At 39.3% G+C, this 57671-nt stretch carries 51 protein-coding genes, 1 rRNA gene and 2 pseudogenes (1 of these 54 running past the window's edge); 39 read left to right on the forward strand and 15 right to left on the reverse strand.

From position 1 onward, the window contains the following. Positions 1-113 precede the first annotated feature (113 nt). From rrf to ACFOUV_RS00015, 3 genes are all read left to right on the forward strand, one after another. Positions 114-229 (forward strand): 5S ribosomal RNA (gene rrf, locus ACFOUV_RS00005). Positions 230-439: 210 nt separating this feature from the next. Then, the gene (locus ACFOUV_RS00010; RefSeq protein ID WP_379494711.1) at positions 440-991 is read left to right on the forward strand and encodes a phosphatase PAP2 family protein; all 552 of its coding nucleotides are present in this window, start codon (positions 440-442) and stop codon (positions 989-991) included. A gap of 38 nt (positions 992-1029) precedes the next feature. Beyond that, positions 1030-2172, forward strand: coding sequence for a glycosyltransferase family 4 protein (locus tag ACFOUV_RS00015; protein ID WP_379494712.1), 1143 nt, complete (start codon positions 1030-1032; stop codon positions 2170-2172). A gap of 44 nt (positions 2173-2216) precedes the next feature. Here ACFOUV_RS00015 and ACFOUV_RS00020 read toward each other — a convergent pair whose 3' ends face one another. From ACFOUV_RS00020 to ACFOUV_RS00030, 3 genes are all read right to left on the reverse strand, one after another. Continuing rightward, positions 2217-3404 carry a dicarboxylate/amino acid:cation symporter gene (locus tag ACFOUV_RS00020; RefSeq protein ID WP_379494713.1) on the reverse strand — a complete coding sequence of 396 codons (1188 nt, stop codon included), beginning with the start codon at positions 3402-3404 and terminating at the stop codon, positions 2217-2219. Between the two features lie 152 nt (positions 3405-3556). Continuing rightward, positions 3557-3745: a hypothetical protein gene (locus ACFOUV_RS00025; RefSeq protein ID WP_379494714.1), complete on the reverse strand. Its 189-nt coding sequence runs from the start codon at positions 3743-3745 to the stop codon at positions 3557-3559. A gap of 68 nt (positions 3746-3813) precedes the next feature. Continuing rightward, entirely contained in the window at positions 3814-5088 is a 1275-nt protein-coding gene (locus ACFOUV_RS00030; protein ID WP_379494715.1) for a BaiN/RdsA family NAD(P)/FAD-dependent oxidoreductase, read from the reverse strand. 224 nt (positions 5089-5312) lie between these two features. On the opposite strand from ACFOUV_RS00030, the gene ACFOUV_RS00035 reads away from it, so the two are divergent. The 6 genes from ACFOUV_RS00035 (at position 5313) to ACFOUV_RS00060 (ending at position 11129) form a co-directional block, all read left to right on the forward strand. Continuing rightward, on the forward strand, positions 5313-6929 hold the full coding sequence (locus ACFOUV_RS00035) for a putative polysaccharide biosynthesis protein (protein ID WP_379494716.1): 1617 nt from the start codon (positions 5313-5315) through the stop codon (positions 6927-6929). Positions 6930-6941: 12 nt separating this feature from the next. Next, positions 6942-7664: a pseudouridine synthase gene (locus ACFOUV_RS00040; protein WP_379494717.1), complete on the forward strand. Its 723-nt coding sequence runs from the start codon at positions 6942-6944 to the stop codon at positions 7662-7664. Between the two features lie 39 nt (positions 7665-7703). Continuing rightward, a complete protein-coding gene (thpR, locus tag ACFOUV_RS00045; protein ID WP_379494718.1) occupies positions 7704-8258 on the forward strand; it encodes an RNA 2',3'-cyclic phosphodiesterase in 555 nt (184 codons plus the stop codon). Positions 8259-8336: 78 nt separating this feature from the next. Next, a complete protein-coding gene (locus ACFOUV_RS00050) occupies positions 8337-9290 on the forward strand; it encodes an NERD domain-containing protein (protein WP_379494719.1) in 954 nt (317 codons plus the stop codon). Positions 9291-9293: 3 nt separating this feature from the next. Further along, positions 9294-10211 carry a diacylglycerol/lipid kinase family protein gene (locus tag ACFOUV_RS00055; protein WP_379494720.1) on the forward strand — a complete coding sequence of 306 codons (918 nt, stop codon included), beginning with the start codon at positions 9294-9296 and terminating at the stop codon, positions 10209-10211. Between the two features lie 102 nt (positions 10212-10313). Next, the gene (locus ACFOUV_RS00060) at positions 10314-11129 is read left to right on the forward strand and encodes a phosphotransferase (RefSeq protein ID WP_379494721.1); all 816 of its coding nucleotides are present in this window, start codon (positions 10314-10316) and stop codon (positions 11127-11129) included. Here the strand turns inward: ACFOUV_RS00060 and ACFOUV_RS00065 are convergent. Next, positions 11119-11409, reverse strand: coding sequence for a YtzH-like family protein (locus ACFOUV_RS00065; RefSeq protein WP_379494722.1), 291 nt, complete (start codon positions 11407-11409; stop codon positions 11119-11121). The genes ACFOUV_RS00060 and ACFOUV_RS00065 overlap by 11 nt on opposite strands. A 73-nt stretch (positions 11410-11482) precedes the next feature. Here ACFOUV_RS00065 and trmB point away from each other — a divergent pair, with 73 nt between their 5' ends. From trmB to uraA, 3 genes are all read left to right on the forward strand, one after another. Then, the gene (gene trmB, locus ACFOUV_RS00070; RefSeq protein WP_379494723.1) at positions 11483-12118 is read left to right on the forward strand and encodes a tRNA (guanosine(46)-N7)-methyltransferase TrmB; all 636 of its coding nucleotides are present in this window, start codon (positions 11483-11485) and stop codon (positions 12116-12118) included. 89 nt (positions 12119-12207) lie between these two features. After that, positions 12208-12669, forward strand: a complete 462-nt coding sequence (locus tag ACFOUV_RS00075) for a hypothetical protein (protein ID WP_379494724.1) — start codon at positions 12208-12210, stop codon at positions 12667-12669. 242 nt (positions 12670-12911) lie between these two features. Further along, entirely contained in the window at positions 12912-14171 is a 1260-nt protein-coding gene (gene uraA, locus ACFOUV_RS00080) for a uracil permease (RefSeq protein ID WP_379494725.1), read from the forward strand. Between the two features lie 178 nt (positions 14172-14349). Here the strand turns inward: uraA and ACFOUV_RS00085 are convergent, their stop codons facing one another. Beyond that, complete coding sequence (locus ACFOUV_RS00085; RefSeq protein WP_379494726.1) at positions 14350-14556, reverse strand: YjzC family protein; 207 nt, start codon at positions 14554-14556, stop codon at positions 14350-14352. Between the two features lie 156 nt (positions 14557-14712). After that, positions 14713-15813 carry an MGDG synthase family glycosyltransferase gene (locus tag ACFOUV_RS00090; RefSeq protein ID WP_379494727.1) on the reverse strand — a complete coding sequence of 367 codons (1101 nt, stop codon included), beginning with the start codon at positions 15811-15813 and terminating at the stop codon, positions 14713-14715. Between the two features lie 129 nt (positions 15814-15942). Between ACFOUV_RS00090 and ACFOUV_RS00095 the strand changes: the two genes are divergently transcribed. Beyond that, positions 15943-16506, forward strand: coding sequence for a YkoP family protein (locus ACFOUV_RS00095; protein WP_379494728.1), 564 nt, complete (start codon positions 15943-15945; stop codon positions 16504-16506). Between the two features lie 74 nt (positions 16507-16580). After that, positions 16581-17459 carry a metallophosphoesterase gene (locus tag ACFOUV_RS00100; RefSeq protein WP_379494729.1) on the forward strand — a complete coding sequence of 293 codons (879 nt, stop codon included), beginning with the start codon at positions 16581-16583 and terminating at the stop codon, positions 17457-17459. A gap of 113 nt (positions 17460-17572) precedes the next feature. Here ACFOUV_RS00100 and ACFOUV_RS00105 read toward each other — a convergent pair whose 3' ends face one another. After that, positions 17573-19150, reverse strand: a complete 1578-nt coding sequence (locus ACFOUV_RS00105; RefSeq protein ID WP_379494730.1) for a peptide chain release factor 3 — start codon at positions 19148-19150, stop codon at positions 17573-17575. A gap of 296 nt (positions 19151-19446) precedes the next feature. Between ACFOUV_RS00105 and ACFOUV_RS00110 the strand changes: the two are divergent. The 3 genes and pseudogenes from ACFOUV_RS00110 to ACFOUV_RS00120 form a co-directional block, all read left to right on the forward strand. Next, a pseudogene (locus ACFOUV_RS00110) lies at positions 19447-22656 on the forward strand (DEAD/DEAH box helicase); the annotation flags it as partial. Between the two features lie 319 nt (positions 22657-22975). Next, positions 22976-24175 carry an ornithine--oxo-acid transaminase gene (locus tag ACFOUV_RS00115; RefSeq protein ID WP_379494732.1) on the forward strand — a complete coding sequence of 400 codons (1200 nt, stop codon included), beginning with the start codon at positions 22976-22978 and terminating at the stop codon, positions 24173-24175. A 209-nt stretch (positions 24176-24384) separates the two neighbouring features. Next, positions 24385-25329, forward strand: a complete 945-nt coding sequence (locus tag ACFOUV_RS00120) for a 2-hydroxyacid dehydrogenase (RefSeq protein WP_379494733.1) — start codon at positions 24385-24387, stop codon at positions 25327-25329. A 207-nt stretch (positions 25330-25536) separates the two neighbouring features. On the opposite strand, the gene ACFOUV_RS00125 is transcribed toward ACFOUV_RS00120, so the two are convergent. Then, a complete protein-coding gene (locus ACFOUV_RS00125; protein ID WP_379494734.1) occupies positions 25537-26691 on the reverse strand; it encodes an acyl-CoA dehydrogenase family protein in 1155 nt (384 codons plus the stop codon). A 239-nt stretch (positions 26692-26930) separates the two neighbouring features. Between ACFOUV_RS00125 and ACFOUV_RS00130 the strand changes: the two genes are divergently transcribed. Then, complete coding sequence (locus tag ACFOUV_RS00130; protein ID WP_379494735.1) at positions 26931-27695, forward strand: SDR family NAD(P)-dependent oxidoreductase; 765 nt, start codon at positions 26931-26933, stop codon at positions 27693-27695. Between the two features lie 153 nt (positions 27696-27848). On the opposite strand, the gene ACFOUV_RS00135 is transcribed toward ACFOUV_RS00130, so the two are convergent. After that, positions 27849-28382 (reverse strand): transcription repressor NadR, encoded by a 534-nt coding sequence (locus tag ACFOUV_RS00135; RefSeq protein ID WP_379494736.1) that lies wholly within the window; start codon positions 28380-28382, stop codon positions 27849-27851. 322 nt (positions 28383-28704) lie between these two features. On the opposite strand from ACFOUV_RS00135, the gene nadC reads away from it, so the two are divergent. From nadC to ACFOUV_RS00175, 8 genes are all read left to right on the forward strand, one after another. Then, positions 28705-29550, forward strand: coding sequence for a carboxylating nicotinate-nucleotide diphosphorylase (nadC, locus tag ACFOUV_RS00140; protein ID WP_379494737.1), 846 nt, complete (start codon positions 28705-28707; stop codon positions 29548-29550). Between the two features lie 32 nt (positions 29551-29582). Next, positions 29583-30587 carry a TAXI family TRAP transporter solute-binding subunit gene (locus ACFOUV_RS00145; RefSeq protein ID WP_379494738.1) on the forward strand — a complete coding sequence of 335 codons (1005 nt, stop codon included), beginning with the start codon at positions 29583-29585 and terminating at the stop codon, positions 30585-30587. Between the two features lie 27 nt (positions 30588-30614). Further along, complete coding sequence (locus ACFOUV_RS00150) at positions 30615-32534, forward strand: TRAP transporter permease (RefSeq protein ID WP_379494739.1); 1920 nt, start codon at positions 30615-30617, stop codon at positions 32532-32534. A gap of 333 nt (positions 32535-32867) precedes the next feature. Then, positions 32868-33026 carry a hypothetical protein gene (locus tag ACFOUV_RS00155; protein ID WP_379494740.1) on the forward strand — a complete coding sequence of 53 codons (159 nt, stop codon included), beginning with the start codon at positions 32868-32870 and terminating at the stop codon, positions 33024-33026. 121 nt (positions 33027-33147) lie between these two features. Beyond that, the gene (locus ACFOUV_RS00160) at positions 33148-33420 is read left to right on the forward strand and encodes a transcriptional regulator SplA domain-containing protein (RefSeq protein WP_379494741.1); all 273 of its coding nucleotides are present in this window, start codon (positions 33148-33150) and stop codon (positions 33418-33420) included. Further along, entirely contained in the window at positions 33413-34441 is a 1029-nt protein-coding gene (gene splB, locus ACFOUV_RS00165) for a spore photoproduct lyase (RefSeq protein WP_379494742.1), read from the forward strand. Before ACFOUV_RS00160 ends, splB begins: the two co-directional genes overlap by 8 nt. Positions 34442-34460: 19 nt before the next feature. Further along, positions 34461-34661, forward strand: coding sequence for a gamma-type small acid-soluble spore protein (locus ACFOUV_RS00170; RefSeq protein WP_379494743.1), 201 nt, complete (start codon positions 34461-34463; stop codon positions 34659-34661). Positions 34662-34691: 30 nt separating this feature from the next. Then, a complete protein-coding gene (locus ACFOUV_RS00175; RefSeq protein ID WP_379494744.1) occupies positions 34692-35000 on the forward strand; it encodes a DUF3892 domain-containing protein in 309 nt (102 codons plus the stop codon). A gap of 129 nt (positions 35001-35129) precedes the next feature. On the opposite strand, the gene ACFOUV_RS00180 is transcribed toward ACFOUV_RS00175, so the two are convergent. Further along, entirely contained in the window at positions 35130-35624 is a 495-nt protein-coding gene (locus ACFOUV_RS00180) for a L,D-transpeptidase family protein (protein ID WP_379494745.1), read from the reverse strand. A gap of 213 nt (positions 35625-35837) precedes the next feature. Continuing rightward, positions 35838-37394 (reverse strand): ABC-F family ATP-binding cassette domain-containing protein, encoded by a 1557-nt coding sequence (locus ACFOUV_RS00185; protein WP_379494746.1) that lies wholly within the window; start codon positions 37392-37394, stop codon positions 35838-35840. Positions 37395-37741: 347 nt separating this feature from the next. Between ACFOUV_RS00185 and ACFOUV_RS00190 the strand changes: the two genes are divergently transcribed. From ACFOUV_RS00190 to ACFOUV_RS00205, 4 genes are all read left to right on the forward strand, one after another. Next, the gene (locus tag ACFOUV_RS00190; RefSeq protein WP_379494747.1) at positions 37742-39070 is read left to right on the forward strand and encodes a sigma 54-interacting transcriptional regulator; all 1329 of its coding nucleotides are present in this window, start codon (positions 37742-37744) and stop codon (positions 39068-39070) included. A gap of 394 nt (positions 39071-39464) precedes the next feature. Beyond that, positions 39465-40769, forward strand: a complete 1305-nt coding sequence (locus ACFOUV_RS00195) for an aspartate aminotransferase family protein (protein WP_379494748.1) — start codon at positions 39465-39467, stop codon at positions 40767-40769. 45 nt (positions 40770-40814) lie between these two features. Beyond that, complete coding sequence (locus ACFOUV_RS00200) at positions 40815-42182, forward strand: YjiH family protein (protein WP_379494749.1); 1368 nt, start codon at positions 40815-40817, stop codon at positions 42180-42182. 15 nt (positions 42183-42197) lie between these two features. Further along, a complete protein-coding gene (locus ACFOUV_RS00205; RefSeq protein WP_379494750.1) occupies positions 42198-43565 on the forward strand; it encodes an FAD-binding oxidoreductase in 1368 nt (455 codons plus the stop codon). Between the two features lie 40 nt (positions 43566-43605). On the opposite strand, the gene ACFOUV_RS00210 is transcribed toward ACFOUV_RS00205, so the two are convergent. Then, a complete protein-coding gene (locus ACFOUV_RS00210; protein ID WP_379494751.1) occupies positions 43606-44811 on the reverse strand; it encodes a sialidase in 1206 nt (401 codons plus the stop codon). Positions 44812-45074: 263 nt separating this feature from the next. On the opposite strand from ACFOUV_RS00210, the gene ACFOUV_RS00215 reads away from it, so the two are divergent. Then, positions 45075-45422, forward strand: a complete 348-nt coding sequence (locus ACFOUV_RS00215) for a DUF378 domain-containing protein (protein WP_379494752.1) — start codon at positions 45075-45077, stop codon at positions 45420-45422. A gap of 208 nt (positions 45423-45630) precedes the next feature. Here ACFOUV_RS00215 and ACFOUV_RS00220 read toward each other — a convergent pair whose 3' ends face one another. Next, a complete protein-coding gene (locus ACFOUV_RS00220) occupies positions 45631-47667 on the reverse strand; it encodes an LTA synthase family protein (protein WP_379494753.1) in 2037 nt (678 codons plus the stop codon). A gap of 275 nt (positions 47668-47942) precedes the next feature. On the opposite strand from ACFOUV_RS00220, the gene ACFOUV_RS00225 reads away from it, so the two are divergent. Further along, positions 47943-48584 (forward strand): alpha/beta hydrolase, encoded by a 642-nt coding sequence (locus tag ACFOUV_RS00225; RefSeq protein ID WP_379494754.1) that lies wholly within the window; start codon positions 47943-47945, stop codon positions 48582-48584. Between the two features lie 104 nt (positions 48585-48688). Here ACFOUV_RS00225 and ACFOUV_RS00230 read toward each other — a convergent pair whose 3' ends face one another. After that, positions 48689-50293 (reverse strand): glucose PTS transporter subunit IIA, encoded by a 1605-nt coding sequence (locus tag ACFOUV_RS00230; protein WP_379494755.1) that lies wholly within the window; start codon positions 50291-50293, stop codon positions 48689-48691. Positions 50294-50556: 263 nt separating this feature from the next. On the opposite strand from ACFOUV_RS00230, the gene ACFOUV_RS00235 reads away from it, so the two are divergent. Both ACFOUV_RS00235 and ACFOUV_RS00240 read left to right on the forward strand, forming a co-directional pair. Beyond that, the gene (locus ACFOUV_RS00235) at positions 50557-51765 is read left to right on the forward strand and encodes a helix-turn-helix domain-containing protein (protein WP_379494756.1); all 1209 of its coding nucleotides are present in this window, start codon (positions 50557-50559) and stop codon (positions 51763-51765) included. 854 nt (positions 51766-52619) lie between these two features. Next, positions 52620-54050, forward strand: a complete 1431-nt coding sequence (locus ACFOUV_RS00240; RefSeq protein WP_379494757.1) for a carbon starvation CstA family protein — start codon at positions 52620-52622, stop codon at positions 54048-54050. A gap of 85 nt (positions 54051-54135) precedes the next feature. Here ACFOUV_RS00240 and ACFOUV_RS00245 read toward each other — a convergent pair whose 3' ends face one another. Then, entirely contained in the window at positions 54136-54462 is a 327-nt protein-coding gene (locus ACFOUV_RS00245) for a heme oxygenase (RefSeq protein ID WP_379494758.1), read from the reverse strand. A 215-nt stretch (positions 54463-54677) separates the two neighbouring features. Here ACFOUV_RS00245 and ACFOUV_RS00250 point away from each other — a divergent pair, with 215 nt between their 5' ends. The 5 genes and pseudogenes from ACFOUV_RS00250 to ACFOUV_RS00270 form a co-directional block, all read left to right on the forward strand. Then, entirely contained in the window at positions 54678-55133 is a 456-nt protein-coding gene (locus ACFOUV_RS00250) for an SRPBCC family protein (protein WP_379494759.1), read from the forward strand. A 69-nt stretch (positions 55134-55202) separates the two neighbouring features. After that, a complete protein-coding gene (locus ACFOUV_RS00255; protein ID WP_379494760.1) occupies positions 55203-55679 on the forward strand; it encodes a DinB family protein in 477 nt (158 codons plus the stop codon). Between the two features lie 27 nt (positions 55680-55706). After that, positions 55707-56422: pseudogene (locus ACFOUV_RS00260) on the forward strand (AAA family ATPase). A gap of 167 nt (positions 56423-56589) precedes the next feature. Then, positions 56590-57441: an MBL fold metallo-hydrolase gene (locus ACFOUV_RS00265; RefSeq protein WP_379494761.1), complete on the forward strand. Its 852-nt coding sequence runs from the start codon at positions 56590-56592 to the stop codon at positions 57439-57441. A gap of 129 nt (positions 57442-57570) precedes the next feature. Next, positions 57571-57671: the 5' portion of a DUF4317 domain-containing protein gene (locus ACFOUV_RS00270; protein ID WP_379494762.1), read on the forward strand. Its footprint extends 1102 nt past the window's final position; only the first 101 of its 1203 coding nucleotides appear in the window; it begins with the start codon at positions 57571-57573; its stop codon lies off the right edge, out of view.

The following is a 57671-nucleotide window of genomic DNA, read 5'->3' on the forward strand; positions in this document are numbered from 1 at the left end:
CTTTTTGATGTCTTGATTCACTCTTATTTAGTTTTTAAGGTATAAGTTAAAAAAGACTTGCATTTTAATTTAAAAATGCATATAATATAACTTGTCCTTATTTTTAAAAAATGTCTGGTAGCAATAGCGAAGAGGTCACACCTGTTCCCATCTCGAACACAGAAGTTAAGCTCTTCAGCGTCGATGGTAGTTGGGGCTTTGCCCCTGCAAGAGTAGAACGCCGCCAGGCAAGTCAAAAACAGCTGATACAATTTGTATCAGCTGTTTTTTTGTGTTTAAAAAGTTATTTTAGAAATAGAAGAATTTTTTTAAACGAACTTCTCTCCTTGGTAAGAATAAATGCGATGTAAGAATAATTTTACATTAAATTATAATTAACTAAATAATACTTTATTACAATTGGTAGTAGATATTAACATAATGAACTGGGGGGATTACCATGGAGAAATTATTTGCTCACTTTTATACTGTAGAATGCAAGTTATTTAAGTATATTAATCAATTCTTTGAGCGCAGGCATTTAAATTTATTTTTACGCACAATTACACACCTTGGAGATGCTAAATGGACGATTTCCATTTTGTTATTATTCATTCTATTCAGTTCAAGTTCAATACAGTTGACTGCAATTGCAAGCGCCATTTCACTGACAATAAGTCATATTCCTGTAGCATTGGCGAAAAAACTATTCCCTCGAAGAAGACCATACTTAGCACTTCCTCAAATAGACGTGACCGATAATCCCTTAAAAGATCATTCTTTCCCATCTGGTCATACGACTGCTATTTTTTCTATAGTGACACCATTTATATTGTTAAACCCCATATGGACTATTATTTTAGTTCCAATCGCCATTTTAGTTGGAATATCACGTATCTATTTAGGTCTTCATTATCCGTCTGATGTGGTAGTTGGTTGTTTAATTGGTTGGTCAGCTGGCACAATATCATATGCATTCATGGTGAGTAATTTTACAAATATGTTCCTGTAAAAATGCTTATTTTTGTTTTAAATGAAGGGGGTAATAAAATGAGAATTGCAATTTTCACAGATACATTTGCACCTGATGTAAACGGTGTGGCAAGAACCTTACAGCGTTACACCGAATATTTGAATGAAAACACTATTGAATACCGAGTATTTGCACCTAAAAGTTCTAGCAAAGATTTATTTTCAAAACACGTCCTACGTTTTACAAGCTTACCCTTTTTCCTATACCGGGAATGTAGGTTAGCGTTGCCTAATTTACCTTTTTTAAAGAAAGAATTACTAAGCTTTGAACCCGATATCATTCATGTTGCTACACCTTTTAATATCGGTTTATGTGGATTGCATTTTGCCAAAAAATTAAATATCCCTATCGTTGGTTCTTATCACACTGATTTTAATAAATACTTAGAGTATTACGATATGCAATTTTTGTCAAAAGTCCTATGGAAATATATGCATTGGTTTCATCGTCCACTCAAAAAAATATTTGTTCCGTCTATTGATACACAGAAACAATTACAGAAGCAAGGATTTACTAATTTAGCGATTTGGCCACGTGGGGTGGATCATTCTGTATTTCACTCCGCTTACGATAAGCGTATAATAAGAAATAAATATCAGATTAAACAAAAATATATACTCCTTTTTGTGGGAAGAATTTCGCCTGAAAAAGATGTAATGCTTATTCCGGAGATTAATCAAATGCTTGATGAAAAACAGAGAAATGATATTCACTGGTTATTTGTTGGTGATGGTCCTTTAAAGAATGACTTAGAGAAAAATGCTTCGTCTAATATGACATTTACGGGATTTTTGGCTGGAAAAGATTTGACCCAAATATACGCGTCATCTGATTTATTTGTTTTTCCTTCTGCTACAGAGACTTTCGGGAATGTGGTATTGGAATCGTTGGCATGTGGAACTCCAGTTATTGGTGTAAATGCTGGAGGAGTTCGTACGATTATGCACAATGTAACTGGAATACTATGTAAAGAGAAGAATACTGGAGAGTTTGTTAAAGCTATTACAACAGTATCGTTAGATAAAGAAAAACGAGAAATGATGAGTTTCCAAGGGAGTAAATATGCATTGAGCCAGACGTGGGATTCTGTATTTGCTAATCTTTTAAAAGAATATGAGGAATTGCTGTCTTCCTATGACTCATATAAATATCTTGCATAAAAAAGGGATGAAAGGCTTTAAAGCTCATTTCACCCCTTTATATATTAAGCTTGGATTTTATCGATTTCTGTGACATTCCATTTCTTGCTGATACTGTCTGTGATTGATGTAATGGCTCCATCGCCGGTTACATTACAAGCAGTACCGAAACTGTCTTGCGAGAGGTATAAAGCGATCATTAAGGATAACATTGTTGGGCCGAAGCCGAGCATGGTATCCAATAAACCGATTGCTGCCATAACAGCACCACCCGGTACACCTGGAGCTGCGATCATTGTAACGCCAAGCATTAATAGAAATGGAAGAATGGTTGTGAATGCAATGGACTCACCTTGTAAAAATAATACTGCTAGCGCACAGCTTAAAATTGTTATTGTACTTCCTGATAAGTGAATATTTGCCAGAAGTGGAACGGTAAAGTCAGCAGTATTTTCCCGTACCTTTAATGTTTTAGAGTGTTTCAATGTTACTGGAATGGTTGCTGCAGATGATTGTGTGCCAAGTGCCGTGAAATAAGCTGGTGACATTTTTTTAAGCATTGACAAAGGATTTTGTTTGCTTAGTGTTCCTGCAACCGAATATTGTAATATCAGGTAGAAGAAATGAAGTATTACAATCATAATAAAAACTTTTGCAAACACATTTAAGATTGTTGCAACTTGACCAGCATGTGTCATATTGGCGAATATACCAAATATGTGGAACGGTAGTAATGGAATAATTACCTTTTCGATAACGAGTTGAATAATATCGCGAAAGTCGTTGGATAATTTTAGCAGGGCATCGCTTTTAATTGCTGCGATCCCGATTCCAACTACAAAGGATAATAGCAGTGCTGTTACAACTTCCATTGGTGGTGCCATTTCCACATTAAAGAATGCTTCGCTTAATCCTTCTGTTGGATCTGTAAAAATTTCCATGGACTGTCCTCGAAGTATCGTAGGGTATACATTTTTTGCTATGAAAAATGCTATTGTTCCTGCGAGAATAGTGGAAGCATATGCAAGTAAAGCAGTAAGACCTAATAGCTTGCCTGCTCCACGTCCCATAAATCCTATTCCTGGAATAATAAACCCAATAATAATCAGTGGAATAATAAAGCCTAGAAAGTTTCCAAATAATCCATTAAACGTTGCAAATAGTTGAATGAACCATTCATTTGCAAAGTATCCAATAACAATACCAAGGATGATAGCGATAATAATTCGAGCAAGTAAACCAAATCGTTTCATATTTGCTTCCCCCATGTTGTCCTAATTTTTATTTAATTTCATTATTATACACTCAGTATGCCGTAGCTTTCCAGTCTATTTCAAATAAAAAAATATTTCAAATTATATAAAAAGGAAGTGCAACATAATGTGCACTTCCTTTATCCGTCTGATTAACTCATACCAAAAGGACCCATACTGCCGGAGGAGTTGTTACTATTATTACTCCCGCCTAAAAAGGGCATCATTTTCTGTACGGTTTGTCCGAGATTCTGATTATTTCTTGTCATCGAATAATACGTTGCAGCGCCCACACCGACAGAAGCTAGTATTGGTAACCACATACCATTACGATTTTGCATTATAACATCAATCCTCTCAAGTTTTAGTATCAGACAAGATTAGGATGGCACAAAAACCTGAAAACATGCTAGGAATCATATACCATGTAACTTGCTTCTTCTGCTGCATTCATTCCTGCAAGTCTGCCTGTGACAAGGGCTGAGGTAATGTTATAGCCGCCTGTATAGCCGTGAATATCTAAGATTTCCCCGCAAAAATAAAGTCCGCGCATTATCTTCGATTGCATCGTGTTTGGTACTATTTCTTTGATGGATACTCCACCACCGGTTACAAATGCTTTTTCGAGTGGGAGAGAACCATGAACGTTAAAGGTGAAATTTTTGATTGTCTGTACGATGGAACGCACGGTTTCTTTAGATACATTCGCACATTTTTGGTCGTCTCCAACTTTATTTTGATTCAGAATATAAGTTAAAAAACGTTCTGGAACAACACCTTTAACAATATTTTTAAAAGCTTTTTTTGGATTTTCCTCCATTAAAGTCAAGATATCTGTCATCAGTTCTTCTTGATCTTTATCTGGCAGGGCATCAAGTATCATTGGGACTTTTTTCTGGCCCTTCATCAATTCTTTTACAACAAATTGCGAACAGCGTAATACTGCCGGACCTGACACACCGAAATGGGTAAAAATCATATCCATTTTATGAGTGATGATCGGTTTTCCTTTTTTATTTAATACAGATAAATCAACACTACGGAGTGAGAGACCTTGCAGACTTTTATTCTGGATAAAGGGCTCTTTGGATGTGAGAGCAACTTCAGTCGGATAAAGCTCAGTGATTGTATGTCCAGCTTTCTTGGCCCATGCATAGCCATCGCCAGTTGACCCCGTATGCGGAACTGCTTTACCGCCAACAGCAATCACAATCGCTTTCGTTTCCAATTTTTCGCCATCAGTCAAAATAACGTTGTGCATCGTATCATTGTAATGGACAGCTTCCACCTTTGTATTCATTTTTACGGTGACGTTTAATTCCTTCAATTTATCGATGAGTGCATTCACAACACTTTGTGCCGAATTGGAGACAGGGAACATGCGACCATGATCCTCTTCTTTTAGTGCGACGCCCATATTTTCAAAGTATTCTATAATATCATAGTTATTAAAAACGGAAAAAGCGCTATAAAGAAATTTACCATTTCCGGGAATATGCTTGATGACCTCTTCCTGTGGGAGGCGATTGGTTACATTGCATCTACCGCCGCCTGATATGGCGAGCTTCTTGCCAAGTTTTTTTCCTTTTTCGATCAGCAACGTTCTTCCGCCATGTTCTGCAGCAGATATAGCCGCCATCAAGCCGGACGGTCCACCGCCAATTACGATTACATCATATGTCAATTCGATTCATTCCTTTCGTTAGTATAGTACCACTTAACTAGTCTCACTCTCAAATTTTCGTTAAATATAATTATAAATTCGACATAAAATGAGTTTCAGAACGAATATATTTGAAGAAAGTGCAGATTAAGTATGATAAAATGAAATTTAGTATAAAAAGATAAGACACTGCTGACGGGGAAGTCGCAGTTTAAATATGAATGCGAAAAGATGCGGGTGAAATAATGTCGAATATTGTAAGAGGCACGATGCTTTTGACGGGGGCTTCGTTTTTATCGAAGTTTCTCGGTATGATTTATCTGGTACCGTTTAATGCGCTAGTCGGTGCAGAGGGCGGTGCGATGTACGGGTATGCATACACACCATATAGTATTTTTATTAGTATTTCTACAGTTGGAATACCAGTAGCGGTATCCAAATTTGTTTCTAAATATAATTCACTCGGTGACTATGAGACCGGGATGCGAATGTTTAAGGCCGGAAGTACGCTGATGCTTGGCACAGGCTTTGTTGCATTCCTTATTTTGTTCTTCAGTGCTGACTGGCTTGCACAAATGCAGATAACGAGTGATGAAGCGGAGGTAACCGCTGAAGACATAGCTTTTGTTACACGGATGGTTAGTATTGCACTAATCATTATTCCTTCTATGAGTATTGTCCGGGGATTTTTCCAGGGACACCAATCAATGGGTCCTACAGCCGTTTCCCAGGTCGTTGAACAGATTGTCAGGATTGCATTTATTTTAATTGGTTCATACGTTATCATCCATTTACTGGGTGGTTCCATAACGACCGCTGTCGGTTTTTCTACATTTGCAGCTTTTATTGGGGCGATCGCCTCCTGTATCGTGTTGGCTATGTACTGGAAAAAACGCAAACCATATCTTCAGCGGCAAATTGCTCAGCAGCGTTATACGTATGATTTTAAGACTGGAGAGTTATTTAAAGAACTATTCCGTTACGCAGGGCCGTTTGTAATTGTTGGACTGGCAATTCCTTTATATCAATTAATCGATCAGTTTACTTTTCAACCGGCGATGGTTGCTAGCGGTCGGAATGACGTTTGGATTCCAGCAGCTGCAGCTATTCTTACGTACGGGCACAAAGTGGTTATTATTCCGATGACAATTGCCACTGGGCTTTCACTGGCGATGCTGCCGAGCTTGACGGAATCGTTTACGAAAAAAAATAACCAACTGTTTACAACGCAGATAAATCAGGCACTACAGATTATACTTGTCCTTGTCATTCCTGCTTCTGTAGGGATAGCGATTCTTTCTGATGAAGCATATGGTTCTTTATATGACATGGAAGATATTGCAGTGACCGGAACATTGTTGGCTTGGTATGCACCTGTTGCCTTGTTGTTTGCCCTGTTCACGGTAACGTCAGGGATTCTTCAGGGAATCGATCAGCAAAATTATGCGGTCATCAGTTTATTGGCGGGTCTTTTGGCAAAAGTTCTATTGAACAGTCAGTTGATCCATATGTTTGGTGCGAAAGGGGCAATCTTTGGGACTGCAATCGCTGCAGGCATCGCCGTGTTACTAAACTTCTGGAGGATTAAAACAGCTATCGATTTCGAGTTTAAACAAACCATTAAACGGACGATGCTCATCGTTATTTTTACATTGATTATGTGTATCGTCGTCTGGATACTAAAAGGGATTATGGGGTTATTCATTCCTTACGAAGAAGAACGCTGGGCCGCTATTGTTATGCTTGTAGTCGGCGCTTCTGGAGGCGCAGTCGTTTATTTAGCACTTGCCTATTCATCCACATTGCTGGAACGAATCTTCGGTGGAAGAATTCCATTAGTTGGTAGATTTTTAAGACGATAAAGGAGAATGAGGATGCGGCTCGATAAATTGCTTTCTAATATGGGAATTGGAAGCAGGAAAGATGTAAAAACGTTACTTAAGAAGAAGCAAGTTACCGTAAATGGAAAGTTGGTCAAAGATAGTAGTATGAAAGTAGATCCAAATGCAGATGAGGTATTGGTGAATGGAAAAATTATTCGTTATCAACAATATATTTATCTGATGATGAATAAAGCGCCCGGCTATGTCTCTGCAACGACGGATAACCGTGAAAAAACCGTGATTGACTTGCTTGGAAAAGACGTAAAGCATTTCAATCCTTTTCCGGTCGGGCGTCTTGATAAAGATACAGAAGGTCTTTTACTTCTTACTAATGACGGGAACCTTGCACATCAACTCGTTTCTCCAAAGAAAAATATCGGGAAAACCTATTATGCAAAGGTAGATGGATTCGTAACGGATGAAGATATTGCTGCGTTTCAGGAAGGTGTCGTGCTCGAAGATGGCTATAAAGCAAAGCCAGGGGTACTAAAAATTCTGGAACGTGGTGAAAAATCAGAGATTGAAGTAACAATTACAGAGGGGAAATTTCATCAGGTGAAGCGAATGTTTGAAGCAGTGGGGAAGAAGGTCATCTACTTGAAACGTCTTAGCATGGGTGACTTAAAACTGGATGAAACGCTAAAGCTCGGTGATTACCGTGAACTGACAGAAAGTGAGTTAGCGTATTGTCTGTCACTTAAGCCAAAAACATAGTTCGAAGATGATAAAATCAAATTAAATGAGGGATTCCAGATGTCACATTATTTTATTGCTATTCAATTGCCACAAGAATTGCAAACATCTTTATCCGACTGGCAGCATAAGTTAAAAGGTCAATTGGCATACAAGCAATGGCCACATAGGGAGGATCTACACATTACGCTAAAGTTTTTAGGTGAAGTTGAAGGTAATAAAATACAACAGTTAATAAAGGAATTGCAGGCGGTCCAGGAGATTCCGGTATTTGATTTGATTGTCGGAGGAATCGGTACGTTTGGCAATCCAAAGAAACCTCGCGTCTTATGGGCCGGGGTTGAAGGTACTGACCGATTATCTGTACTGCAACATATCGTGGAGAGCTGCTCTCAGAAAATTGGTTATGAAAAAGAAAACCGGCAATATCGCCCACATATTACGTTGGCAAAAAAATGGGACGGAGAGAGCACTTTATCGGGTGAAACACTAACAGGACTACAACAGCAATTTACCGACAAACAGCCAATGCACATTGCAGAAGTTGTATTGTTTCAGATTCATCCAACGAAGTCTCCAAAATATGAGGTTGTTGAGCGGTTTCCGTTGAAGTAGCTCTATAGCAACAAAAATGAACCATGTCTTATTGGCAACCTCGAGTCCGAATTGCAACACGCTCATTACTTTAGGGAGGTGTCACCAATCGCTCAGCTTATTAAATTACAGGATTATATCTCACGTTACGAGTGGGACACGTTTCGGTACCCAACCCAGTACATACGATTGAAAAAAGATAATTGGAATAAGCTATACAGCATATGGGAAAATCCTGAATTACTCAGTAAACCGGAAACAGAGGAGGAACCAGAGACAGAGCAACCAACCATGTCGCGGTTTTCCAGGTTAAAAGCTAAATGGAAACGACCAAAAGAAGAAAATCAAGAGCCTGTTCAAGAGAATAGTGAATATAGTGACCTTCCTGACACGGAGTTAGAGCTAAAGCAATATTTTCTCGATAAAATATTCCGATTCCAAATGAAATGGGCAACATCGACAGTTACGGAAACTTCCTTTGTAAATGGCAATTACTATCGGGACGCACTACTGAAATATTTGCTGCAACGCTTTCCGGATACGTATTTAATTATGTATTTGCCGATATTTACAATTAAAAAAGCACCAGTTGAAACAGAAATCATGTTAATCAGCCCAATTGGAATTGAAATCATTCATTTTCTAGAGGAAAGTCCGGATACGGTAATCATGGCTGGAGACGAACGAACATGGACACTGGAGAACGGCAATGAACATACGAAAATGCTCAGTCCGCTCATCGCATTGAAACGCTCAGAAAATCTTGTAAGCAGTATATTGGCCAGCCATTCGATTGATTTTCCGATTAAAAAAACGGTACTGTCACGGACAAATTCGATTGTCTATGCAACAGAGCCATATCATACAAAGATAATCGGTCAAAAGAATTATCCGGATTGGTTTCATGAAAAACGTCGTCTAACTTCGCCGTTAAAAAACATGCAATTAAAGGCTGCAGAGGCTTTACTGAAAACTTGTCAATCCACTTCCATCAAACGTCCGGAATGGGAAGCCAATAGGGATACAGAAACATTTCAAGACGTGGAGGAATAGGATATGTACCTATTTATTATTAATCCAAAAGCAGGGTCTGGCAGAGCGAAGCGGATTTTCTCCGATCTTCAAAAAAGTAAAAGCTATCGTCAAATGGATAGCAAATACTATTTCACGAAACATGAAGGACATGGGGAAGAGATTGCAAAGGAAATCAGCAAGGATCCTACTGGCAAGACAATCATTGTTATTGGTGGAGATGGTACAATCCATGAAGTCATCAACGGGCTGACAACAACGGATATTCCGATTGGCTTCATCCCGGGAGGTTCCGGCAATGATTTTGCCAGAGGCTGTGGCATTAAAGGGAAACCGGAACAAATTTTAAAACAGATTATAGATTATAAACATCCACTAATCTATTGGATTGGAAACTATAGGCAGGATGATAAAGAAGAACGGGATTTTGTGAATAGCATAGGTTTTGGCTTTGATGCGGAAATAGCAAAAAAGGCAAATAAATCCTGCTATAAGAACTTTTTCAATATGATCGGTCTTGGTACAGTAAGTTATGTTATCGCACTCTTACAGGTTTTAATTTTTTTTAAACCAATGACCGTTACACTGGAACTGGATGGGGAAAAAAAGTTCCTTCAAAATTGCTGGATGGTTTCAATCGGGAATCATCCATATTATGGAGGAGGCATGAAAATTATTCCAAATGCCGTCGTCCAGCCTAATGTATTACCAATTCTTATCCTTCATACGATATCCAAATGGAAGGTCTTAGCTCTGTTTATGACAGTTTTTTTCGGGAAACATGCAAATTACAAGGAAGTGGAAGTTCTTGAAGCAAAAACAATGAAAATAGCTTCCGAGCAACCTATACGGTTTCAGGTGGATGGCCAAACAGACATTTGCCATTCAAGCATGATAAAGAAGCAGGAAGAACCAATAAAAATCAAAGGTTCAAACACTTAACGACAAATAATATCATGATTACGGAAAATCTTATTTGTAATTTAGGACAAATCACTATAAAATATATTATTGAACGCTAATTTTGAAAGATGTGAATAGGTTATGATTGAATGGCTTGGACAAGTATTAGGTATTGGTTGGAAAATAACACCGGCTGGCGGGCTTACAGGTGATGCGTTTGTTGCAGAAAAAGATAACAGACGGCTTTTTCTAAAACGCAACTCATCCCCATTTCTCGCTGTATTATCTGCTGAAGGAATTGTTCCCAAGCTGATTTGGACGAAGCGGATGGAAAATGGCGATGTCATTACCGCACAGGAATGGCTCGAAGGAAGAGCATTAAAATCTCATGAAATGCAACATCAGCGTGTAGCTGATATTCTTCATAAGATCCATCATTCCACTGAATTATTGCATATGCTCCTCCGTATGGGAAGGAAACCTGCCACATCTGATGATAGTCTGGAAAACATCAAGGACCTCTTGAACTCCAGAGGTCTCATCGAACAACATGTGGAAGTCCAGGAGGCAATTGATTATTTGGAGCAATTACTGCCGAGAACACGGAATCAGGAGCTTGTTGTCTGCCATTGTGATATTAATCATAATAACCTCATTCTTACCGAGGATAGCAATATATTTCTTGTAGACTGGGATAATGCGATGATCGCCGATCCAGTTACTGATTTTGGCATGTTGCTGAAATGGTATATTCCAAAAGAGAATTGGAATGACTGGCTGATGAGATACGGCGTTACACCAACTAGAAATATGTTTGAACGCATGTACTGGTACTTAATTCACGATGCGCTCCAGTTCTTAAGCTGGCATACAAAGCGTGAAGAAGCAGCAAAAGTAGTGGAACGGTTGAATGATTTAAAAGAAATAAATGAACAAGTGCGCACGTCTATTCTATAGTCGTATTTTGTTGTATAGCACTTATCCAATTATCTAAATTAGTTTTATTTAATGCAATATGATCCGGCTGACTTTGCGCTGATTCGCCTTGTCTTCCATAATTATAAATCTCGGGAAGCAAACTCAATAGCTGTTCATCCGTGATGCTGTTGTTTGTTATCATCGATTTGATTAAACGTTCAATCTGTTGGTATTCACTGACACTGGCGGAAGATCCACTTTGTTGTTCATCTAAAATATCGAGCAGCAATCTTAGTTGATTGTTTACGTTAAGCGTCATTATTATCACCTCAGGAATTAGTTTAGTCTGTTTCAATTTTTCTATTCAAAAAGCAGTAAAGTGAGGGAACGCAATGCGTCAAAGAAATAAACCTTGGGCTGATGACTTTTTAAAGGATAATGACCAGCTTGTTATCCCAAATGCAATGGATCATAAAGGGAAATGGCAATCCGTCTTTAAAAATGATTATCCCATTCATGTTGAAATAGGTACCGGTAAAGGTCAGTTCCTTGCTGGTATGGCCAAACAGCATCCAGATATTAACTTTATTGGTATAGAGGTTGCGAAAAGCATTATCGTATCAGCTGCAGAGAAAGTAATGGATTCAGAAGTTGAAAATCTATTGCTTTTAAATGAAGATGCAGCCGATCTGCGGGAAATGTTCGCTGAAAACGAAATTGAAACCATATATCTGAATTTTTCTGACCCATGGCCAAAAAGTCGCCATGAGAAAAGAAGGCTAACGTACCATACATTCCTGGAGCAATATAAGGAAGTATTGGATACTAAGGGAAAGGTTATTTTTAAAACTGACAACCGTGGATTATTCGAATATTCACTTGTAAGTTTTAATGAATTTGGGATGAAGCTTGAGGAAGTGAGTCTGGACCTTCATGCGATGGATGACCCCCTGAACGTCATGACGGAATATGAAGAAAAGTTTGCAGCTAAAGGACAGGTAATCTACCGAAGTCGAGCAAGTTTTTAACAAGTAATACGGACCATCATAGGTATAATATGATGGTCTTTTCTGTTATAATAATAGTAAGAAAATTTAGTTATTTAGGGGGTTAGGACTTGATTGCAAAAAAGGTCTCAGCAGTTATCCTCGGTGCACTAATACTTTTAGGTGTGATTTATATAGTTTTTGGAGCTGGTGGGGAAACAATTAAAAATAAGTATACTTTTGTTGGTAAAAGTGATCATTGGGAAGCTTCCTACAAGATCAATGCGAAAGAGAAGTTTTATGAAAGGAATGGAAGAGGACAGTATGACAGCGAGTACGAAGACCAATTTAAACTAATTTTTAAGGGAACCGATAAAGAAATGGCGGAAATAGAAGAATTTCATTATAAATATCAGTCTCCGGCAGGCTCCAGCGATTCGACGATGACATTCGAGGAACCTCGTACCAATAAGGTTTTCAGTAGCGGGGCTTTTCATCAGGGCAATGCTATTCCAAGGGAATATCATATCATCGAAGTTCTTGTTCGGTGGGACGGAAATGAGGAAAGTTTTGAATTGAAGGTACAGGAATAGTTATCGTATTAATTAGTAAACGGTCCTGAAAAAAAGCTTGCCTTTTATAGCAAAGTTTGTCATAATAACATCAACAACTTGATTATACACCTTTAAAACAGTCCTGTGAGGCTGGTAAGGTTTAAGCGGATGATTGTGCTTTTCTGCGCAATCGTTAGGAGACTCGTGTCCTGTGCTGCTTTCAAACACCTTGCCAGATCGCCTGGGCAAGGTGTTTTTTTATATAAAAGGGAGAGAATGAGATGAATCAACGTGAAATTCAGGTGGATGAACGTTTACCACTATTACAAAGTTTGCCATTAAGTATCCAGCACTTATTCGCAATGTTCGGTTCAACCGTACTAGTACCAATATTATTTGGCGTCGACCCAGCTACCATTCTGCTTATGAATGGCCTCGGAACATTATTATATATTTTTATTACAAAAGGTAAGATTCCTGCATACCTTGGCTCCAGTTTTGCTTTTATTTCACCGGTAATGGCTGTACTGACAACTGGTGGCGGCTATGGAGCTGCATTGGGCGGTTTCTTCGTTGTAGGTATCGTGCTCGTATTAATAGGTATTATTGTAAAATTTGCTGGTACCTCCTGGATTGATGTTATATTTCCACCAGCGGCAATGGGAGCAATCGTTGCAGTTATCGGACTTGAACTTGTTCCAGTAGCGGCTGACATGGCCGGCTTGGTTGCAGTTCCTGATGTACCAAGAGATACTACAGCAATTACAGTTTCATTGCTAACACTTGGAGCGACGATCATTTATTGGGTAACCATGAGAGGTTTCCTAAAAATTATCCCAATCTTACTTGGAATTGTAACGGGGTATATTATTGCAACATTGTTTGGTATTGTGGATTACACGGCAGTAAAAGAGGCAGCATGGATTCAAATGCCAACATTCTACCAAATCGAATTTAATTGGTCAGATATCCTGATTATTTTACCGGCGGCACTTGTTCTTGTTCCGGAGCATATTGGCCACTTGGTTGTTACAGGGAATATTGTTAAAAAAGACCTTGTAAAAGATCCCGGTCTCGATCGCTCTTTGTTTGGGAACGGTATATCAACAATGTTATCGAGTTTATTCGGATCGACACCAAACACAACATATGGTGAAAATATCGGGGTACTGGCAATTACACGGGTATATTCCACATGGATTATTGGTGGAGCAGCACTTGTAGCGGTAGTTTTATCCTTTTGCGGGAAATTGGCAGCACTGATTTCTTCCATCCCGACACCGGTAATGGGTGGGATATCCTTACTGTTATTTGGTATCATTGCTGTGAGTGGTCTACGCATGCTCGTTGAACAGCAAATTGACTATAACAACTCACAAAATTTAATTTTGACATGTGTGGTCCTGGCAATCGGTATTAGCGGCGCGTCCATACAGATTGGAACAGTGGCACTTAGTGGAATGGGACTAGCAACTATAGTAGCAATTATCGTTAGCCTGTTCTTTAAATTACTAGATGTAATGAATTTATCGAATGAATAGGTAGTCTAGAGAATATGAATGAAGTCCTGCGGCAATGCTGTGGGGCTTTTTTTGAAGTGGTTGGGGTGGGTAGATGTGGAAAAGTTGCGCGGTAAGCCGGAAAACGAGGAGTCAAACACCTAATTCGACAAAATATGACAAAAACCGGGGAGTGACAGGCACCACCCGATTTTTGTTGTTATTGTCTACCTTGTACGCCTGAGCTGTATTGTTTACGTTGGTTTACCCAGATACGATTATGATTGGAGTTTTCCGGAAATTTATCTCCGGCGCTAAGTTTTATTTGCTGCGGATCATTCACATTACTGCCGGTTTCACCAACCTCGATATAAACTCCGTTATTTGGTGCCTTTTGACCAGCACGAAACTGTGAGCCTTCACCCATAGTAATCACTCCTTATTCAAGGTGTACTTAGTATGAGTTAATCACTGTACATTCATTCGTGACAGTTATAGGATAACCCAAACGATTGTATGCAGGGTCTAATCTATTCGACAAAAATGGACAAATTTCGGGGAGTGACAGGCACCTAAATGGCACCTAAATTAATAATTTTTGGATGATTTGGGTGATATTTTGTTTTTCGATAGGTTTGAAATAGGTTTCTAAATTTTTGTGGAGTTGGGCTGATTCTATTTTTAACCGTTCAATAATGGTCGATTCCACAGCAATCCTCGTATTCCAATTATCCAAATGAAAAATCAATCCTTGGCTGTTTAAGTAATTCAAATTCATTTCTTCCTGTCCGGGTAATGCTTCATACACAAAAATCGGAAGCCTTTTCCATAAACTTTCGCTAATGGTTACACCACCTGGTTTAGTAATAATAGCATCTGCTTGATCATATAGTGTATTCATTTCGTCTTTTGAATGGATATAGGGTAGTGCATGGATAAAAGAATGATTCCGTTGCTTAATGGATTGGTATAATTTATTATTTTTCCCGCAAAGTACGTAATAGTTAATTGTACCTGATGGTCGGAGACGGTCAACAAGTTTCTCAATAGAACCCGCACCCATATTCCCACCACTGATTAATACGGTATATTTTTCCTTCATAGTACCGGGATGGTTGTTCGTTCTAAACAAGGGATGGACTGGTATACCTGTCAAAATCGTTTGTTGTTGGTCCACGCCGCGTTCAAGAAGTTTACGCTGTACCTCAATGGTTGGGATAAAATGGTAATTAATATGATCGAATCCCCATAAATCATTAATAAAATAATCCGTATAAACATTCAGTACTTTCCCTGTCCACAGATTCTTTTTTTTTAACCGGTCCAGAAGATAGGATGGTAGCGCGTGTGTGCATATGATGAGATCGGGTTTTGTCTGTGCAATCATACGTTGAACATGCTTTAAAAATAGAAGTTCATATATGTAATAATGCTTGTTATGCTTTTCTTGTTTTACAGCCATCTGTTGATAAACATTGCTGTACAGACCAGGGAATTTTTGAATCCATTGCAGATAGAATGATGATACAAGCTTTTCCACATGCCCATAGCTGTAGGAAAGTAACTCAATTTTTTCGCAATGGAATTCTTCGCTCGCTTCATTTAATTGATCTTGGATGCAATCAGCAACATGATGATGTCCAGAAGGTATTTGTAATAACGGCATAAATAATATGTGGATCATTGGACTCGACTCCTTCTAGTATAGTTTGTGAAGGAATCATTATTTCATTCGCTAAAACCTAAAACTTCCAGTAATAGATATTCATTGTATTGTGCAAAATAATTGGTATCACTGGCAAGGAGAAATGGAATGAATATGAATGTAAGAAGCTATTTTTTATCGGTTTGGAAGTTGATTGATCCCATTTATTATCGGTTTACTCGTCTGGAACATATCGTAAATGAAGAAGGCAAGCGGACAATCATTCGTGTGCGTCTGACGAGATACAAGGGAAGAGGCGTTATATTAGCGGATGGTACCGTAATCCATAAAAATGATGTTTTATTAAAAATTCATTTGCATAATGTGAATCTTTTAAAGCAAGTGCAAGGCTATGATAGTGAGCTAAGACGTGGATTGGTTATATATAAAAGTGTTCGGGACGCACTACCCTCTATTGCACACTATATCCAATTACATGAATACAAGGATGAAATAAAAGGGTTAATTGGAATTACCTCCCTGTATAAAGGGTGTAAACGATTAGGTTTTGAGACCAAGTCGATACAAAACAGCTATTATAAGTTCTTTAAAAAGCTATCCTTTTTACCGATAGATCTACTTTCCACTACCACTCAACATAGTAGCAGGACAATTCCAATGTACTTGTTTATGCCGAAGGATCAGTTACTACAAAAATACAAGCATGTCTAACTGGTAGATTATCCATAAATTACAAATGATTGTTCCCTTCCTAGTCCTTTATAATAGACACTAGGAGGGGTAAAATGATATTTGCGATTATCACGATTATTCTAATTCTATTAAGCTATTTTTTATATAAAGGAAACAAAAATACGCATGCCGTTACCATAAATGATATTCATATTGAGAACGAACGACAAACGAAGAGTGATCAACCACTGCGTATTCTACATCTATCAGATATGCATATTGAAAATATCTCGATTACTCCAGAACAGTTATTTGAACAGTTAAAGGATGAACCGATCGATTTGATTGCATTGACAGGGGATTTTCTGGATCGAAAAAGAAGCATACCAAGACTAATTCCTTATCTAGAGGAACTTCGTAAGTTGAAACCTGTGCATGGCTCCTATGCGGTATTTGGTAATCACGATTATGTATTGCGTCACCCGTACTTCAATCAATTAAAAGATTTGTTGAACGAGTATGGATTTACAACACTGCAAAATGAAAATAAAACAATTAATATAGATGGGAAAACTGTAAATATCATTGGAATAGACGACTTTAGTACGGATCATAGTGACTTAGAAAAGTCGTATGATGGGGTTGGAACAGGTTATAATCTTGTTTTAACACATGATCCGAATATTGTATTGCATATGACAGAATATCCTTATGATTACTTGTTATCTGGCCATTTTCATGGTGGGCAAATTCACTGGCCGAAACCTTATCATCTGGCAAAAATGGGGAAACTCGTTCAAATGAATATGGTTAAAGGCTTGCAACAATACATGGGCCGCTCGTTTTATATAAGTGAAGGACTCGGACAAACTGGAGTTAACATTCGCATCGGAAGCCGCCCGGAAATCACTTTCCACAGCTTACAGCTAAGGAAGGACAAAATAGAAGAAAGGAAAGTGGAGCTGGAAGGTTCTGCAATCATTGCCGGATAAACATTTTATCTGGTTTTTTCTTTTGTAATGGATAAAAAAATCGTGCATCCTAAACATATAGGACACACGATTGAATCGACATAATGTGACAAAAACCGGGAAGTGACAGGCACCTATTTGTATTCGTTGACTTCGAATAGGTCGATGAGTTCGACTTTCGGGTTTTTGTCTTTGAACCAGTTTAGTGCAAATTCATTTCGAAACAGTACAAGATGATTGCCGTCACGGTCTTTACAGAGAAGGTTTCCGCCATCGAAAAGGGATTCGTCGACTTCACCTTCTTTTAACCAGCGAGGGATGCGCTCTCCAATTGATTCGAACATTACTTCGGCATTGTACTCGTTTTGCATACGATATTTGAAAACATCGTATTGAAGCTCCCCGACAGCACCCAATATAAATGAATCTGTCAGTTTGTCACGGAATAATTGAATGGCACCTTCCTGGACGAGCTGTTCGATCCCTTTTCGGAATTGTTTCGACTTCAATACGTTTTTTGCGGTTACTTTTTTGAAAACCTCTGGTGGAAATTGTGGCAGTTCATCGTATTCAAATTTGTCATTGCCTTCCAGTAATGTGTCGCCAATTTGATAGGCGTTCGGGTCATATATTCCAATAATATCACCAGCATAAGCTTCATCAATTGATTCTCTTGTAGAAGCGACCATTTGTTGCGATTGGGAAAGCTTAAAGACTTTTCCAGTTCGCGATAATTTCACACTCATTCCACGGTCAAATTTCCCTGCGCATACACGGATGAATGCAATCCGATCACGATGGGCAGGATTCATATTTGCTTGGATCTTAAAAATAAATCCTGAGAAATCCGGGCTATCCGGCTGAATGATACCTTCTGTTGATTTTCTTGGTGTCGGTGTCGGCGCCATATTGATAAATGTATCGAAAAACAGCTGAACGCCAAATGGCGCAAGGGCACTACCGAAAAATACCGGCGTTTGCTCCCCGTCCAATACAGCTTGCAATGAAAACTGATCTCCAGCTTCTTCAACCAACTCAAGCTCATCTTTCGCAGCTTCGTACGTTGGATTTGATGTGAGATCCTGATGCTCCGGCTGATCCAGCTCTTTATTCGGTATATACGTTTCTACGTCGCCTACATTATGTTTTACAAATTGGTTGCCATAGCGATCAAAAATACCAAGGAAGCCTTTGCCCATACCGGCAGGCCAGTTCATTGGGTAAGTTTCAATATCAAGCACCTGCTCAATTTCTTCCAGTAACTCGAGCGGTTCTTTTCCTTCACGGTCCAATTTATTGATAAACGTGAAAATCGGAATCCCTCGCATGCGACATACTTTAAATAGTTTAAGTGTCTGTGCTTCAATCCCTTTTGTGGAATCAATGATCATCACAACACTGTCCACCGCTGTCAAGGTGCGGTAAGTATCTTCACTGAAGTCTTCGTGACCGGGTGTATCTAGGATATTTACGTGATACCCATCATATGGGAAATTCATCACACTGGATGTCACGGAAATACCACGTTGTTTTTCGATTTCCATCCAATCTGATGTTGCAAATTTTCCTGATTTTTTTCCTTTTACGGTTCCTGCCGACCGAATCAGATTACCATACAACAACAGTTTCTCCGTCATCGTTGTTTTTCCGGCATCCGGATGGGAAATGATTGCAAATGTTTTTCGTTTCTGTACTTCTTCTTGTATACTCATAGAAAAAATCCCTTCTATCCTGTAGTTTCTTTTTGGGCGTGCTTATATAAAATCGGGATTTTCAATTTACATTCGATTAACGCTCCTTTAGCAATTCATGTCTTTCCTTTGCTATAATATAACTGCACCACATAATACTATACTATAGTAGAAAAATTTTTTCGATAAAAATTATATTTTTATCAGATAGGAAAATATAAAAATTCTTGTCTACATAGCAATAAAGGCATTCAACTAAAGACTTAGCAAATGCCAAATCTCTAATAAGTAAATTCCCTTTGAAAGGAGTGACTGCGTTGAACACGAAACTAAATCAGAAAATTATCATGGATCGATGTGGGGCGGTTTCCTTTAAAAGAGGGGAAGCTTTTTACCGCAATAATAAAGTGACATTTGAAAGTTACAGTCCTGAACAAGTGGTGGCAACGGTTTCTGCTGCAGAGGAGTTTCATGTCACCATTATAAAAGATGGTCGCCGAAGTGATTTACGAGCGGCATGCAGTTGTCCTACACTTGCCTCATTTAATAAAGATTGCCAACATATTGCAGCGGTATTACTTGCCATAAATGACCATCAACGGCACGGAACGGCACCGCTAGTTACTGCTAAGGTAGAGCCTACAGATAAATTGACACAGGGCTTGTTCACACTATTTGAAGATAAACCTGCTCGTTCGAGTGGCCATCAGTTGCATTTTGAGAATAGAACCGTATTGGATGTGGAATTCTTATGCAAACCAGTTCATATCGGGCAGGAAGATTATATGTTTGGAATGGAATTAACGGTAGGAGCAACGAAAATAATGAATATCCGGGAGTTTTTGAAGAAGGTTCAACAAGGTTCTCAAACTGCTCTTACGATTACAACCACGTATGATCCAAGTCTCCATTGCTTCCAGACCGAAGCAGATGCTGTCATGCAGCAGTTGATTCAAGTTGTTTGGGATGAGCAAGCATATATGGATTCATTGCCGGAGGACCACAATTTTAAGAGCAGGTCTGAAATGCTTCTCGTTCCGCCATCATCCTGGTTGCGGATCGAACCAAAGCTTACAAAAGCTCCATCTGTAAAGCTTTTACATGGAGGCAATACATATAATGGGCTTCAAGTTGTGGACACAGCGCTTCCATTAAGGTTTTTATTTTCAGAATCGGAAAAGAATGGGTATCAGTTGGAAATACAGGGATTGCAGTCGATGCTGTTGTTGTATGCTTATCGAACAGCACTAATGGATGGAAAATTAATGATGCTGAAAGAGGAAGAAAATCAGCGTCTCTATGAACTGAAGCAAATGTTGGATACATCAGGAACGAATACTATTCCAATACCAGCAGAGCAAATGAAATTTTTTATGGAAAAAGTTGTGCCGGGTTTAAGGAAAATGGGGGATGTTCTTTTATCGACTCAAGTTACAAAGAAATTTGAAAAAACACCGCTCATAGCACGGCTTTACCTCGACCGGGTGAAAAACCGTCTTCTCGCCGGACTGGAGTTCCAATATGAAAATGTGGTGATTAATCCATTGGAAGAACGGGAAATTCGTGCGGGTCGTATGATTGTAAGGGATATAGAGAAGGAGAAAGAAATTCTAAAGCTGATGGATGAAAGCTCGTTTGCGAAAACAGATGGTGGGTATTTTTTTCAAAATGAAGAACTTGAATATGAATTTCTTTATCACGTCCTTCCTAAGCTGGAGAAGCTCGTTCAATTGTATGCGACAACTGCTGTACGAAACCGGATCCTCAAAAGTCCAGCCCGACCAAAAATTAAGGTGAAGCATAAGCGAGAACGAACAGACTGGCTAGAGTTTAAATTTGAAATAGAAGGTTTCCCGGAAAAGGAAATTCGTGATGTGCTTGAAGCTATTGAACAAAAGCGGAAGTATTATCGGATGCCTAATGGTTCGCTAATGTCCCTAGAGACAAGGGAGATGGAAGAGATTCGACGTTTTCTCCTTGCTGCACCTGTACAGGATAAAGAGTTGGAGGCAGGCTTGGAGGTTCCGTTAACAAAGGGATTACAGCTAATGGATTCGGTAGAAAATCCGGAGACTTTTTCTATTGAGGATTCGTTTAAACAATTTTTGGATAAGATTCGCAATCCCGACAAATTACAATTCCAGGTTCCTGTTAGTTTGGAAACGATATTAAGGGATTATCAGAAGCAGGGCTATCGATGGATGAAGACACTGTCAAGTTATGGTTTTGGTGGGATTTTAGCAGATGATATGGGACTTGGGAAAACCTTACAGAGCATTACTTATATCGTATCCGAACTGGCTGACATTCGGTCAAGGAAGCTTCCTGTATTGATTGTTTGCCCCTCATCGGTCACCTATAACTGGCTGCATGAACTGATGAAATTTGCACCAATTATTGGGGCGGTAGTAATGGACGGAAATGTGGAAACAAGGAAAAAATTGCAGCGTGAGCTTTCTGAAGTGGATGTGTTGATAGCTTCCTATCCATTATTACGCAGTGACATCGGATGGTATGAGAAACAGAACTTTCATACCGTATTTTTCGATGAGGCCCAAGCATTTAAGAATCCAATGACACAAACAGCACGGGCAGTAAAAAAGGTACAGGCTGATCATCGTTTTGCACTGACAGGTACACCGGTTGAAAATGCGCTGGAAGAGCTGTGGTCAATTTTTCATGTTGTTTTCCCGGAATTGTTCGGTAGTTTGAAGGATTACAGTGGATTAACGAGAAAGAAGATTTCCCGAAGGATTCGTCCTTTCATGCTGCGCCGTATGAAAGAGGATGTTGTGGAGGAACTTCCAGAAAAAATTGAGTCAATGGAATCGGTAGAACTGTTACCGGAACAGAAGACAATGTATGCAGCATATTTGGCGAAGCTTCGCCATAAAACATTGAAGCATCTCGATAAAAATACGATACGCAAAAATCGAATTCGGATTTTGGCAGGGCTAACAAGACTACGGCAAATTTGTTGTCACCCAGCATTGTTTGTGGATAATTATGAAGGAAGCTCGGCTAAATTTGAACACCTATTGCGGATCCTGGAAGAAGCAAGGCTTTCAGGTCGACGTGTGCTAATATTTTCACAATTTACAAAGATGCTGGATATCATCGGAAGAGAATTGACGCGTGAGGGAAGATCCTACTTTTACTTGGACGGAAAAACACCATCCGAAGAGCGGGTCGAGACGTGCAATCGATTTAATGATGGAGAACGCGATATATTTCTTATTTCATTAAAAGCAGGAGGCACAGGGCTTAATCTGACTGGAGCAGATACCGTCATTTTATATGATTTATGGTGGAACCCGGCAGTCGAGGAACAAGCAGCTGACCGTGCCCACAGGATTGGACAAAAAAACACCGTCCAAGTCATAAAACTTCTCGCCAAGGGAACAATCGAGGATAAAATGAACGAACTGCAGGAGAAAAAACGTGACCTTATCGAAGAAATCATCGACCCCGATGAAAAAACAACAACTTCCTTAACCGAAGAAGACATAAGGGAATTACTAAACATATAGGTGCCTGTCACTCCCCGAAATTGCTCGAAATATGTCGAGAACCGAACAGTGACAGGCACCGGTTCTCGAATATCTTTTTTCTTTATCTGGGTTTGCTTCTAGTTGAAACACGCACAGTCATATACTAATCGTGAATATAGCCAGAACGATTCTAAAGCAGGTAGCCCGGATGATTTAACATGATATATGTGATTGAATGCGGTTTCAAAAATCTATGAATCAGCTAATCTTAAATGTATACTAAGGGGAGAAAGAGTAGGAGAGAGGTTTTTAATATCTCAACCCTCATCAGTAAACTTTTTAAGGAGGATTATTTATGACAACTTCAAGGTCAAACGCAATTATCGAACAGACGGACCATTACGGTGCACATAACTATCATCCCCTACCAATTGTTATTTCAGAAGCCCAAGGCGTATGGGTAAAAGATCCAGAAGGGAATACGTACATGGATATGCTAAGTGCCTATTCTGCTTTAAACCAGGGCCATCGTCATCCCAAGATTATTGAAGCATTAAAAAAACAAGCGGATAAAGTAACACTTACTTCCCGTGCATTTCATAATGAAATATTAGGACCATGGACTAAACGTGTTGCGGAATTAACTGGCAAAGATAAAGTGCTGCCAATGAACACAGGGGTCGAGGCGGTTGAAACTGCTATTAAAGCTGCTCGTCGCTGGGCTTATGAAGTAAAAGGCGTAGAAGATAATAAAGCAGAAGTTATCGCTGCAAAAGGGAACTTTCACGGTCGTTCCATCAATTCGGTTTCATTATCAGATGATCCTAGTGCGACAAAAAATTATGGGCCTTTCGTGCCAGGTATTGAAAAGATTGAATTCGGAAATGCAGAAGCAGTCCGTGCGGCAATTACTCCGAACACTGCAGCAGTTATTGTGGAGCCAATTCAAGGAGAAGCAGGTATTATTATTCCACCAAAAGGTTACTTGAAAGCTGTTCGTGAAATCTGTTCTGAAAATAATGTTTTATTTATCGCTGATGAAGTACAAACCGGTTTTGCACGTACCGGTAAAATGTTTGCCTGTGAATGGGAATCTGTTGTCCCGGATATTTATGTGATGGGTAAAGCCCTAGGTGGTGGTATCTTTCCAGTATCTGCAATTGCAGCTAATAAAGAAATTATGGACGTCTTCACCCCAGGGTCACATGGTTCAACATTCGGGGGTAACCCATTGGCGTGTGCCGTATCCTTGGCAGCAATTGAGGTTATCGAGGACGAAAACTTAGTTGAAAAATCACTTAAATTAGGTGAATATTTTGCAACAGCATTGCGAGCAATCAATAATCCAGATCTGAAAGAAGTTCGTGGCCGTGGATTGTTTATCGGTGTGGAATTTGAGAAACCGGTTCGTTCGTATTGTGAACAATTAAAGGAGGAAGGTGTATTGTGTAAAGAAACACATGAGAACACGATTCGTTTTGCACCACCACTTGTAATCAAACAGGAAGATCTTGACTGGGCGATTGAAAAAATCTCGAAAGTCTTATCAAATTAAGCGAAAATTAAAATGGGATGCAACATTGGGACCGGAATGGTGAGTGCCGCATTGGTGCCTGTCACTCCCCGAATTATGTCATAATATGTCGAAAACCGAACAGTGCCTTTCGCGGTTCGGTTTTTTGCTTTCATATTCACGATAGACTATACTGAAAAAATAATATTCAAATAACTATTGATAATTTGAGGAAGGAATAGGGAATACATATGAAAATGTTGTTTATGCTGCGGGATCCTTTTATTAAAGCAGAACCAAAATTTCTAGATGATATGAGAACACTAGGGGAGGTAAAGATTATCCTGACAGATCAGGGAATGGAAAAAGAGGAATTGAAAAGAGAAGTTGCAGACGTGGACGTGATTGTGGTAGCTGTTGTTAAAATCGATAAAGAAATCATTGATGCAGCACCAAATTTAAACTATATTATGAAGTTTGGTTCCGGTTATGACAATATTGATCATCTCTATGCACGTGAAAAAGGGATACCAGTCACAAATATTCCAGGTCAGAATACAGAAGCTGTAGCAGACCATGCTTTTGGTCTTATGATTGCTGCTTCAAGACATATAACGCAAAAAAATGAGGAAATGAAAGCTGGCCATTGGGAAAATACGATGGGCTATGAAATTTTTAAAAAGCGTATCGGTATCATTGGTTTTGGTAATATCGGCAAAGCTCTTGCAAGACGTGCATCGGGATTTAACATGAAAATAAACACCTATGGCAATCATAAAGACTATGAAGCTGCTGAGAAACTACAGGTTAATTTTGTGGAACTGGATGAGCTTTTATCCACTTCTGATGTGATTGTTATTTGTACGAATTTGAATGAGAAAACCCTCAAAATGATCAATAAGGATACACTATGTATGATGAAACCGACGGCAATACTTATCAATATATCCCGTGGTGGATTAGTTGATGAAGATGCATTGATCGAAGCATTGAAAAAAGGGCAAATAAGTGCTGCTGGCCTTGATGTGTTTGCGGATGAACCTACGAAAAGTGAACTGGCTAAACTGCCAAATGTCATCGCAACGCCGCATATAGGGGCTGCTACCTATGAAGCGGTTGATCGAATGGGTGAAAGAGCGTTCGAAAATCTTAAAAGGTTTGCAGCTGGCCAGGAATTGGAGAACCTCGTGAACTGAACCACCGGCAACGCATTGGTGCCTGTCACTCCTCGAATTATGTCGAATTATATTCACAGATATCCGGCTGGGAACTAAACAATATATAAAAACAGTTCCGCGAAGGCAATTTGAACCTTCTAGGAACTGTTTTTTTTCTGCTTACAAGCGGAAAATATAATTCGACAAATTTCTTCAAAAACCGAGGAGTGACAGGCACTGCTCTGCTTATTTTTGTTCTGAGATTGATTTGCCTGCTAATTGCATAATTGTCATGTCATCCATGGGGGGGTTGTGGAGTCCTGCGCGTACATCACGATAGTAACGCTGCAATGGATTTTTAGCTGACAAACTGCGGGCGCCGGTGATTCGCATTGCTAAGTCAATCACTTCTATTGCTTTATTAACGACAGATAATTTAACTGCGCCTAGTTCTGGACCCATGGTATCTCTAGTAGCTGCATCACTTACATCCCATTTCCTAGCAACACCATAAAGGAAATGCCTGGACTCCATCATCTTCAGTTCCATCTCACCGAGCTTTTGTTTCACATTCGGTAAATCGGAGATCGTGCCTTCGATACTGTTTGGAGAATAGCTGGTGGCAAATTGAATCGCGTATTCCTGCGCAGCGCTTGCAATTCCGAGATAACATGCCGGTATATGCAGCAACCAGCCAGTAGCCTTCTTTTTACCAGGTGTTAAATGTTCTACAAGATCCTCTTTATTTACATTTACATTTTCCAATACGAGATCATGACTACCTGTACCCTTCATTGCAATCGAATCCCATGTTTCATCAATCCTGACACCATCTCGTGTTCGCTTAACTAAAAAATTCCCAACTTGGTCAGTACCGTCAATAGTTGCACTTACGACGAAATAATCAAGAATAGGTGAGAGGGTGGTGAATGTTTTTCTACCATTAATTACCCATCCATTATTAACTTCTTTTGCAAAGGTTTCCGGTTTGCCACCACGAGTTGGGCTTCCAGTAGCAGGCTCTGAGGCAGCATTATTTATGAGCGCCCCTGTTTGGTCGACATCACGGGCAATTGCTTCATACGTTTCTTTCTGCCAGATTTGATTTTCTCCAAGATGTTTCATGATTCCCATATGCCATCCAATCGAAAGTGCCGTTGATCCATCCGCCTTTCCGATAATTTCCTGAAATTGAAGCATCTCCAATAATGAAATCCCAGCACCTCCATATTCTTTTGGGACCGTTAATGCCGGGTAACCAATTGCTTTTAAGTCCTCGAAATTTTCAAAAGGAAATGAGTCATCTTCATCGTGCTGCCGTGCACGACTCGCAAATGGTTCTACCGTTTTTATTAAAAGTGTTACTCTTTCTTCCATTGTTTCTAACTCTGTTAACTTCATTATGAACCTCCTACGTTTGATTTCATTAATCATATCAATAAAGTTGGGTTTATACGCTTATTATTTCATTAAACAAAGATAGTTTCAATTGGAATAGCTTAGCACCATTCGACAAATATCGGGGAGTGACAGGCACTGTTCGGTTTAATAGTTTGAAATGTTTGTAAATAGATAGCGCTTACAGTATACTGTTAAATAGTTACAAAAAGATAGTTAATTACAAAAAGGAGGAGATTTAAATGGAAGATAAAGTCGTATTGATCACTGGTGGAGCTGGTGGTATTGGTCAGGCAACGGCTCAGCTTTTTTTAGATAACGGAGCAAAAGTAGTGTTGATTGATATTAATCAGGAAGCCCTTGATAGAGCAAAGACTTCTTTGAAAGCTGATAGTAATAAGATTATGACTCTAAAAGCGAATGTAACAGATGAAGAAGATGTTAAAAACTATGTGCGACAAACTGTGGAAGCCTTTGGAAAAATTGATGTTTTCTTCAACAATGCAGGAATCAATGGACCATTTGCACAGATTAAGGATTTGGAAAAAGAAAAATTTGAACAGATTCTTAGTATTAACGTAACTGGTGTATTTTTAGGGCTGAAACATGTAATAAAACAGATGGAGAGCCAAGGCTATGGCAGCATTATCAATACCGCATCAAATGCAGCATATATTGGTTCAGCTGGTATGGCAGGATATATTGCTTCCAAGCATGCGGTAGCAGGTATAACAAAAACTGCTGCACTTGAAGCAGCTTCGAGTGGAATTCGTGTCAATGCTGTTGCACCAGCAGCGATTGACACACAGATGCTTGCAGATATTCAGAATAATATTACACCAGGTGAGCCAGAAACTTCAGGAGAAGCAATCAAACAGGGAATACCTGTAGGACGCTTTGGTTCACCAAATGAAGTTGCTCAAGTTGTACTGTTCCTTGCATCTGATAATGCCTCGTTCGTGAATGGATCCTTGTATAATGTTGATGGAGGTATGCAGGCAGATTAATAGATTATCACTAATAAAAGAGAGGAAATCACATGGCTGTGGTTTCCTCTTTTTTCAATATGGATTGAAATTGTTGAAGAGAGGATAACCTGTCTATCATTCGACAAATTTCACCAAATTCCGGGGAGTGACAGGCACTGTTCTGGCACCGTTCTAGATGAGGATGCCTGCTTTTTTTAAGTCGGCACAGGCTGCTTCAATTTTGTCGGTAGAGTCGGATTCAAGGGTGTGTAGATGTATACCGTCTGTTAGCGATGATAAATAGGAGGCACCAGCTGTATTAATTTTCTCGATGAATTGGTCCGCCTCTCTTCGGTTGCTGACCATAATCGATGCAGTCAAATCACCGTAGACTGCATGCTCAACTTTAACATCCTTAATCGTAACGCCATGGTCGACGATGAGATAGAGTTCATCCAGCGTTTGTTTGGCACCATGCTTACAAGCGATTACCTTCTGTTCCAAAGAATCGTTTTTATCATCTTTTAAATAAAGGTACCCCTGGCTTGTTGCGATGATCGGCTCATTTTTTGCTTTTAAAATGGAAACGTCTTGAACGATCACCTGCCTGGAGACATTGGTTTCCTTGGCGAAATCACTGCCGCTGATTGGCTCATTTGCTTCTTTCAGCTTGGTTATAATCAGTTGCTGTCTATTAGCAGAAGGCATTTTCTTCTCCGTTTTCATATGGAAACCACCTCATCAATAAAATTTTCACGTGATGCGAATCATTCTGCTTTCACCATAGCATAAAAACACAACACGTCAATGATAGCAGGTATCCGTTTGTAAGGGACCCTGAATACCGAAATTTAACACTTGATAATATATTAATTCTATGTAAATATAGATGTCAAGACAGGTGACATTACCAAAATAGAATTCTATATCTTTTCCACTAGATACATAGGAAAAATAAGACCTATACGATTAAAAATAAACAAGCGTACCTTCATACTCTTAATGTGAAAAACATCACAATCACAATTACATAAAAGGAGAAATAAACATGAACATATTAAAACTGCGAAAAGCACTCGAGTCTTTTCTATTAGAAGATATCGGTGATCAGGATATAACGAGCGAGGCGATTTTTCCGGAAAGTCAAACAGGAAAAGGTGTGTTCATCGCCAAAGAGACAGGGACATTATCCGGCTTAGCCATTATAAAAGAAGCATACCATCTGCTCGAACCACAAATGGAAATCAAGCTTCATTTTAAAGACGGTGAGAAGGTACAACCGCTCGATACCATTGCAGAAGTATATGGCCCTGTTCGCCATTTACTAACGGGAGAACGGGTCATCTTAAATTTGCTACAACGAATGAGTGGAATTGCAACGATGACGAATCAAGCAGTCGAAACATTGAATGATTCAACGATACACATTTGTGATACTAGAAAAACAATGCCGGGACTAAGAATGTTGGATAAATATGCGGTTATCACTGGTGGGGGAAAAAATCATCGCAATGGATTATATGACGGTGTGATGATCAAGGACAATCATATTTCATATTGCGGGTCAATAACGAATGCAGTTGAAAAAGCACGAGCAGCAATCGGTCATATGGTAAAAATCGAAGTCGAAACGGAAAACAAGGAAGAAGTTATGGAAGCGATAGCTGCAGGCGCAGACGTTATTATGTTCGATAATCGCAGTCCAGAAGAAGTTAAGGAATTTGCAGCAATGGTCCCAAGCTCCATTGTCACGGAAGCTTCAGGTGGGATAACGCTAGAAAATCTAGCAACTTATGCAAATACCGGTGTTCATTATATTTCATTAGGGGCATTAACGCATTCGGTGAAGGCATTGGATATTAGTTTGCAAGTTCAAGAGGGAAAGAAAAAATAACTTATCGCAATATTGAACAGGGGGAAAAATTCGTGGATAAAAATAGATACTTGGCTATAGCTATCATGCTAGGAATCGTTTTCTTGGCAGCTTGCGGAAGTGAAACTGTTTCAAATACTAACGGTTCAAAGGATTCCATCGAAACAACGATCATTGGTGGACGGACTGGTGGAGCATGGTCTGTATTTGCAGAGGGTATTGCTGAATCCATCCGTCGGGAAAACGATGAGGCTATTGTTACGGTGGAGCCTGGCAGCATTGTGGAAAACCCACCAGCTGTCGGAACGGCTGTCGTGCCATATGGCTTGTCCTATGCGATGACTTCCTATGCCGCATATAGCGGAGAGGAACCATATACGGAGGCTTACACCAATCTTCGGGCTGTGAGTGTTATCATACCATCTAACTATTATCAATTCATTGTTACAGCAGATACGCCGTATGAATCGATTGCTGAAATTGCCCGACAGCAAGCACCGATTCGGTTGGCAGTTGATCAACAAGGCTCAGCAGGGGAAATGATAACCCGAGCAATTTTACAGGAATATGGAGTTACCTATGAAGATATCCGTTCCTGGGGAGGGTCAATAGATTATTTATCCGGATCGAAAACATTTGAAATGATGGCAGATCATCGAATGGATGCAACCGGTGATGCAGTATCAGCACCGTCCGGAGATATAATTGAGGCTTCAACTACGATAAAGTTGAAAATGCTCGCACTGGATCAGGAAACGATTCAGGCAGTATCGAAAGAACTAGGTATGGAATCTGGAACGATTAAAGCTGGTACCTACTCATTTATAGAAGAGGATATCGACACAATAAGTACACCTGCTATCCTTATCACCCATAAAGATGTCCCAGAGGATGAAGTCTATCAAATGACGAAATCGATTTATGAAAATGTGGAATATCTTGGAAATGTGCATGAGGAATTCAAAAATTTAACAGAAGATAAGATGATGGATGTTGGCAATGTTCCCCTACATCCGGGCGCTGAAAAATTTTTCAGGGAAAAGGGATTGCTGGAATAACTTTTTCCAAAAAGGAGTCGTAGCACAGTGAACATCAAGACATTTTTAACCGGCTGGTTTGTGGAAGGTTATAAACGCAATCTATCAAGGTATCACATAAAAATCTTTTCCATAATTGCATGCATTTTATCCTTATACCAAATTTGGTCTGTCGTTTGGGGTAATTTGGATCCACTTAATCAAATGGCGATTCATCTTGCTTTCATCCTGTCACTTACTTTTTTGCTTTATGGCTTTTCGAAAAAGGATGTTATAAAAAGACAGTCACCTAGCGTAATGGATTATCTTTTCGTTCTGTTGTCTCTTGGTGCAGGAATTTATTTTACGATACATGCAGAACGAATTGCAACGAGGATTCCGATTATGAATCCGTTAAGTGCACTGGACATCTTTTTCGGGGCATTATTTGTGCTGTTAACGATTGAAGCGGCTCGCAGAACAATTGGTTTTCCGATTATAGTAATTGTATTTATTGGGGCAGCTTATGCTCTTGGCGGTCATCACTTAAATGGTCTGCTTAGTCATAGGAAGCTGTCTGTCGTTGAATTCATTGATGAACTGACCTTTAGCTTTAATGGGCTATGGGGATCCCCAATTTCCGTAGCTGCAACGTTTGTATTTATGTTCATGCTATTCGGATCCTTTTTGCAAAAATCAGGTGCAGGAGAATTTTTCTTTAACATTTCTTCGGCAATCGCAGGAAGAACACGTGGAGGTTCTGCCAAAGTTGCCGTACTTACGAGTGCATTTTTCGGATCTATTTCTGGAAGTCCAACAGCAAATGTTGTTACAACTGGACATTTTACCATTCCGGTTAGTAAAAAATCAGGCTATCCGCCAACAATCGCAGCTGCAGTGGAAGCAGCTGCGTCAACGGGAGGAAGCATTTTGCCGCCAATCATGGGCTCATCTGCTTTCTTAATGGCTGCTGTCACCCAAATGTCGTACGGATCAATTGTGATTGCTGCGCTTATCCCTGGTATTCTTTATTATATCTCTTTACTTGCAATGGTTCACTTTGAAGCGATGCGCCTAGACTTACCACGGCCGGCCAAAGCCGATGTTCCTAAGTTAACGGGTGTTTTGAAGAAAGGTTGGTTCTATTTTATTCCAATCCTCGTTCTGGTGTTTTTCCTGATGCAAGGTTACAGTGCTTCCAGAACAGGGTTTTATGGAATTTTAGCTGTTATTGCTGTCAGCTGGTTCCGTAAAGAAAATCGAATGGGTATCAGGAAAATAGTTGCCTCCATGGTAGATGGAGCAAAATCCTCTATAGCAGTTACAACAGCATGTGGGGCAGCTGGGCTTGTCATTGCAGGAATCATGACGACCGGACTTGGAGGGAAATTAACGAGTATTGTACTAGGATTAACGGATGGTTTACTTTTTCCAACATTAATATTGGTAATGCTAATCTGTATTATCCTTGGAATGGGAATGCCAGTGGCAGCAGCGTACATCTTAACTGCTATGCTTGCTGCACCTGCACTGATTGAATTAGGTGTAACGACAATGGCAGCTCATTTATTTATTGTTTATTTTTCTATCTTCTCAGCGATTACACCGCCTGTAGCTGTGGCCGCCTATGCAGCAGCTGGAATTGCAGATGCAAATCCGAACCGAGTGGGAATGGAAGCTTTAAAACTGGGTATTGTAGGATTCGTCGTTCCATTTATGTTTGTTCTCGATCCAGCGCTCCTGGTGGATGGCACAGTAGTAGATGTTCTTATAGCATTCCTGACAGCAACCATCGGCGTGATTGCACTTGGTGCTGGTGCAATTGGCTGGTTACGTACGAGAACGACGATTCCAGAACGCATCTTGCTAATTACAAGCGGAGTCTTGTCCATGTATGCAAGCCTTCTGACAAGTGGAATCGGACTAGCAATTATTGTCCTCGTATTCTTCATGCAACATAGAAGAAAAACGACACTAAGTATCGCATAGCAATCAGTGCCTGTCACTCCCCGAATATTGTCAAATATTGTAGAAAACCGAACAGTGAGAGGTACTGTTCGGTTTTCGGTCTTTTGGCGAGAAAGATTTATTCAGGCATTACTTTGGGCGGTTAGTCGGGTATTTTTTATTATCTTTCATATCGTTTAATTCCTCTTTATTCTTGTTTTTCTTCTTTTTGCCTTTACTCATTCATCATCCCTCCTCATTTATATGTAGTTTAGCCTGATTCAGACATTTCGATTCAACTTAAATAAGAATAGGAATATGTGACATAATAGGAATGCAAATCCCAACGATAAATGTTTTTAGGAGGCTATGCTCATGTCAGAGGAAAACAAAAATCGCAATAAAGATAAGGGTAGGCAAAGGAATGTATTGAAATATGATACAACCCCTAAACGTAAAAAAGAGGATACCGAATTTGCGCAAGATAGCGAGTTTCTTAATTTAGATAATAAGAAAAACAAGCGAAAGCGATGATCATACATGCAGGGTTTCCTCATAAAGTAGGAGACCCTGTTTTGGTGTGCAAATCACTATACATAAACTACCAACAACCCGGAAATAACTAAAGATAAACAAACGAAAGTAGGCTGTTAATATGGAACTAAATGAATCGTTTCAACCAGGTGAAGTTGTCTATATGATTATACGAAATCCACATGCACAGGATGTAGCCCAAGTTCAGCAAGCAGCAATCGTACAAAACCCCGACAATCCTAGTGAATTGGCACTTTTTGCACACGAAACCTATTATCCTTTAACGGATGAATTTGCTATTTATAAATCGGAAGCAGAGGCAGAGCAGGCATACAAGGATGCGTTCGAACCACCAAATATTATTCAATTCAGTGATGGAAATTATTATGGTTAAACCTTTTGTCCCGCAACTTGTTTACGTGGAACCAAGGGCACTGGAATATCCGCTTGGGAAAGAATTAGTTTCAAAATTTGAAGGTATGGGAATTGAGATTCGCGAGACGACGTCCCACAACCAAATCCGAAATCTACCAGGAGAGAACCATTTTCAAAAGTACCGGACTGCTAAATCAACACTTGTTGTCGGTATAAGGAAGACATTGAAGTTTGATACTTCTAAACCATCTGCAGAGTATGCAATTCCTTTTGCGACAGGCTGTATGGGACATTGTCATTATTGCTATCTACAAACAACGATGGGTAGCAAACCATATATACGGACTTATGTAAATGTGGAAGAGATTTTTGAAGCGGCTGATGGCTATATGCGGGAGCGTGCACCAGAACAGACCCGTTTCGAAGCATCCTGTACATCAGACATTGTTGGTGTGGACCACCTCACACATACATTGAAAAAAGCGATTGAGTACTTTGGAGAGTCTGAATATGGCCTTTTGCGCTTTGTCACGAAGTTTTCCCATGTTGATCACCTGCTGGATGCAAAGCATAATGGCAAAACCCGTTTTCGCTTCAGTATCAATGATGATTACATTATTAAATATTTTGAACCAGGGACATCAAGACTTCATGAGCGTATTGAGGCTGCTGTTAAAGTAGCGGAAGCTGGATATCCGCTTGGGTTTATTGTCGCTCCAATTTACATACACGATGGCTGGCAGGAAGGCTATAAGGAGATGTTCGAGAAGCTTGAGGCTGCATTACCTGCCTTTGCAACCAAGGATTTAACATTTGAAATGATACAACACCGTTTCACGAAACCAGCCAAACGTGTTATCCAGGAAAACTATCCAATGACCAAGCTGGAATTGGATGAATCGAAACGTAAATGGAAATGGGGAAAATACGGGATTGGCAAATATGTATATCAGAATGAGGAGCAGGAGGATATAAAAGATACGATTGGTGGTTATATACATCGTTATTTTCCCGAGGCGAAGATTGAGTATTTTACTTAAAAAGTGAGGAGTGGCACCCGTGAAAGAAAATAAAAATATAACATCTGCTGGTACAGATATCGATGTTGTAAAGGAAAAGAATGAGCAATCTGGCATGTCCTATAATGAAGTAAAAGAATATATTGCCAAAACTACTGGAGGTCATGGTACATCGGTTTATAGTGATACGAATATTGAAGAAGTGAAGAAGAAAAATCGGCCAAGTACGGAAAATCAATAAACTTTTTGTGAAATTAGGAGGCTTGCTTATATGGAAGGGAAAGATTTCGAAAAAATTTATAATGATTACCGGGAACAAAACGGGAAAAATGGTTTTAGTGAACAAATAAATATGGAAGGAAAAGAAGCAATCATTGCAGTTCGAAAAAATGATTCAGGTGATCTTATTGCATTTAAAACAAATACAGGACGCGAATTGGATTATATGACAGCATTGGATGAAGCGAAGTCCGGAAACATCGCGCATATCGATGTCTTCCATAAATATGGAAGGGATATTATCAGAAGCGAACCAGATGGGATAAAAGAGAATAATTTAGATAATTTACCTTTATTTTAAAGAAATTTAAAACGATGGAAACAAGCTGCCCAAAAAAATTATTTTGGGACTGCTTGTTAGTGTTTATGGAGAATGAATAAAATTCTTGAACTATCGGATACGCTTTCTTTCTGATTTGCGGTACATAAATTATGGATGTATGGAAACCAATGTTCCTATCGGGACAATACTTGCTAATTCCTCCACATCGCTATTATACATTCGAATGCACCCTCTTGATACAGCTTTACCAATCGAACTGGGGTCATTCGTTCCGTGTATTCCATAGTGTTGCTTTGATAAACTCATCCACATGGTACCAAATGGGCCTCCGGGATTAGGTGCTTTATTTATAATTATAAATTCACCTATAGGCGTCCCATGGAGAATTCTTCCAACAGCAATCGGATACTGTTTTTGAAGTACTCCGTCATTTAGTAACCTTAGCCAGCGATTATTAACGGATACATTAATGCTGTAAGGGATGGTTAGAGGAGAAGGAAAACCTGGTATAACAATGGATTGACCAGGATGAATGAAATCAGGGTTTACTGCTGGATTTGCGCGAATAATTTCCGCTAGTGGTGTACGATAGTCCATTGATATTTGAGACAGTGTTTCACCTCGTTTTACTGTGTGAATCACGCCTGAACACCTCCTGAATATAGTTGTTACCATACATACTATGAAGTTTATAAAAAGGGTTTCATCAAATTAAAAGAGAAGCTTCCTATCATAAATTCCAACACGTACAGACACACAACCACAAAAGCATTCGACAAAAATCGGGGAGTGACAGGCACTTCTTCTGAATTAAATAGAAAACAGGCTGCCGATTTAGATTCGACAGCCTGTCAGTTATGCTTGTTCATTCATGGCCCATTCTTCTACATTCCACACTTTTGTGACCCAGTCTTCATAAAATTCGGGTTCATGGCAGACGAGAACAATGGTACCTTTGTATTCTTGCAATGCTCGTTTTAATTCTTCTTTAGCAACGACATCCAGGTGATTTGTTGGTTCATCGAATACAAGCCAGTTACTCTCGCTTAGCATCAGTTTGCATAAACGTACTTTTGCTTGTTCGCCACCGCTCAATTGTTTCATCGGACGGGTAATATGCTCATTTTTCAACCCAACGTTAGCCAAAATCCCGCGGACTTTACCTTGATCGAGATGCGGGAAAGCATCCCATACTTCATCAATGGGCGTGTTACTCGGTGACTGTACTTCCTGTTCATAATAAGAAGGGAAGAGGAAGTCACCAAGAATACGTTTCCCGCCAAGTGGATCGATGACACCAAGTATTGTTTTCAACAAGGTAGACTTTCCGACACCATTACTACCGACAACCGCAATCCTGTCACCACGTTCAATCTCCGTTGTCAGCTTGGGAAACAGCGGTTGGTCATAACCGATTTCTAATTCCTCTGCTTCAAAAACAAATCGGCTGCTGCCACGTGATTCCTTAAAACTAAACGTCGGTTTCATCGCAGTCTCCGGGCGATCAATCCGATCCATACGGGCTAACTGCTTTTGACGACTTTTCGCACGACCAGTCGTCGAGTAGCGTGCTTTGTTCTTCGCAATAAAATCTTCTTGCTTTTTAATATATTCCTGTTGTTTTTCATAGGCGTTTATATGCTGATTCTTATTAATCTCTGCAAGCTCCAAGAATTTCTCATAAGTAGCCGTGTAGCGTGTAAGCTTGGAAAATTCAAGATGGAAGATCACATCTACGACACCATTCATAAATTCCGTATCATGGGAAATCAGCAATACTGCATGTGGATATTCTTTTAAATAGTTACTGAGCCATCCAATATGTTCAACATCCAGGAAGTTTGTTGGCTCATCCAACAGAAGAACTTCTGGTTGCTCAAGCAAAAGCTTTGCAAGCAAAACTTTTGTCCGCTGTCCACCGCTCAGTGCGGAAACATCCTTATCAAGGCCAATAGCGTCAATACCAAGACCGTGAGCAGCCTCTTCAATTTTTATATCCAATGTATAAAAACCACCAGCTTCCAGTTTATCCTGGATAACTCCCATTTGCTCGAGCAATTCCTCTAATTCTTCTGGAGTTGCCGTACCCATTTTTTCGGTCACATCCGTCAGCATTTTTTCCTGTTCGAACAATGGTAAAAATGCATCCCGTAAGACGTTACGAATGGTTTTCCCTTTTGTAAGAACGGTGTGCTGATCCAAGTAACCATAGTCTGTGCCAGGGGTCCATTCTACCTTGCCAGTATCATGGATTAATTGTTTCGTAATAATATTCATCATGGTTGACTTTCCAACCCCGTTCGCACCAACTAAACCAACATGTTCACCGGCAACCAGCCGAAACGATACATCTTTAAATAACGTGCGATCACCAAAGCTATGGCTTAGTGAATCGATTGTAAGTAAACTCATCTATTAAAAACCTCCGTATAAGTGAAGAAAAACGATCATTATATGTGCATTAAGAAGTTAAGGTGGAAAGTACCAGCCAGAATCCAATAAGACTACTATAACGTGTAACTTCTACTTCAAATTTCATCCTTATTCATTATAGGGGAAAATAGGCGATGTTGCTAGGGGTGTAATCGATTTGTGAGATGCATAACATTATTTTCGACAAATAATAACAAATTTCGGGGAGTGACAGGCACCATTTTGATATTTCCTGTTGCGTTATAATATCTATGTATGTATAATTATTATTAATAAATGTATAATTATTCAAAGATGAATAATTCGGGTAACGAAGGGGCGATTGAATGGTTAATCTATATCTTCTTCCGAATGCAGAAGAAGAGGTGATTGATTCGTATGATGAGGATATCATGGTTACGAATCGGGACGGGAAAATCATTAAGGTTACACATATTAGTGGGAAACAATATGGTTTGTCTGCAGAAGATTTACTCGGACAATCTGTGTATGAGCTAGAGAAAAAGGGTGTGTTTTCCCCGGCGATTACACCACTTGTTCAAAAACAGAAGAAAAAAGTTGTACTAGTCCAAAGTAAACAGGATGGCAGGAAAGTACTAATTACAGGTGTACCACTGTTCAATGAGAATCATGAGGTCGAATTTGTTGTCAGCTACTCGTATGAGGTATCCGAATTGCTTAATCTTCAGGATTATTTGAATGAAATGGAAGGCGAGATGTCGCGGGTAAAAGAGGAACTGGAAACGTATCGTGAGAAAAGTTTCAACTTTGGTGGGTTCATCGCTGAAAGCAAATCGATGAAACAAGTAATGAAGGCCATTAAAAAGGCAGCGCCACTCAAAGTTCCAATTCATCTGCAAGGGGAGAATGGTGTTGGAAAAACAACACTCGCGAAACTCATACATCAAGAGAGTCCCTGGAAGGATGGCCCGTTCATTGAAGTAAATTGTGCGGCTATCCCGGAAGCAATTCTTGCACAGGAGTTAACAGGAAATTTGGAAGAAAGGTCTCAAAAAATGGGATACTTCCAATTAGCAGCATCCGGAACACTCTATTTGGAAGGGGTCGATGAGTTATCGCTCACCTCCCAAAGCATTTTGTTAAAAGCGATGCGATCTCACAAAAGTAATTTTCGATTGATTAGTTCAACCGAAGCCGATATGGAAAATTTGGTCGCAAACAACGGGTTCAGGGAAGACCTATTTTACCAGCTTCATGTGTTACCAATCCAGATTAAACCTTTACGTGAGAGACCTGAAGACTTGAGTGAGATCATACTAAAATACATTGAGAAATTCTGCACGGTCTATCAGTTAGACCGTACACTATCCAATGACCTTTTCCATGAATTGCTGCATTTGGAGTGGAAAGGAAATCAGTTGGAAGTGAAAAATCTGATGGAGAGACTTGTTACGGAGAGTGAATCCACAATCATCACGAAAGAAGACCTTCCAATCAATTACCGTTCGAACGGCGATAGTAAATTGGATTCTCTCGAAATAGAGGGACAGACACTGACACATATTTTAGAAACCGTCGAAGAAAAAGTTTTAATAAATGCGAAAAACCATTGTAAGACGACAACGGAAATGGCAAAAATGCTGGGAATCAGCCAGCCATCCGTCGTACGAAAGCTAAAAAAATATTCCATATAATGCGTGTTCAAAAAGGAGGATAAAAATGACCGAGGTCGTCTAAGTTCTCAGGCGTCCTGTTGCAACGCCGACACTAGCACGTCCTGTGCGTCGAAGTTCGAGGCGGCGCAGCTTTGAGCACTAAGAAAAGCTTCTCTGCATATGCTTCGCACGTAGGAAAAGTGTATTTCTTTTCCAAGGAATGGAACGTATGCAATTAATACGTGAGTAGCGGGCTTGCGCGTGTTGTGCTGACTTCTACGTTGCCCACAAATGTTTTCGGTGGGACGAGTAACCGCAGTCCCAGGACGTGGGCGGTCTAAGTAGAAGATCCGCTATCGCCAACGAAGAAATTCGACGCGTCATTTTTACCGGACCTTTTGAACAACCTTATATAGATAAAGGAGCAATCACTATGAACAGCGAAAACCAGGATTGGCTTAAATTAGTAGATAACATTGGAAATTATTTAGCACCAAGTATGGCAAAAGACCATCCGAATTTACCGGTCGTCAAAGCGGAAGGTTGCTATTACTACGGAGCGGATGGAAAAAAATATTTGGATTTCACATCAGGAATTGCAGTAGAGAACGTCGGCCACCGGCATCCAAAAGTCGTTGAAGCGATTAAAGACAGCACAGATCATTTAATTCACGGGCCATCCGGAGTAATTATCTATGAATCTATTTTAAAGCTGGCACAGGAGCTTCAAGGAATTCTCCCGCCTAAACTGGATAATTTCTTCTTCGGAAACAGTGGTACAGAAGCAATTGAAGGAGCTTTAAAACTAGCAAAATATGTTTCAAAGCGTCCATATGTCATTTCATTTACAGGTGGATTCCATGGCCGTACAGTCGGTTCCTTAAGTGTTTCCACATCCAAAAGTAAATATCGTAAACATCTGCAGCCATCATGGTTAACATACCAGTTGCCATATGCAAATCCCGAAGAATGTCCAGCAGATTCGGATCCGGAAGTATTTTTTGCCGAAAAACTAGAGAAGGAAGCAGCGAAGTTATTTCAGCATCAAGTAGATCCGGAAGAAGTTGCTTGCATGATTGTAGAGCCTGTACTTGGTGAGGGCGGATATATCATTCCACCGAAATCCTGGTTAAAAAAAATCCGCGAAATTTGCGATCGCCATGGTATTTTACTAATTTTTGATGAAGTACAAACAGGCTTCGGGCGTACTGGAAACTGGTTCGCAGCACAAACCTTTGATGTGACACCAGATATTATGGCTGTTGCCAAAGGAATTGCAGCAGGTATGCCGCTCGGTGTAACAATAGCTTCCAAAGAGTTAATGGCACAATGGCCAATGGGAACCCATGCGACAACATTTGGTGGAAATCCGATTGCCTGTGCTGCAGCAAGAGCATCCATTGCAGTAATCAAAGAGGAAAAATTGCTGGAGAACTCCCGTGAAGTCGGAGAATATGCACGTAATCGCCTAGAAAAACTGAAAAATAAATTTCCAATCATAAAAGATGTACGTGGTGTTGGATTAATGATTGGATTCGCTTTACAAAATGTTGAAACAGGAGAGCCAGATGGCGAAGCAGTTATGAAAGTATTGGATGGTTGTCTGGAAAAAGGTGTCCTGTTCTACTTATGTGGAAATGCAGGTGAAGTGATTCGTATGATTCCACCATTGACTGTATCGAAAGAGCAAATTGATGACGGAATCGAGGTACTGGAAGAGGTACTGGAATCGATTTAGCTAGTGACTGGAATAGAAAGCTTGTAAGAAATGAGGAGAATAACAATGATGAATGAAGAAAAAGAAGCATACGAAGCAGATGAAAAGCATACAAAAAAAGATTTAATGAAGTTTTTGCTTCCCTCCTTATTTGGAGTTATTATTTTCCTGTTTCCGATTATTGATGGGGATTCTTTTAACATACCATTAGGAATTATTACTGAATTTTTAATTGAATTTTTATCAGGTGGGTTATCAGCCATTATTACTTACACGATGGTGTTATCAACCGTCCTGACCATTTTTGCAATGATTATGAAACCAAATTTTATTATGAAGTCAGAATTTCTTAAGAATACGTTTCATGTCTCCATATTTTGGTTGGTAGTTCGGATATTAGGTACCATTTTTGCAATCATGACGTTTCATGAAATAGGTTTTACACTGATCAATTCCGAAATTACCGGACAAGTTATGTTCGGATTGCTTACGAGCCTGATTGTATGGTTCTTTGTGGCATCGTATTTAATGCCGTATTTAATTAATTTTGGTGCAATGGAATTTGTAGGAACCTTACTGCGTGGAACCATTAAGCCATTGTTCACATTGCCGGGCCGCTCGGCAATTGACCTGCTGGCATCATGGGTAGGAAATGTAAATGTCGGTGTTGTTATTACAAGGGAGCAATATCAAGATGGTTATTACACAGGCAGAGAGGCGGCAGCGATTGCGACGTGTTTTTCAACCGTCTCACTTCCGTTCTGTCTCGTGATTGCCAATATGCTTGATGTCGGGCATATGTTTCCAATCTTTTATTTGACGATCGTCATTGCTGGAGTAGTTAGTGCTGTTATCATCCCGAGAATCCCACCGATTTCCAGAATACCGGACACGTATTATAAACGTAGCCAAATTCATGAAGAGATACCTGAAAATACGTCAGCGTTTAAGTGGGGACTTCATCAGGCAGTAAAGCGTGCGAAAGGTGCAGGCTCATTTAAAAATCAGTTAAATCAAGGGACTGAAATATTTCTAGGAATCGTATTTGTTCTACTGCCACAAGTAATGGCGATTGGTACGATTGCATTGATAATTGCCGAATTTACACCTGTTTTTCAATGGATTTCTCAGCCGATGATACCGATTCTAAATTTGTTGCAGATCCCGGAAGCAGCTGCAGCAGCTCCAGCGACAATTATCGGATTTATTGATATGTTCCTACCAGCCGTTCTTGCATCTGGAATTGAAGCGGAGATGACCAGATTTGTAGTAGGTGCACTTTCCTTAGTTCAAATTATTTATTTAACGGAAATGGGTACGTTGTTGCTCATCTCGAAAATTCCGGTTAAATTCAGCCATTTACTAATCGTATTTATCGAACGTACGTTAATTTCTTTGCCTATCATTGCGTTGATTGCGCATATGATTTATTAATTTTATTTGCAGGCGGTGCTACAATTGTATATACAACAACTAATTGAAAAAATTGGCAAGGATAAAATCAGCCAAAATAAACCGGTGTTGATGCAGCATAGCAAGGATGAATCCATTCATCCTGCTGTTGAACCTGACGTCGTTTGTTTTCCCGAATGTGCGGGAGATGTAGCGGAGATTCTTAAATTTGCTTGTGCCAATTTGGTGCCGGTCACCCCATTTGGTGCGGGATCAGGACTGGAAGGACAAGCAATACCGATTCAAAAGGGGATCGTGATGAATTTTGAACGCATGAATAAAATCATTGAATTTTCTCCGGAAGATATGCGGGTTACCGTTCAAGCAGGTGTTACTCGTTTACAGCTGAACCGACTGGTGAACGAGTACGGGTTAATGTTTTCGGTTGATCCAGGAGCGGATGCGATGATTGGTGGTATGGTTGCTACGAACGCAAGCGGGACAACGTCAGTCCGTTATGGAGCAATGCGTGATCAGTTGCTTGATCTGGAAGTAATGCTTGCTGATGGGACGATTATACGTACCGGTTCACAAGCGAGGAAATCTTCATCTGGCTATCATCTTACAGGACTATTTACTGGTTCAGAGGGGACCCTCGGAATTATAACCGAAGTTACGCTAAAACTTCATGGTATCCCTGAATACAATATGATGGCCAGATGTACTTTTAATTCGTTGGAGGATTGTGCTAGGGCCGCCCAGACGATTTTACAGGCGGAGATTCCCGTTCTGCGTATGGAACTGATTGACGCTGTCAGCATCTCAATGATCAACCATCATAGTGGGGAGGCCTTCCCGGAGAAGCACTCATTGTTTTTTGAATTTGCCGGGTCAAAAAGAGCAGTTGAAGAAGAAGTTGCACTTGCAAGCGAATTAATGCATGATCTTGATTGTGAGAATTGGGTAGCAGCAAATGATCCGATAAAGATGAATGGGATTTGGAAAGCTAGAAAAGATTTAAATTATGCGATTGCCCATCAACCAGAGACCTGTGAAATCGGTGGTGATGTTTGTGTGCCAATTTCACGTACACCCGAACTTGTTTCTTTTGCCAGAACCAGGATGGATCAAAGTGGTCTGAAAGGAGCAATTTGGGGACATATCGGGGACGGTAACTTTCATACAAGTGTGATGTATAACCCAAATGTAGTTGGTGAATTTGAAACAGCAGAGCAGACGAGTGATGCCATTGTTTTAAAGGCAATTGAAGTAGGCGGCACATGCACCGGCGAACATGGGGTTGGACTTGGCAAAATGAAATTCCAGGAAGTAGAACATGGTGAGGCGTTGGAAGTGATGAAGCGAACGAAACATATGTATGATCCAAAAGGAATCCTAAACCCTGGTAAACTATTTATAGATTAAAAAAGCGAACAGTGCCTGGCACTGTTCGCTTTTTTCGTGTTTAATTGCCGCGATAAAGATGGATTAGATTTTGATTTTGCCCTCTTGCAAAGACATCGGTTCGATTAGGGCCCCAAGAAACAGCAGCAGGGGCTGATGTTAATGTCCCGCCAAGATTTTCCCAATCCAACCAGCGGGTGCCGTTCCATGTTCGCTTATAAAGTCTGTTATTTGTTCCTCGAGTGAATACATCAAGCTGATTTGGTCGGAGAGAAGAGACAGTTGGGGCACTTGTTAATGTCCCACCAAGGCTTTCCCAATTGCTCCAACTCGTTCCATTCCACCATTTGTGAATTAAATCTTGGTTTTGCCCTCTTGCAAAAACATCAATCCGATTTGGACCCCAAGAGACAGCAGCTGGTTCGGATGCTAAGGTACCACCTAGGTCTTCCCAATCTTCCCAACGTGAACCATTCCATGTTTTTTTATAAAGGCGATTACCTGTACCGCGTACAAAGACATCGAGCTGATTTGGACGGCGGGAGGATACAGCTGGACCACTCGTTAATGTCCCGCCAAGGCTTTCCCAATCACTCCAACTACTACCATTCCACCATTTATGATAAAGGGCTTGGTCTGTACCGCGTACAAAGGTATCGATTCGATTAGGTCCCCAAGAAACTGCTGCCGGTGGAGATGTTAATGTGCCACCAAGGCTTTCCCAATTGCTCCAGCTTCTGCCGTCCCACCATATATGGTAAAGACTTTGATCTGTTCCACGACCAAAAACATCGAGCCGATTTGGTTGCCATGACGCCACTGCTGGTGCAGAAGTTAATGTGCCACCTAAGTTTTCCCAACCGGACCAACCTGGAGCTGGTTGCTCTGCGTCATCTTCGAATTCATCTAACGTAATTTCGATGACTCTAATCAACACACGATTTACTAAGTTTTGAGGTATATTAAATTGCCTGAACAGGAGATTAAACCAAGGTACTTGCCGTTGAAATTGATTATAGATTTGATTTGCCGGCAAGTTGGTGTTTGCTTGATTGAGCGTATAGCTTACGACAAAGAAAAATACATAATCAACGATTTGTCTGTTCATTCCAGCCTGCACTAATTGCGAATATAAATTATTGTGCTCTGTTCGCAGCGTTTGCAGGACTTCCTGTACACTCGGCTGTTGACGCATATTCAGAAAAGATGGATCAATATAACTCATTGGAACATAATAGGCTGGTAAATAAGGATAATAGTAATACATTTGCATTCCTCCGCTTTTTCATTAGCATATGCATGAAGAAGAAATACGGGAATAAAAAACACAAGGAATCAAATTTAGGCAATGGAATCCCCTATTGTCAAACACTGCCTATAAGATAGATGCAATTATGTACTTTCAAATCGACAAATATCGCCAAAATCCGGGGAGTGACAGGCACCTGTAAAATTTTTGGTATTAAAATTGAATATAAAACAAAAGCTAAGTTGGAACTGTAATAAATCGTCAAAGGAGGTGTGATATATATGCGGACTTTAAAGACCATTGCGTTAACATTGATTATAATTGGTGCTCTTAATTGGGGTCTGATTGCCTTTTTTCAATTTGATTTAGTAGCCTCAATATTCGGTGGGCAGGACGCTTTCTTATCAAGATTGGTCTATGGACTTGTTGGATTGAGTGGCCTTTACTATATAGTTGCTCTGTTTAACCCTATGGAAGCAGCAATGGATGCGGATAATGATGAAGGAAGACGACCTGGAAACCTTAATTATGGGACAGAGTTTGGGGAGGAAACAGAAATTTCCAACCGAACTACAACTATTTCCGAGGATACAGAAGAAATGTTAAACCGACCAAGTGATAGGGAGTAACTTTCGTCTTTGGGATTAATGAAGCTGACTAAAGGCAGTAATTTATTCTCTATAAAAAGGCGTGGATCACGAATAATTGAATTTGATCTACGCCTTTCGACAGAATTCGGGAAGTGACAGGCACCAACCTCGGTTCTTTGGCGCAAATCTGATTGCGGCACATATATCGAAAAAACCATCCGATGTTGGATACACCGGATGGTTTTTGTTAGCTTGCATTCTCATTTTCATCTTCTTCTTGAACATCAATATTAGCATCAACGTCAACATCTTCTTCTTGAACATCAACATCAGCATCAACATCATCTTCATTTTGAATTAGCTCATCATCACCGTAGAAGTAATCACTTGCATTTACTGGTTCCCAATCTTCATTAGGTGTATAGAAACGCAGTAGGTCTCCATTTAAAACTTTATCGGATAGTTCCAACTCATGAAGGACGGTCTCTTTCATTTCAAGCATTTCATCCGTTGGTTCTTCGATTACTTCTTTCGTTGTATTGTCATAAAAGATTCCATTAATCGAACTGTATTTTTCTGTAACGAAGTCACCATTTCGGAATGGAACAAATTCTTTATGGTCTTCAGAAAACATATCGGTACCAAATAAAATATAATCTTTTGCATCAATACCTAAAATATGCAATAGGGTAGGCATAACATCAACAAGACTGGAATAGGCATGATTGGTTCCTTGGCCGTCTACACCTGGAATACGAATCATAAATGGAACACGTTGTAATTCTGAATTTTTTAATGGTGTGATTTCTTCTCCCATAATTTCTGCCATTGCCTTATTATGATTTTGTGAGATGCCATAATGGTCTCCATAAATCATTATAATGGAATCTTCATAAAGACCAGCTTCTTTTAAATCAGTAACGAATTGCTCTAATGATTCATCTAAATAACGAGCTGTCTGAAAGTATCGATCGACCGTACCATCACCGGTTTCTGCAGGTGGAAGGCTTGCTTCTCCTTCATCAAGTACAAATGGATGATGGTGTGTCAATGTCATCATATGTGCATAGAATGGTTGATCCATCTCTTCTAGTAATGGAACAGATTCTTCAAAGAATGGCTTATCTTTTAAACCATAATTGATAACATTTTCATCACTCATATCATAGAAAATGTCATAATAGTATTCGTTTATACCAAGATGTTTGTATACTTCATCACGATTCCAGAACGATTTACCGTCTCCATGAAATACGCCACTCGTATAACCTTGTTGCTGATCTAGTATAGCCGGTAATGCTTGATACGTATTGTCTCCTTTTGTTACGAAAGCAGACCCTTGTGGCAGACCATATAAGGACGTATCCGTTGTCAACTCCGCATCAGCTGTTTTTCCCTGCTCTGTTTGATGGAAAAAGTTATCAAAGTAGGTGTAATCCTGACTCTGATCATTTACCAATGAATTTAAGAATGGCGTAACTTCCTCACCATGTAGTTCATAATCAATGAGGAAGGACTGAAATGATTCCAGATGGATCTTGATAATATTCTTTCCTTCACCAGTTCCAAAGAACTCGGCATTTGGTGCAGCATACTTACTTTTTGTATAATTTTCTACTTCTGTAATATCACTGCTGTCAGCCAGAACTCGTTGTGTCGAGGATTCAAAGCTTTGAATCCCATCATAAATCATAAAATTATAGGTACCTAGATATTTCACCAAATAATTTCTGTCAAATGCACGTTCCAATAGTTGCGGTCGATCGATTTCAGCTAATCCTAGATTTACCCCGAAAGCAATCGCGCCAGCAGCTAATACCATGAATGGCTTGCGCAGCTGTACACGTTCTGTTGACCAATTTGATTTAAATCTGTTATACAATACGATTAAAATACCCAAATCCAGTGCATAAAGAATGTCGTACGGTGCCATTAAACCTAGTATACTACCACCCAAACTACCAAAATTGTCCGTTTGCATCATGGTAGCTATAGTAATAAAGTCACCATTAAATCGGTAATACACAACATTTGCATACAAGATAAAGCCTAGAATAAAGGAAAAAATAATAATTCGGCGTCCGGCTTTTTTTCCTACAGCGAACAATGCCAGTCCGAGAAAGATTAATCCTGAACTTAGAGGATTAAAGAATAATAGGAACTCCTGCATTGCACCACTAACACCTAAGTCAAATTCAGTTTTATATATCGTATATGTTTTTATCCAAAAAAGAACAACAGCGATTGCGAAGAATCCCATCTTCGAAGATAACAATTTCTTCACTTTTTTCACCTCATAGTTTATAATCAGCTAATTATATTTACATAGAAATGCATTAGCTACAAGTTGCAATTATATAGCAGTACCTAGTGTTAAGTCAAAGTGTTTTTTATGTAAAATTTGTGGCAAAGCAGACGACACTAGGGATAGAAGGAATAAATTAAGTTAAAAAGACCTATCTTTCTAGAGAATAAAAATTTTTAGGAAGCAGGGAGAACGATTATTTCCTTCTGCATCAAAAAGCGGTTAAAATGAAGGATAGAAAAGGAGTGGTGAAAATGGATACACCAATGATATATGAAATGCGTAAACCTTCTACTATAAAGGAGGGGAAGACGTATCCTGCATTATATCTTATTCATGGAATGGGGAGTAATGAGCAGGATCTATTGGGGTTAGTTCAGGGACTTGAGGAATCCTGTTACATATTCAGCGTGCGAGGTCCAATCAGTCAGCCACCAGGATATGCTTTCTTCACGATTGAAGGATTTGGTAATCCAAATCGGGAAGTATTCGATCAAGCTATCACACAATTAACCCAATTTATCGATTACACATGTGAAAGGTATCCAATCGATAAGGACAAACTGCATTTTACTGGATTCAGCCAGGGAGCGATTCTTTCCATGACACTTGGCGTGGTATTGGGGAATCGTGTGAAAGGTATTGCGGCACTAAGTGGTTATATTCCGGAATTTGTAAAACATGATTATGACATAAAGGATGTTCGCAATTTATCCATCTTTATATCGCATGGTGAGATGGATCAAGTGCTACCATTTAAATGGGCATCAGAAAACGAGAAATTCTTTAAAGAGCAGGGTGCAAATGTAATTTTTAAACAATACGCGTCAGGACATACTGTTTCCCAGGAGAATTATAATGATTTGAGGGAATGGTTTGGAATGATCGGATTATAATAGAAGAAACCGGAACAAAAAGGAAGCCATAGCTATGATTGCTATGGCTTCGCTTATATCCTAAATATAATAAATTTCGACAAAAATCGGGGAGTGACAGGCACCTATAATGTTAATTTTAATAGGTCGTCATTTTGGTTGACGGATGGGCTTTCAGTACCTTTAACACCCAGATATTCTTCCGTGTTTGTGACGACAACTGGTGTGGTTGTTCGGTATCCAGCTTCTTGGATCTTCGTGATGTCAAATTCAATAAGCAGGTCACCTTGTTTTACCCGATCACCTTGATTGATATGTGGTGTGAAATACTTTCCTCCCAGTTTAATCGTATCAACGCCAATAAATATAAGTACTTCGGCTCCATCGTCTGAAGTGATTCCTAATGCATGGCCAGTTGGAAATAGTGTAGTAACGACGCCATTGACAGGGGAGACTGCTTCACCCTTTTCAGGCTCAATGGCAATCCCTTTACCAACTGTTTCTGTCGCAAATAGCGGATCATTAATCTCTGACAAGGGTACGACTTTTCCAAGTAAAGGACTACCGATTGTTTCAGGTTTTACACCAACAATGAGATGGTTGTAATTGTCATCTACTTTCTTCGTTTTCCCTTCGTAACCAAAAATGTATGTTAAAAGAAATCCAAGAACAAAAGCAACTCCGATACCAATTACATATTGTCCGATAGGTGAAAAGGCTGGAATGGACAGTAAACTAGGTAGTACAAAATCATTCATTTGAACACCAAGGGCGCCATTGATTGCACCACCTATTGCACCAGCAATGATGACATAAATCATCGTCCGTCGATAACGCAGTATGATACCGTAGTTAATTGCTTCTGTAGTTCCGGCCAAGCCCCCAGGAACAATACCACTGGCGGCGAGTGCTTTCAAGTCTTTATCACGCGTTTTCATGAAAACAGCAATCCCTATACCAACCTGCGCAAATGGTGCTGGTGCAGCCATTGCAATAATTGGATCAGGTCCTGTTGCAAGATTTGCGATAGCAATTGGTATGACGGTCCAGTGTAAACCTGCAATGGTCAGGAACGTCCAAGCACTACCCATAACAGCTCCTGCTAGCATTCCACTCGTATCACTAAGGAAACTAATGAGAGAACCAAGCGCTTCTCCAACAATAGTTCCTATAGGACCAAAAACGAGCATGGTCAACGGAACGAGAATCAATAACGAAATCATTGGGTTGATAAACATTTGAATATCTTTATAAATGACTTTTTTCAAGAACTTATCTAATGCTGCATAAACAAACATAGCTATAAAAATTGGAAAAACGGTAGAGGAATAATCTGCCAAAAGAACAGGAATTCCTAAAAAGTCGATGGTCCGGGTTCCGCCTTCTACGAGGTGTACAATTTCTGGTGTTAGAAGGGACGCTCCAATAACACCACCGACATATCCATTCGCGCCTAGTTTAATCGCAATTGAAATCCCTAGAAATACAGGAAGGAAGTGGAACACGGCATCTCCTGCTGCTGAAAGAACGATATAGGTACCGCTTTCAGAAGATAGCCAACCTACCATCGTTAAAACTGCTAACAGCGCTTTCAGTAAGCCCGCACCTGCGAGCACACCGATGATCGGTGCAAAACTTCCGGAAAGTACTCCTAATACTTTAGTCAGCGCAGATTCTTCTTTGTCTGGTAAATCTTTTTGTTCGTTGTTCTCATGGTGATGATTACTCATAATACTATTCTCCCCTATACTGTATTGATAAAATTTAGAAGGATAAAACGAAGGTAGAGATGCGAACATAGCTCGTCCTGTTACATTTTATCATGTGAATAAAATTTTAAAATAAATCACCTTTTCAAAATCTTAGTGATGAAAGCGGTGTTATGGTATTATTATATTTAAATCTATTGCAATCTGTTAGGACTTATTTAACTTAAAGCGGATTAAAATCACCTACATTTTTAATGAATCAAGATTTACTGGGGGAATCTGGTTTGGAAACTTCAAAAATTGTCTCTACAGCTATGAAAATACACTATATAACACAATTAAATACGTATGTATTAGATCAAAATGTGGATTTTATTTACTATCACGAACTAATTTCTATTCCGGATTTTATGCCTGGTTCAGGTGAAGCGGATGTTTTGAATTTTAATAAAAAAATAAAACAACGAATGCATCTTTATTCTTATATAAACGAATGGGGATTACACTATTTTGGGTATTCTTTTAAAGAAAAGGAAGATGTATATACGATTATTATCGGTCCCTATTTTGAAAATACACCTAATTTATTTCGTTTATCTAGGGAATATAATTTCAGCAACAAACAAAGTAATGATCTAAGAGTAGTGAGCGATAAAATTTCAATACTCACTATAGAGCAAGCTAGCGGTTTTGCAGCTGTTCTCCAAGAGGTTGACAAAATGATAAATAATGAAACAACGCCGACAATTATTATAGAAGAAAAAAATAATAATTTTGCATCTAAGAAGATAGATAATATTAACGTAGACGAAGACGCTGAACTGGTAAAACTACGCTACAAAGTCGAAAAAGATTTTATGCATGCCGTTGAATATGGCGATAAAACGTCTGCTTTAAAACTGATAAGTTCAGACAATATGCTGTTTTCTTTTTCGGAACGATTTCCAACTCAACCCCTGCGTCGATTGAAAAATTTAAGAATCGTACTAAATACTTTACTGCGCACAGCAGCAAGAAATAGTGATGTCCCGGCTATATTGATTCATCATATTTCCGAAAAATATGCATTTGAAATAGAGCATGCAAATAATATAGCCTCCATAAATCAATTACAGGATCGTATGATTGAAGAGTATTGTGACTTAGTAACTTCAAACACATTAAGAAATTATTCAAGAATGACGCAAAGGGTGATTGAACACCTACTTAGTTTTTATGATAAGCAAATAAATAAGGAAGAATTAGCGTTACTTTGTGATACACATGCAGGTTATTTATCCCGGAAATTTAAACAAGAAACCGAACTAACAATAACTGCTTACCAGCAAATGATAAGACTAAGTAAAGCAAAACATCTGTTAAAGACAGAAACTTTATCTATTGAAGAAATAGCTTGGGTTATTGGTTATGAAGATCCTTCCTACTTTGCAAGGGTTTTTAAGAAAGATATTGGCTGTACACCATCTGAGTATAGGGATGGAAAAATTCAATAGGAAAAGCTGGCCTTTACGTGAAGAGCCAGCATGTTTTTATTTTTATAAATGAAAGTTGGAATAATTACGCCGTGCATGTGCTGTTTACGTAAGTTTCTTTAGAATTAGGAGTAGCACAACCAAATCGAAAAATGAAAGCGAGTTACTTCTGAATATCTACTCCAATCATTGAGTAAAACAAAGGAAAAAGGAGTAAAGATATGAAAAAAAGAGTTGGACTCGTTTTCATTTCCGTTGTTTCCGTTTTCATCGTCAATGTTATCGATTTCATGAACTTTGTAAAAAACTCCCTTATATACCATAATTAAAGTAACAAGAAAAGGGAGGGATAAAACATGAAAAAGATGATGAAAGAATTACTAAAAGAATCCTTTGATTTGTATGTGGACGCATATGAAAGAATGAGCCGCTAACAACTATAAATCGGAAAGAAGATGAGATACGATGAAGAAAATTTTTGAAAAACTGGATCAGCATATTGAAAAAAATGCAGAATTCTATGGCCAAATCTTTAGAAAAAGATAATACGGTGAAAAAGCGAGGATATAAACATGTCAGTAAGCAAATTTTATAAAAGTGATCCCCAAAACCGATTCCCTGTAGGTAAATGAGAATCGGTTTTTATTATGACTTTTTTTGTATTGTGAGCAAATCCTTAAAAACCTCCATTAAATTCTTCCAACATACAGCTGTCATGCCGGAAAAACCTCGACAAGATTCGACAAAACTCGGGGAGTGACAGGCACCAAATATTTTACTTTCTATTTACCGAAAACTACTTGATATTTATCGGTAATAGATTATAATAATATTGTAAGCGGTTTCGCGTTTTCATACAAAAGGGGATGAATAATATGGTTACGTTTTTTGTATCTATCATTCTATTAATTGTCGGGTACTTTACGTACGGAAAATTTATAGAGAAAATTTTCGCTCCGACAGATAGTAGAGATACACCGGCAATATCGGCAGCAGATGGGGTAGACTTTGTGCCGATGCCAAAACAAAAAAATGCGATGATTCAATTGCTGAATATCGCTGGGACGGGCCCAATCTTTGGTCCAATTATGGGTGCTTTATTTGGTCCAGTAGCTTTTTTATGGATTGTTTTCGGTTCAATCTTTGCAGGGGCAGTGCATGATTATTTAACCGGAATGATATCCATTCGAAACAAAGGGGCACATATACCTGAGCTTGCAGGTAAGTTTCTTGGGAAATTTTCACGAAATATTGTGAACGCTTTCTCTTTATTGCTATTAGTTCTGGTAGGTACTGTATTTGTTACGACTCCAGCTTCACTCATTGATATTTTGCTTGATGGAAAAGTAGCTTTCGGGGTTATTTTAGGATTTATTTTCATATACTTTTTCCTATCCACGATTCTACCAATTGATAAAATTATCGGTCGGATTTATCCGGTGCTCGGGGCAGTACTATTATTCGGAACGATTGCTATCGGAATATCGCTGATTTTCTCGGATTATACGATTCCAGAATTATCGTTAGTAAACTTGCATCCAGACAATTTACCAATTTTCCCAATGTTGTTCTTTACTATTACTTGTGGGGCGCTATCTGGATTTCATGCAACACAGTCGCCAATTATTTCAAGGACAACGCAAAAAGAATCACAAGGACGTTATATTTTCTACGGTATGATGATCGCTGAAGCAATCATTGCTATGATTTGGGCAGCAGCAGCGATGAGTTTATTCGATGGACAAACGTTAAGTGAAATCATTGCGGGTGGTACAGCATCTGCTGCTGTAAATGAAATAGCAATTACGTTACTCGGAGCAGTTGCTGGAACAATTGCTGTGTTGGGTGCGATTGTACTTCCAATCACTTCCGGGGATACCGCATTTCGTGCGGCACGATCTATTGTTGCGGATTATTTAAATATCGGACAGAAAAAAGTAATCAATCGATTGATGATTGCAATACCGCTATTTGTGATTTCATTTGCGCTGACCTTTATCGATTTCAATATTCTATGGAGATACTTTTCATGGGCAAACCAATCCACCGCAGCAATCGCCCTTTGGATTGCAACGATGTATTTATTTATTAAAGGAAAGAACTATTTCGTTTCCTTAGTTCCTGCCATCTTTATGACGTATATGGTATTTGTGTATATTTTGAATGCTAAAATTGGATTCAACTTAGACTTAAATATCTCATTCGTACTTGGGTTGGTGTTAACCGTTGCTCTAACTTTCGGATTCTTTAGAAGAGCGAAAAGAAACAGAGTGGATGAAATAGAAGTAGATATGAAAGCAGCATAGTCAATAATAAAAGCCTTTCTTTTCTTTCAATAGAAGAAAAGAAAGGCTATTTTTATTCGACAAAATTCGGGAAGTGACAGGCACCTTATTCAGGGGAAGCTTCGATCGTGGAGGCGATTTCTGAGATAATCATTTCACTGCCAATAATTGGTGATTCTTTTTCCGGATCTGCCTTGCTTCCTTTGTGTGCTTCCTTAAAATGATCACTGTTTCTCCAAAGCGTGAAGTTTTCCATCGTTTCCCAGTACATATTTACATTCATTTCATCGTATTCCTCAATATTTTGGGTAATCAGCACTTCCACTTTATGAAAACCTTCCATTTTTTGCAGAGGACCTGATTTGGTAAAGGCTGGTGCCATTTTTGCAGCCATTCCTTTTTTTGTCTTGATTCTGTTTGTTACGATAATCATATCGACAGCCTCCTTGATTTTTTCAAAAGTTACGAGATAAGAACTTACAATATCAGTATACCTTTTTATTGACGTTTCTGTCACATAGAGGATAATGACCAATTTGAAAGAAGTCTTCACTTATGAAAAAGAAGGTTATCTCGAAAAAGTATCGAATTAGTACTATACTAAGAAAGTTTATAAAAATAGGAAATCTAAATGATGGAGGTAAGGCAATGAAAGAATGGTCGAAAGATATCGAAATAGATGCACCCATCGAAGTAGTTTGGAGTTATTTGGATGGTTCTTCATTGGATAAGATGAAGCAAATTATGCCTCAAGTGGTGGACCAGAAGCCAGTTAAAATAACGGACGAAGTAGTTGGAAGCGTCTATCGGCAGAAATATAAAGAAGGTAAACGTATCGAAGAATATGATGTAGAAACATTGGAATATAGCAATACAACCGATGAAAAAAGACTTAAAGTCGGCTTTACCCTTGCAAATATGTTTGAGATTACGGCATTATATGAATTAAAAAAAATCACGGACAATAAAACGTATTTTAAATATACAACTACAAATAATCCATTGAAATGGTTTATCAAGCTATTTTTAGTGTTCGCTTCCGATAAGGTGGTCGTACAATTTATAGAACGAGTGAGGAATGTAGCAGAGTCAAAAACACCTTAACGGCTTTATTGAATTCGTTCTATGAAACCGTTAGGATATAATTAGAAAATAATAGTAGGAGTGAGCAATATGTATCGAACAGTAGATGACTTTTTAAGAGATTGGAAGAATTCTTCAAATGGCACCATCCAGGTTTTGGAATCATTGACAGATGATAAATTGGACCAGGCGATTGTTGAGGGACATAGTACACTTGGTTGGCTTGGTTGGCATATTACGACAAGTACTGCATTTTTTGCTGATATGGTAGGACTGGAAGTAACGGTTCCATCAGAAGGTTCTGTACCTCAGGAAGCTGCAGTAATTGTCCAAACGTATAAAGAAGTTTCAGAAAAACTAGTTCAGGAGATCAAGCAGAAACTGACGGATGAAAAAATGTTAGAGGAAGTAGATCAATTTGGTAGACCAACACCTCGTGGGGCAATTCTAAGAGATGTGATTCACCATCAAACACATCATCGAGGTCAAATGACTGTTCTGTTGCGTCAGGCAGACCTGCATGTTCCTGGGGTAATGGGACCGACAAAAGAACAGGGTAATTACTAGACATACAAGAAAACGTAGGTGAACAACATGTTCCTAAAGCGTATTGAACTGCTGCATACACATATTCCATCTTATGAAAACTACCCTTTTTCCATCCCTACCATTAAAAATCTACAACAATTGGAGTTAAAAAATAATATAACTTTTTTTGTTGGTGAAAATGGTTCAGGTAAATCGACGCTTTTAGAAGCAATTGCTGATAAATGTGAGTTTAATACAGCGGGCGGAGGACGGAATAATTACTATGATGTACATGCTTCCGAATCAGCACTCGGAGATTACATTAGGCTATCGTGGCTACCGAAAGTCTCGAATGGTTTCTTTCTTCGGGCAGAATCCTTTTTTAATTTTGCTTCGCATGTTGATACCGTAGGCGCAAATGATTCCTATGGGGACGATCCTTGCATGAACAATCCCATGGAGAATCATTTATATCTCTTTTTGCGAACCGATTTCATCGGAGAGGCATCTATTTACTGGACGAACCGGAGGCTGCATTATCGCCTCAGCGTCAACTTTCGTTTTTGAAAATGTTGCATGATTTGGTCTCATCAGGCGAAAGTCAGTTCATTATCGCAACACATTCTCCAATTCTTTTAGGCTATCCCGATGCAACCATATTAGGTTTTGATCAGGGTAAGATTAAAGAAATAGATTACGAGATGACAGACTCCTATCAAATTACTAAAAGCTTCTTACAAAATCGAGAAAGGTTTTTACATGAGATTTTTGCCGATGAATAATAGGAGGATAAGCTCAGTCCATGGAACTGAGCTTATTTCATTGGTTATCGCCTATGATTATACTTCTATCTTCAGAAATACATCTTTTTTTGTTTGTAAGGTTAGAATACTGTACTATAATCATCATGGACGTTTGTAACTAAAAAAATAGGTGAGTAGGTAATTAAATGCTGAAAAAACTAGCGAATAGCATATATTATATGCCTCATTATTCAGAAACGGATCGCCCCACTTTAGGGTTGATTTGTGGAGAAACATATAGCTTGGTCGTCGATTCAGGGAATTCTCCGGCACATGCAAACGATTTTCTTAACCTGGCCGGAGAGAAGGCCAAATCGCCCATTAAGTTTGTTGTCCTTACACATTGGCATTGGGACCATATTTTTGGTATGAAAACAATGGATTTATTAGCGATAAGTCACGAGGAAACGAAGAAGAAGATAGAGGAACTGAAAAACGTAAAATGGGATGATGCGTCTCTTGATGCCCGTGTAGAAACCGGGGAAGAAATAGAATTCTGCCGCGATATGATCAAACGCGAAATGCCAACGCGTGACTATTTGGAGTTACAGGCACCGGATCTTTCCTTCCAAACGAAGATGGAAATAGACTTGGGTGGCATTACCTGTGTAGTGGAACATGTCGGTGGGGTACATGCTCAGGATTCATCGATTATTTACGTGCCGGAAGAAAAGGTTGTGTTCCTTGGCGATTGCATCTATCAGGATTTTTATAGTGGCGAGTGGAGTTACGACAAGAAAGAACTTGACATCTTACTGGAAAAAATAAAAAAATACGATGTTGATTGGTATGTAAACGGTCATCAGTCACCGAAAACGCGAGAAGAAATGAACGATTTCTTTGATGAATTAACGAGCATTGGCGAAATTGTAGGAGATGAAGTTTCACTTGAAAAAGCAATCGCAACATTTAACGAGGTGCGAAAGAAAAAGCCAAATGAAGAACAACTGGAATACGTTCAAAACTTTGTAAGTGGTAATCAAAAGAAAGAGAAATAGAATTTTTTCTTAACTTTCTAATTAAAAAAAGGATAGGATGAAATCCCACTTTCTATGATAAAATGGAATAATGTATTACAGCTAGTCTTTCATGATGGCTGAAGATAGAGAACTGGGAGAGAAATCATTTTGAATAAAAAAGACATCGCCGATATCAAGAAACAATTTAAAGTAGATAACGATTTGATGAAAATCAAAGATATTTTTACCGTGTATATTATGAAAGAATC

Source organism: Oceanobacillus longus (genome assembly GCF_042650085.1).
Lineage (GTDB): Bacteria > Bacillota > Bacilli > Bacillales > Amphibacillaceae > Oceanobacillus > Oceanobacillus longus.

What these genes read in the sequence shown, in the direction of transcription:
- ACFOUV_RS00010 (WP_379494711.1), top strand. Translation starts at nt 440, where the DNA reads ATGGAGAAATTATTTGCTCACTTTTATACTGTAGAATGCAAGTTATTT.
- ACFOUV_RS00015 (WP_379494712.1), top strand. Translation starts at nt 1,030, where the DNA reads ATGAGAATTGCAATTTTCACAGATACATTTGCACCTGATGTAAACGGT.
- ACFOUV_RS00020 (WP_379494713.1), bottom strand. Translation starts at nt 3,404, where the DNA reads ATGAAACGATTTGGTTTACTTGCTCGAATTATTATCGCTATCATCCTT.
- ACFOUV_RS00025 (WP_379494714.1), bottom strand. Translation starts at nt 3,745, where the DNA reads ATGCAAAATCGTAATGGTATGTGGTTACCAATACTAGCTTCTGTCGGT.
- ACFOUV_RS00035 (WP_379494716.1), top strand. Translation starts at nt 5,313, where the DNA reads ATGTCGAATATTGTAAGAGGCACGATGCTTTTGACGGGGGCTTCGTTT.
- ACFOUV_RS00040 (WP_379494717.1), top strand. Translation starts at nt 6,942, where the DNA reads ATGCGGCTCGATAAATTGCTTTCTAATATGGGAATTGGAAGCAGGAAA.
- thpR (WP_379494718.1), top strand. Translation starts at nt 7,704, where the DNA reads ATGTCACATTATTTTATTGCTATTCAATTGCCACAAGAATTGCAAACA.
- ACFOUV_RS00055 (WP_379494720.1), top strand. Translation starts at nt 9,294, where the DNA reads ATGTACCTATTTATTATTAATCCAAAAGCAGGGTCTGGCAGAGCGAAG.
- ACFOUV_RS00060 (WP_379494721.1), top strand. Translation starts at nt 10,314, where the DNA reads ATGATTGAATGGCTTGGACAAGTATTAGGTATTGGTTGGAAAATAACA.
- ACFOUV_RS00065 (WP_379494722.1), bottom strand. Translation starts at nt 11,409, where the DNA reads ATGACGCTTAACGTAAACAATCAACTAAGATTGCTGCTCGATATTTTA.
- trmB (WP_379494723.1), top strand. Translation starts at nt 11,483, where the DNA reads ATGCGTCAAAGAAATAAACCTTGGGCTGATGACTTTTTAAAGGATAAT.
- uraA (WP_379494725.1), top strand. Translation starts at nt 12,912, where the DNA reads ATGAATCAACGTGAAATTCAGGTGGATGAACGTTTACCACTATTACAA.
- ACFOUV_RS00085 (WP_379494726.1), bottom strand. Translation starts at nt 14,556, where the DNA reads ATGGGTGAAGGCTCACAGTTTCGTGCTGGTCAAAAGGCACCAAATAAC.
- ACFOUV_RS00090 (WP_379494727.1), bottom strand. Translation starts at nt 15,813, where the DNA reads ATGATCCACATATTATTTATGCCGTTATTACAAATACCTTCTGGACAT.
- ACFOUV_RS00095 (WP_379494728.1), top strand. Translation starts at nt 15,943, where the DNA reads ATGAATATGAATGTAAGAAGCTATTTTTTATCGGTTTGGAAGTTGATT.
- ACFOUV_RS00100 (WP_379494729.1), top strand. Translation starts at nt 16,581, where the DNA reads ATGATATTTGCGATTATCACGATTATTCTAATTCTATTAAGCTATTTT.
- ACFOUV_RS00105 (WP_379494730.1), bottom strand. Translation starts at nt 19,150, where the DNA reads ATGAGTATACAAGAAGAAGTACAGAAACGAAAAACATTTGCAATCATT.
- ACFOUV_RS00115 (WP_379494732.1), top strand. Translation starts at nt 22,976, where the DNA reads ATGACAACTTCAAGGTCAAACGCAATTATCGAACAGACGGACCATTAC.
- ACFOUV_RS00120 (WP_379494733.1), top strand. Translation starts at nt 24,385, where the DNA reads ATGAAAATGTTGTTTATGCTGCGGGATCCTTTTATTAAAGCAGAACCA.
- ACFOUV_RS00125 (WP_379494734.1), bottom strand. Translation starts at nt 26,691, where the DNA reads ATGAAGTTAACAGAGTTAGAAACAATGGAAGAAAGAGTAACACTTTTA.
- ACFOUV_RS00130 (WP_379494735.1), top strand. Translation starts at nt 26,931, where the DNA reads ATGGAAGATAAAGTCGTATTGATCACTGGTGGAGCTGGTGGTATTGGT.
- ACFOUV_RS00135 (WP_379494736.1), bottom strand. Translation starts at nt 28,382, where the DNA reads ATGAAAACGGAGAAGAAAATGCCTTCTGCTAATAGACAGCAACTGATT.
- nadC (WP_379494737.1), top strand. Translation starts at nt 28,705, where the DNA reads ATGAACATATTAAAACTGCGAAAAGCACTCGAGTCTTTTCTATTAGAA.
- ACFOUV_RS00155 (WP_379494740.1), top strand. Translation starts at nt 32,868, where the DNA reads ATGTCAGAGGAAAACAAAAATCGCAATAAAGATAAGGGTAGGCAAAGG.
- ACFOUV_RS00160 (WP_379494741.1), top strand. Translation starts at nt 33,148, where the DNA reads ATGGAACTAAATGAATCGTTTCAACCAGGTGAAGTTGTCTATATGATT.
- splB (WP_379494742.1), top strand. Translation starts at nt 33,413, where the DNA reads ATGGTTAAACCTTTTGTCCCGCAACTTGTTTACGTGGAACCAAGGGCA.
- ACFOUV_RS00175 (WP_379494744.1), top strand. Translation starts at nt 34,692, where the DNA reads ATGGAAGGGAAAGATTTCGAAAAAATTTATAATGATTACCGGGAACAA.
- ACFOUV_RS00185 (WP_379494746.1), bottom strand. Translation starts at nt 37,394, where the DNA reads ATGAGTTTACTTACAATCGATTCACTAAGCCATAGCTTTGGTGATCGC.
- ACFOUV_RS00190 (WP_379494747.1), top strand. Translation starts at nt 37,742, where the DNA reads ATGGTTAATCTATATCTTCTTCCGAATGCAGAAGAAGAGGTGATTGAT.
- ACFOUV_RS00195 (WP_379494748.1), top strand. Translation starts at nt 39,465, where the DNA reads ATGAACAGCGAAAACCAGGATTGGCTTAAATTAGTAGATAACATTGGA.
- ACFOUV_RS00200 (WP_379494749.1), top strand. Translation starts at nt 40,815, where the DNA reads ATGATGAATGAAGAAAAAGAAGCATACGAAGCAGATGAAAAGCATACA.
- ACFOUV_RS00210 (WP_379494751.1), bottom strand. Translation starts at nt 44,811, where the DNA reads ATGTATTACTATTATCCTTATTTACCAGCCTATTATGTTCCAATGAGT.
- ACFOUV_RS00215 (WP_379494752.1), top strand. Translation starts at nt 45,075, where the DNA reads ATGCGGACTTTAAAGACCATTGCGTTAACATTGATTATAATTGGTGCT.
- ACFOUV_RS00225 (WP_379494754.1), top strand. Translation starts at nt 47,943, where the DNA reads ATGGATACACCAATGATATATGAAATGCGTAAACCTTCTACTATAAAG.
- ACFOUV_RS00230 (WP_379494755.1), bottom strand. Translation starts at nt 50,293, where the DNA reads ATGAGTAATCATCACCATGAGAACAACGAACAAAAAGATTTACCAGAC.
- ACFOUV_RS00240 (WP_379494757.1), top strand. Translation starts at nt 52,620, where the DNA reads ATGGTTACGTTTTTTGTATCTATCATTCTATTAATTGTCGGGTACTTT.
- ACFOUV_RS00245 (WP_379494758.1), bottom strand. Translation starts at nt 54,462, where the DNA reads ATGATTATCGTAACAAACAGAATCAAGACAAAAAAAGGAATGGCTGCA.
- ACFOUV_RS00250 (WP_379494759.1), top strand. Translation starts at nt 54,678, where the DNA reads ATGAAAGAATGGTCGAAAGATATCGAAATAGATGCACCCATCGAAGTA.
- ACFOUV_RS00255 (WP_379494760.1), top strand. Translation starts at nt 55,203, where the DNA reads ATGTATCGAACAGTAGATGACTTTTTAAGAGATTGGAAGAATTCTTCA.
- ACFOUV_RS00265 (WP_379494761.1), top strand. Translation starts at nt 56,590, where the DNA reads ATGCTGAAAAAACTAGCGAATAGCATATATTATATGCCTCATTATTCA.